We start from the raw sequence: 57,671 nt of genomic DNA on the forward strand, positions 1-57,671 counted from the left end.
CGGCCGGGGTAGCCCTCGGCGTACTTGTTGGTGAGGACGGAGCCCTGGGCCTCGATGACGGCGAGCGGAGCGAAGTTCTCCGACGCGATCATCTCCAGGGTGGACTGCTGGCGGTGCAGCTCGGCGTCGACCGCGGCCGCGACCTCCGGATCCAGCTCGTGCAGAGACGTGTTCAGAACGGTCATCGACGTCCTCCCCGAGGAAGCATGATGCGTATGAAGCAACGGATTGAGCGATACGCAACATGGTCAGGGCGCGGCGGGGCCCGGTCAAGGGTGAGTCACGAACACACCCGCACACCCGCATGCCGAAGGCCGCCCCTGCTGCGCTGTCACGCTCGCCCGTGTGCCTCCTGCGTGCGGCGTGAGAAGGAGTCGATGACCACCGCGGCGAACAGCACCCCGCCCGTGATCATGAACTGGACGGCGACCGGGGTGTCCGTGATGGCCATGCCGGAGGCGATCGACTGGATGACCAGCATGCCCAGCACCGCCGACCAGGTCGTGCCCCGACCCCCGAACAGGCTGGTGCCGCCGATGACGGCCGCCGCGATCGCGTTGAGCAGCAGCACGCCCGAACCGGAACTCTGGCTCACCGACGTGATGCGGGAGGCGAGGAACAGGCCGCCGATCCCTGCCATGGTGCCCGACACCGCCAGTACCGCCGTCTGGACGCCCGCCACATTGAGGCTGGCGCGTCGCGCGGCCTCGACGCCGCCGCCGAGCGCGTACACCTGCCGCCCGTAGTGGGTGCGGCGGAGCACGATGTCGAGGCCGGCCACCACCACCAGGAACACGAGCAGGGCGAGCGGCAGCCCCTGGAAGCGGTTGAGGACATAGGCGATGGCGAACGCGGGCACCGCCACGACGCCCGTGCGCACCGCGATGCCCGTGAACGAGCGGTGCGGCATGCCGACCGCCATACGGCGCCGTCGGTCCTGGTGGGCGGCGGCGAACACCATGACGGCGCTGATCGCCGCCACCCCGTAGGCGACGGCGTCCTGGCTGAGGTAGTAGCTGGTCAGCTGGGCGACGATGCCGTCCTCGCTGAGGTTGACGGTGCCGCTGGTGCCCAGGATGTAGAGCATCAGGCCGTTCCAGGTGAGCAGGCCCGCCAGCGTGACGACGAACGCGGGCACCCGGGTTCTGGCGAAGGAGAAACCCTGGACGGTGCCGGCGGCGGTGCCGGCGAGCACCGCGATGACCAGTGCCAGCCATTCGGGCACGCCGTTGTTCACGTTCAGCACGGCGAAGACGGCGGCGGCGAGTCCGCTGATCGCGCCGACCGACAGATCCAGTTCGCCGATCAGCAGCACGAAGACGATGCCCACGGCGATCAGCCCCGTGCCCACGATGTCCACGCTGAGGTTGGACAGGTTCCGGGGCGAGAGGAAGTTCTGGTTGAGGATCTGGAAGGTGATCCAGACGGCGGCGAGGACGAGGACGACGGGCAGCGAGTTCAGCTCGCCCGAACTCAGCTTGCGCCGGAGGACGGCGAGCCCGCGCTCCGCCGCCCCCGCGAAGGCCCGGCCGCGTCTCGGCGCGCGGGCCTCGCTCTCGGATCCGCTCGGCTCCGTCCGCGTTTCCTCCCGCATCCCCCTCACCACCCCGCCTCGGGGGCGGCCACCCGGCGGGGCACGTTCTCCGTGGCCCCGGTGATGGAGGCGATGATCTGTTCCTGCGACGCGGTGTTCACGTCGAAGAAGCCGTTGTTGCGGCCGAGGCGCAGCACGGCCGCCCGGTCCGCGAGCGCCTTGACGTCGCCCATGTTGTGGCTGATCAGCAGGACCCCGAGACCCCGGTCGCGCAGTTGGTCGACGAGGTCGAGGACCTCGTTGGTCTGCTCCAGGCCGAGGGCCGCGGTCGGCTCGTCCAGGATCAGCACACGGGGCTCGCCCAACAGGGAGCGGGCGATGGCGACCGTCTGCCGCTGACCGCTGGAGAGCGCGACGACGGGGGCGCGCAGATCGGGGATGCCCCGGGTCAGCCGGTCCAGCAGATGCCGGGTGCGGCGCTCCATCTCCACCTCGTCGAGCAGTCCGAACCTGCGGATCTCCCGCCCGAGGAACAGATTGCCGACGACATCGAGGTTCCCGCACAGCGCGAGGTCCTGGTAGACGGTGGCGATCCCGAGGTCGCGGGCGTCATGCGGGCGCCTGATGTGGACCCTGCCGCCCTGCCACTCGATGACCCCCCGGTCCGCGGGGGCCACCCCGGAGATCACCTTGACCAGGGTGGACTTGCCGGCCCCGTTGTCGCCCAGCAGGGCCACGACCTGTCCGGCGTGGATCTCCAGCTCGACGTCCTTGAGGACGTCGACGACGCCGAAGCGCTTGCACACACCGCGCAGCGCCAGCAACGGGGGACTCGGCACGGGCAACCATCTCCTCACCGGGGCGCGGGGCCCGGTCATGACCGGCTGTCAGGTCAGGCCGACCCGCTCGCAGGCGGCCTGTACGGCGGGGGTGCAGATCTGCTCGACCGTGTAGGCGCCGTCCTTCACCAAGGTGTCCTCGATCGTGTCGGCGGTCACGGGTACGGGGGTGAGCATGACGGCGGGCACCGTCCTGCCGTCGGCGGTCACGGTGTCCGTGGCCACCTCGTCGAGGCTGTCCCCGCGGGCCGCCGCCACCGCCATGGCGGCACCGGCGGAGGCCTCGGGCGCGAAGGGCTTGTAGACCGTCATGTACTGGTCGCCGGTGACGATCCGCTGGACGGCTCGCAGTTCGGCGTCCTGTCCGGTGATCGGCGGCAGCGGGTCGACCTTGTTCGCCTTGAGGGCGGCGATGCTGCCGGCGGCGAGACCGTCGTTGGCGGCGTAGACGCCGTCGATGGAGTCGGCACCGAGGCTGGCGATGGCGCTGGACATGTTCATGTGCGCGGTCTCCGTCCGCCACTGGGCGGTGTCGTACTCCTTGCCGATCTTCACCTTGCCCTGGAGCACGGATAGCGCGCCCTTCTTGAACGCCACCGCGTTGGGGTCGCTGAGATCGCCGTTCATCATGACGATCTGGCTGTCGTCCGCGCTGTCGCCCATGGCCGTCAGCAGGGCCTGGCCCTGGAGCCGCCCCACCTCCTCGCCGTCGAAGGAGACATAGCCCGAGATGGGGCCCTCGGCGAGCCGGTCGTAGGCGATGACGGGGATGCCCGCGTCCGCCGCCTTCCCGACCGAGCCCGCGAGCGCCCTGGAGTCCACGGCCACGAGCACGATGGAATCCACCCCTCGGGTGATCATGGAGTCCATCTGCTCCTGCTGGGCGGCCACCTCACCCTTGGCGTTGCCGTGCTCGATCCGGCAGTCGGCGCACCGCTCCTTGATCTCCCGCTCCAGCAGCAGCCTGTCCTGCGTCTCCCACCGCGCCGTGGTGGAGTCCGGCAGCAACAGACCGATCGTCGTGGCGTCGCTCCCGCCCGACGCGTCGTCGGAGGCGTCGTCGGCCCCGCAGGCACTGAGGACGACGGCCGTCGAGACCGCGGTCACCGCGGTGGCCGCGTCCCGGATGCGGGCCTTCATGTGACAGACCTCCTCGCCCTGCGCCGCGTCGCCCCTCACCGCGCGTTGCGGGGAGGATCCCGTGTGCGCCGCGGGGTCGGGGATACGTGTCCGGGCGCCGGGCGGCGCCACCCGGCTTCGGGACGTACCGCGTGGAAGCGGCGGGGCGACCACGTCGTCAGTTTGTCACCGGCCGCGATGTTCTGCGAATGCTGGGCCGCCGACCCCTCCGCCCGTTCTGTCCGGTTGGTTCGTATATGCGATTCTGGTAGGTGAGTGCCTGATCTTGTCAGGGCTCGCGGCATGGACGGGAGGAAGGTTGCGGACATGCCCCATGACGGCCCTGTCCAGGCCGGAGTCTCGGAGCGGCGGGTGTCCGAGTACGGTGCCGCCGACACCCGCTACCCCTCCCTGCTGCCGGAAGCCGCCGCGAGCGAACGGGCGCTGACCTTCGCCGGGACGGCGCTCGCCGCCGTCTACACGGCCGGTCCCACGGACACCGAGCTCCTGCTGGTGGAGACGACGGGACGCGCCACCGCCGCGTACACGCCGCCCGACCGGCTGCCCCTGTCCGGCGGCTCGGCCGTCGCGCACGCCGTCCGCACCGGCCGACCGCTCTGGCTCGACGCCCCGGGCCTCGCCGGCTACCCGGAGGGCCGACCGGTGCCGCCGGACACACACGCCTCCCTGGGCGCCCTGCCCCTGCGGATCGAGGGCGGCCGCCGGGGCTGCCTCGTCGTCGTGGGGTCGTCCGCCGCCGGTTTCGACCCCGAGCAGCGCGGCTTCCTCGGCCGGTACGCCGACGCCGTGGCCGACGTCCTGCGCGCCGGGGACGGCGGTGCCGTGCCGGCGTCGCCGCTGACCACCGCCCTGCGCGGGATGCACGTCGGTTCGTTCACCCTGGTGCCGGACACCGGTCTCATCGAGGTGGACGAGACCCTGCTCGACCTGGTCGGGATCACCCCGGACGAGTTCGACGGCAAGGTGGACACCCTGCTGGCCCACGCCCTTCCGGAGGACATGCACGCCCTGATGTCCGTGGCGGAGCCCACGAACCAGGCCGTCGAGCGCCGAGAACTGGAGTTCCGGGTCCGCTGCCCCACGGGCGGGATGCGCTGGTTGAGCCTCGGCTGCCGGGTCCTCGCCGGAGCCGACGGCCGGCCCGAACGGGTGCAGGGCATCGTGACGGCGACCTCGGACCTCCGCCGAACTCCCGACGACGTCTCCAGGATCCAGTGGCTGACGGCGGCACTCGACGACGCCACGACCGTCCGCGACGTCGGCCGGGTCGTGGTCAGCGCGCTGCGCGAGCCGCTCGGCGCCGACCGGGTGGCGCTCGCCGAACTCCAGGGCGACCGGCTCGTGGTGACCGTGCTGGACCCGCCGCAGACCACCTACTGGCCCGAGAGATGGCGGGCCGAATGGCGTACCGAGTGGCCCGAGGCGCCGATCAGCGCCCTCCCCACCCTCAAGACCGCCCTGCGGGACGGCCGCATGGACCTGTGGCCGGCCGGCACCGAGTTCGAACCGGGGCTCCTCGGCGTCGGCGACGGCGGACTGGCCGTCCTGCCGCTGCCCGCCAAGGGCCGCGCCGTCGGCGTGTGCCTGATCGGCTGGGACCGTCCGCACGAGTTCGTCCCCGACGAGCGGGCCCTGCTGACCGCCACCGCCGCGCTCGTCGGCGACGCGCTCAAACGCGCCCAGGCGCACGACGCCGAGCAGGAACTCGCGACGATGCTCCAGCGCAGCCTGCTGCCCCGGCGCCTGCCCGACCTGCCCGGCGGCATCGCGGTCGCCCGCTACGTCCCCGCCCGGCAGGGCCTCCAGGTCGGCGGTGACTGGTACGACGTCATCGCCCTCTCCGAGGACCGGGTGGCGCTCGTCATCGGCGACGTCCAGGGACACAGCGCGGGCGCGGCGACGATCATGGGCCAGATGCGTACGGCGGTCCGCGCCTACGCGGTCGAGGGGCACCCGCCCGACGTGGTCATCTCGCACGCCAACCGGCTCCTCGTCGGCATGGAGACCGATCTGTTCGCCACCTGCTGCTACGCCGAACTGGACATGGAGGAGGACAACATCCTCTTCGTCCGCGCCGGACACCTCTCGCCGCTGATGCGCCACCCCGACGGCCGCACCGAGGAGGTCCTGGTCGAGGGTGGGCCCCCGCTCGGCATCCTCGCGGACGCCGAGTTCCCCATGACGGCCGTCCCCATCGTCCCCGGCGCGGTGCTCGCCCTGGTCACCGACGGCCTCGTCGAGGCCGCCGACCTGCCCCTGGACGAGGGCATGCGCCGGATGCGCGCCGCGCTCACCGTCGCCGACCCGGCGGACCCCGGACGGGTGGCCGACGCCCTCCTCGGCGACTTCGGCCCCCGCGAGGACGACGTGGCGCTGCTGCTGCTGCGCTACGACGGGATGCGCACCCGGCCGGTCAAGGCGGGCTGGGCGGTGTGGCGGCTGCCCGACGCGGTCATGCACGCCCGCCGCTTCACCGCGCGCACCCTGCGCCGGTGGCACGCACAGGAGGTGGCCGACGCGGTGCTGCTGGTCGTCTCCGAACTCGTCACCAACGCCCTGGTCCACACCCAGGGACCCGTCCGCATCGACCTCACCCTGCGCGGTGACCGGGTACGGGTCTGTGTCAGCGACTCCTCGCCCCGCGCCCCGGCCAAACCGGTGATCGTGGACTGGGAGTCGACCGGCGGGCGGGGCCTGATGCTCGTCGAGGCGATGTCCGACTCCTTCGGCACGGTGCCGGTGGCGGGCGGCAAACAGGTGTGGAGCGAGATCGTCGTACCGCGACACGACACGGCCTCCGCGCACCAGGGGAACCGAACGGAACCGAGGGACCTGTCATGAGAACACGTACCGGACAGGTCGGGGCGGCCGTCGTCACCGCGTTCATGGCGATGTCCATGGCCGCCTGCGGGGGCGACGACGCGTCGGACACGGACGGCGGCTTCACCGTCGGTCTGCTCCTGCCGAGCGGAGCCATCCCTCGCTGGGAGCACTCCGACAAGCCGCTGATCGAGAAACGGATCAAGGAACTGTGCCCCCGCTGCGCCCTGCGGTACGCCAACGCCGAGAACGACGCGGCCCGCCAGCGGGACCAGGTCACCTCCATGATCACCAAGGGGGCCAAGGTCCTGATCCTCGACGCCGCCGACACCCGGGCGATCCGCTCCTCCATCCAGGAGGCCCACCGCGCCGGCGTCCCGGTCGTCGCCTACGACCGGCTCGCCGAGGGCCCGATCTCGGGCTACGTCTCCTTCAATGGCGCACAGGTCGGCAGGCTCCAGGGCGCGGCCCTGCTGAAGGCGATGGGCCGCGACGCGCGGGGCGAGACCGTCGTCATGATGAACGGCGACCCGGCCAGCCCCAACGCCGCCTGGTACCGGGACGGCGCCCTGTCCGTCCTCAAGGGCAAGGTGAAGATCGGCAGGGAGTACGAGACCCAGGGGTGGAGCACGGAGAACGCCCACGCCAACATGAACGCCGCGATCGCCGCCCTCGGCCCCCGGCGCATCGACGGAGTCCTCGCGGCCAACGACGCGATCGCCGCCGGCGTCATCTCCGCCCTCAGGAAGGCCGGCGTCCGCGACATGCCACCGGTCACCGGCCAGGACGCCGACCTCGACGCCGTACGGCGCATCGTCGCGGGTGAGCAGACCATGACGGTGTACAAGCCCTTCCAGGCGGAGGCGTCCGCGGCGGCCCGCATGGCCGTCGCCCTGGGCCGCGGCAAGGACCTCGCCGACATCGCCACCACCACGACCGACAGCCCCACCACCGAGGACATCCCCACCGTGCTCCTCGCGCCGAGGCCCGTGACGGTCGGCACCATCAAGCCGACCCTCGTCGACGACGGCGTCTACACCGTCGACCAGATCTGCACCCCGGCACTCCGCGCCGCCTGCGACCGGAAGGGGCTCACCCCCTAGAGAGGCCCTCGCCACCCGCGCCGCAGCGGCCCCGGTCGCCGCCGACATCCCGCTGCCCGGGCCGGTTCAAACTCGCCTTCTGTGCAGGGGATGTGAGGACCCTTCAGTAACCTCCCTTCCCCCCTTTCCCACCGGCCCCACGGGCACCACGATGTCCCCACGGGAGCGGCGATGACCTGCGCGGCGGACAGCCACGGCCCCGGTCACGGCGACCCCCGACCCCACGTGCGAGCGGCATGTGGTGAGCGCGCCTTCCCGTGGGGACGGGGACTGCGCGAGCGACGGGCCCGGTGCGTGACGCACCGGGCCCCTCGTCGTCGGACGCACAGTCGGGCACCGGGTGCCGGGCAGGCGTTTATGATCTCCGCAGCCGAAGGGGGAGGGTGTGGTGGGGCAGACACAGGTGGCGGACGCGGCGGGGATCGCGCCGCCCGGCAGGGGCAGAGCGGCCACGGCGGCCGCGTACGGCGTCGCGTGCGCGGCGCACCTCATCGTGGCGGGGCTGGTCATCGGCGGCCTGACCCTGATCGTGTTCGGCTGGGCGACGATCGTGCAGCCGATGATCGGGCTGGTGCTACTCGGTGTCGCCGCCCAACTGCGCCCCCGCCTCGGCACCCTCGCGTCCGACTGGCCCACCCTGAGCCGCGGACAGGCCCCGGCGCTGTTCACGCTGCTGGACGCCGTCGCGGACGAGGTCGGCGAACGCCGCGTCGACGCCGTGCGGATCACCTCGGACTTCGCCGTCCGGGCCTCCGCGTACGGCGTCCGGCGCCACCGGGTGCTGGACATCGGGCTCCCGCTCTGGGTGACGTCCCGCCCGGAGCAGCGGGTCGCCGCGCTCGCCCAGGAGTTGGCGTACTTCGGCGGTGACGTCCGGCGGGGCACGCTGGTCGGTACGGCACTCACCTCCCTGAACGGCGGGATGGAACTCGCGGCGGCCCGCGCCGAGGCACCGGCGGGCATCTGGACGGCGGCCCCCGGCACCCCTCACGCGGACGAGATGTCCGAGGCCACACGCGACTTCAAGAAGCGCGGCCGGATCGTCAACTACGTGCTGTGGATCCCGCAGTTGGTGATGAAGGGCCTGACCCGGGCGCTGCTCCGGCTCACGGTCCCGGCGACGCGGTACGCGGAGTTCCGGGCGGACGCCGAGGCGGCCCGGATCGCCTCCACCCCCGCGGTGGTCGCCCTGCTGCGGCACCGGCGGTCGGCCGACAGCGTGTGCACCGAGACGCACCGACTGGCCGTAGCCACCCGTACCTTCGGCCGCGGCGAGGCCGTACGGAACGCGGAGCGGGACTTCTGGACGAAGGTCGCCGACCACGCGGCCACCCTGCCCGACCGCGCGCCGGACGGCCCGGCCGACACCGCTGCGGACGACCCGCGTGTCGCCCGGCTGCCACAGGGCACCGGGGAGCCCGCCACGCTCACGCTCGGGGCGGCGGACGCCGCCGCCGTCGAGAGCGAACTGGAGGAGGCGCGCCGACAGGTGGCCCGCAAGATCATCCAGGAGTGCGTCCTGGGCTGAACCGGCAACAGGAACACCGTCGGCGGTTGTCGTCGTCCGCCCGCTCCCGTCGCCGACGTCCAGAGCAGGCCGCCTGGTCAGCGACGCCCCGGAGATGAAGGCCATCGCCGACAGCTACGGCGAGGCGGCCGGGGCACGGCTCGCGCCGGCCGCGGGAGCGGACCAGGCCGTCGTCGCCGTACCCGACCTGGAGGTCACCCTCGCCTGCCGGGACGCCGTCCGGCCGAGCGGGTGCGCGGCTCGCCCTGCGCTACGCGACGTCGTACCGACCCGGCGCGGTGACCGGATGGGACGCGAACGCCGGACTCGCAGCGGCGCGCCGTGCCGTACGGGGCGGGCGCGGCGCCCTGTCATGGAGCCCATTACCCGGCTTCGAACCAGCTCACCGGCCCGAACCCGTCGGCTGGGCGAGGCGGCGGGCGGGCAAGGTCGCCGTGGGCATCGGGAGACTGTCGTGTGCGGTGCGGTGGAGGTGTCGCACGTACTGCTCTCGCGGTACGAGAACGCCGCCCAGGTCACGGACGTGCGGGCTGTCCCGCTGCGCGTCGAGCAGTTCGCCGCCGGCCTGTGCGAAGCGCGCTGCGAGGTCGGTCACCGCGACCTTCGAGGCACCGGGGCGGCGGAAGAACATCGAGTCCATGCTGAAGACGGACCCGATCTGGACGCCGAAGACGCCGCCGATCAGATCGCCGTCCTCCCACACCTCGACGCTGTGCGCGTGACCCAGATCGTGCAGGCGGACCAGGCTCGTGATCAGCTCGTCGGTGAGCCACAGGGGGACGCGGCCGGCGCGGCATTCGCGGACGACCCCCTCGAACCGCCGGTCCAGGCTGGTCGACCACCGCAGCCGGTTGCGCAGCCGCCGGGCGAGGCTTCGGCTGAGGTGCGGGGCCGAGACGGGCAGCACCGGCCTGGGGTCGGGCGACCACCAGGCAACCGCGTAGGGATCGGCCGATTCCTCGCCCACGAGCGGGATGCGACCCTCCTGCACCTGATCGGCGAAGACCACGTCGTTGAGGGCACGGGTGTACTCGTCGGACGCCGGGAACGGATAGACCCCGGCGCGGTACGCCGCCAGCAGGCTGTCGGGACTGAGGTCGGCGCCGAAGGCCACCGGACCGTCGGGCGCCGCTTCCAGCACGTCCAGCGCCTCCCAGCAAGGGCATCGGCTCACCACTGCGCCGCTCCCTGCCCTTGGTCCTTCCCCGGCCGGACGGCTCCGTCCTGTTGGAGGAAGTCGATGTATCGGTCCATCATCTCCGCGTCCACCGGCGGAATGTCGATCCCGGCGTCCATCAGCGCCCGCTGCGCGTTGTCGCGGGTGAACTCCGTGAAAACGCCCTGGAAGTACATCTCGCTCACGGAGATGTCGGCGCGCGCGCACCGGTCGACGAAGAGCGGGACGAACGGGGTGATCGGGTCGGTTGGGTGCCCGGCCGCGTACTTCATCAGAGCGGCGATCCACTCGGTGTAGGGGATCTCCTGGACCGGGTAACCCCGTCGGCGAAGGCGCTCGGCGAGCGAATTCAGCAGCGTGGGACGGGGGTTGGTGAGGTGGTAGACCTCGCCGCGAGCAGGATGGCGGGTGGAGATGTGCCCGATGGCGCGGGCGAGCTGGTCGGCCGGCAGGAAGTCCAGCGGCAGCCGGACGTCCGGGCACAGCCCGGTCCCCGCGATGAAGTCGATGAGGGCGGCCATCTCGCTGCTGGTGTTCAGCACGCCGGTTCCGCTGCTGCCCGTGACGTCCATCAGGCGGTAGACGGCGACCGGCAGGCCCGCGTCGGACGCCTTCCTCAGCAGCGCCTCGCCGACCCACTTGGTCTCCACATATCCCACTGACAGGTACTCGGGGAAGCGCAGCGGCGTGTTCTCCGTCACCTCATGTACTCCGGCCGGCCCGAATCCGGCGAGCACCGCCATGCTGGAGGTGAAGTGCACGGGGACGGCCCGGCCGGCGGCGAGACGGATGATCTCGTATGTTCCGTCGACATTGGCCGCGCGCAACTCGTGGTACGGATAGATGAAGTTGACGTGGCCGCCGAAGTGATAGACGGCGTCGATGGTCGACCCCAGCTCCTCGAACCGGCTCGGGGACAGCCCCAGGCCGGGCTTTCCCAGATCGCCGACGACCGGCTGGACACGATCGCTGGACAGATCGCTGAGGACGAACCGCTGGTGGCTCGCGCGGATCCGCTCCAGGCCGTGCTGGTCGTCGGAGGCCCTGACCAGGCAGAGGATCCGTCCCGTCGTCCTGCGCAGCAGCTCGTCGATCATGTACGCGCCGCAGAACCCCGTCGCCCCTGTGAGGAGCACGTCGCCGGGGCGACAGGAGTCCGGAGCAGGCGCGTCACGGCCCACTGTCGGAACGCGCCGATCGGTCTCGGCGGCGAAGTCGACGCTCCCGCCGTCCGGTTGGGCCAGTGTGCCGGCACGTGCCTGGCGCACCGCCTCGGCGAACGCGGCGAGTGTCGGATACCGCAGCAGTGAACGGGTCAGGTCGCGGATCTGTGTGATGCCGATGCCGAATACGACGCGGGTCCGCGCGAGCATCTCCATGGCCAGCAGCGAATTGCCGCCCAGCTCGAAGAAGTCGTCATGCGGACGGACGTAGTCCACATCCAGGATCTGTCCCCACAACTGGGCCATCCCCTGCGGCACCGGACGGTCGTCGACGCCGGTCGTCGGCGCCGTTGTCACGGATTCCGGCACGGCCTTGCGGTCGAGCTTTCCGCCGGGCGTGACGGGCAGCCGCTCCACCGCGTGGAAGGCGGCGGGGATCATATGGCCCGGCAGGACCTCGGAGAGTGCCGACCGCAGCCGTGCGCGCAGCACCGCCTCGTCGTCGGTCGGCGGCGAGGTCGCAGTGACGTACGCGACGAGGTCCCGGTCGCCGCTGCTGCGCGTCCGGACCACCACCATCGCCTGGCCGATCTCCGGCTGGGAGACAAGCGCGGCCTCGACCTCGGCCGGGTCGACCCGGAACCCGCGGATCTTCACCTGGTCGTCGACCCGGCCCAGGACTTCCAGGTTGCCGTCCGAGCGTCGGCGGCCCAGATCCCCGGTGCGATACATTCGGTCCCCGGGCGCCGAGCCGTGCGGGTCGGGCAGGAACTGCCGTGCGGTCAGGGCGGGTTGCCGCCAGATGCCGCGCGCCAGCCCCGGGCCGCCGATGTAGATCTCACCGCGTTCGCCCGGTGGCACCGGGCGCAACTCGGCGTCGAGCACGTGGACGTGATTCCCCTCCAGAGGCCTGCCGATCGGGGCGACGGCGGTGTCCGGCGCGGCGAGCACTTCCTCGTTCAGGTCGCAGAGCGTGGAGGTGATGGTGGTCTCGGTGAGCCCGTAGGCGTTGACGAGCCGCGCGCCGGGGATCCGGTGCAGAATGGCTCGGCAGTCCTTCGTGGTGACGATCTCGCCGCCGACGATGACGAGCCTCAACGACGCGAGGCTCTCGTCGTGGTCCGCGACGGAGACGATCCGATGCCAGTAGGCGGGGGTCAGGTCGGCGACGGTGATCCCGTGCTCCGGGAGGCGGTGCAGCAGCTCGGTGGGCGCCCAGGTGCGCGTTCCCGCGAGGACGAGTGTCGCGCCGCTGATCAGCGGGGCGAAGATCTGCTCCAGCGAGGTGTCGAAGCCGAGCGCCGCAGCGTGCAGCACCCGGTCGCCGGGCGTCAGGCCGTATGCCCGGGCCACCGCGGTGAGGGAGTGTGCCAGTGACCGGTGGGCGATCATCACTCCCTTGGGAGGTCCGGTGGATCCGGAGGTGTAGATCACATAGGCGAGGTCGTGCGGCCCGGGGCCCTGGGCCGGCCGCGGTCCCCGCCGCGGCGCGTGCGCGGCCAGTTCCCCGGCGTGGAGGATCCGCGCCTCGCACTCGGTGAACATCGGGGCGTGCTCACGGCTGGAGACGATGAGGCGTGAACCGGTCTCCGCGACGAGTCCGGTCATCCGCTGCCGCGGAGTCGCCGGGTCGAGAGGCAGTAACGCAGCGCCGGAATTCAGCACCGCCAGCAGCGCGACGATCAGCTCGGGCACGCGGTCGAGGCAGACGGTGACGACGGACTCCGCGCCGACGCCCGACTCCCGCAGCCGGTGCGCAAGCCGGTCGGCGCGGCCGGTCAGCTCGGCGTAGCTGAGCCGGCCCTCGTCCGAGAGCACCGCGAGAGCAGACGGTTCACGCCGCGCCCGCTTCCGGACCAGCTCGGGCACGGTGCCCGGCCAGGTTTCCGGGGGCCGCTGCTCGGCGCGGGTGCTCGCGGGCCGCATGTCGGTCCACAGGCGGTCGACCAGGTCCGCGCACCACCCGGCGGACTCCGGTCCGCCGACCTGGCGCCACCCGGCCGGAATCCGGCGATCGGCGGGCCAGATCGCATACTGCTCCTCGTCATTGCGCAGCACGACGCACAGCGCAGCCTCCCCCGTCGGCGGGCGATCACGTTTCGTCACCGTGGGTCTCCCGCCTCGCGCGGAGTTCTGCGGAGTACGACCTGCGCCCCTCGCGTACGAGGGCCGCCGCGCTCACGGCTTCCCTTTCGCGGGTGTCCCGCGAAAGCCGGCCAGGCGGCCGAGCGGTGGCGCGAGAACGAGGTGCTCCGCCGCCTCGGCGCTGACCGGCTCGGCGAAGAGGTACCCCTGGCCGAACCGGCAGCCCATGGAGATCAGCGACTCCTGCTGCCTCGCGTCCTCCACTCCTTCGGCGATCACCGTGAGACCGAGGGTGTCCGCGAGATGCGTGATGCCCTCGACCAGCGCGTACTGTTCGGGCGAGCGCCCGAGGCCGTCGATGAACGACTTGTCGATCTTGAGTATCGAGATCGGGAACTCGCGCAGATAGCTCAGCGACGAGTAGCCCGTTCCGAAGTCGTCGATCGCGATACGGATACCGAGGTCGGTGAGCGAGCTCATCTCGGCCAGGATCCGTTCGTCGTTGTACATCAGCACATTCTCGGTCAGTTCCAGTACGAGATTCGACGGCTCGATGGCGGAGAGATCCAGAGCGCGCCGTATCACGTTGTGGAACTCCTCGTCCCGGAACTGACGCGGTGACACGTTCACGCTGACGTAGGGCGTGTTGCGGTCGGACCTCCCGCCGTGCAGCACGCACTCCTCCCACCGGACCGCCTCGGACGCGGCCTGGTCAAGCACCCACGCGCCGAGCGGAACGATCTGCCCGCTCTCCTCGGCCAGCGTGATGAACTGCTCGGGCAACACCATGCCGCGCGCGGAGTGGGGCCAGCGAACGAGCGCTTCGAACCCGGCGATCCGTCCGCTGGCCAACTCCACGATGGGCTGGTAAAGCACCATGAAGGAAGTCTCGATCGACGAACTGTCCAGGCCCTCCTGCAACTTGGCACGCTCAGCCATGCCGCTCTGCAGCTCCGGGTGGTAGCGGCGCCACTGGCGCTTGCCCGCCGTCTTCGCCGCGTACAGCGCGAGATCGGCGTGTGTCAGCAGTTCGACCGAGTCGATGCTGTCCTCCGTCGTCGCGACGCCGATACTGGCGTACGTGCTCAACGGACCCACACTGAGCCGGAACGGATCGGCGAACGCGGTCATCACATGCTCGGTGAACCGCTCCACGCCCGTCGGTGTGGCGGAGCCCTCCACCAGCAGGGCGAACTCGTCGCCGCCGATGCGCGCGGCGGTGTCGGAGGCACGGACGGTGGTCTGCAGCCGGAGTGACAGCGCGACCAGGAGTTCGTCGCCCACACCGTGGCCGTGCATGTCGTTGACGACCTTGAAGTCGTCCACGTCGACGAAGAGCACGCCAACGATCGTACCGTCGCGCTGAGCCTGCACCAGGGCGTGGTTGACCCGCTCCTGGAAGAGCAGGCGGTTGGCCAGGCCGGTGAGCGGGTCGTGGAACGCCTGGTGGGTGAGTTCGCGTTCGAGCTTGCGCTGTTCGGTCACATCCCGCAGGGTGAGCACCACCCCGCCGACGGTGGCCTCGTCGCGTAGGTCGCTCCACCTCACCTCGACCTCGATGGTCGCCCGGTCGGCGCGGACCATGCGCCAGTGCTCGCGCCTGATCTGGTACTCATGGCTCCCTATCCGGCCGAGCGTCTCGGCCACCGCGCGACTGTCCTGCGGCGGCACCAGATCGACGAGGTGGGTGCCCTCCAGGTGGGCATGTCCGAGCAGTTGGTCGGCGGAGGGGCTGGCGTAACGGACCTGGTCGCCGTCGAGGATGAGGATGACGTCGGAGGCGTTCTGTACCAGTGTGCGGAAGTACATCTCGCTGTTGCGCCGGTTGACCTCCTGGGCGAGGGCGATCCGCGCCACGGCAAGTGCGGCCTGCGCGGCGAGAGTCGCCAGCGTTTCGCGTAGCACGAGCAGGTCCCGCTCGTCCCCGGCCACGATCAGTGCCCCGATCAGCGGATCGCCGGAGGGGTGATCCTGCGACCTGAGCGGGCAGACCAGCGCATGCAGCGCAGGCCCCGAGGGGATCGGCCCCTCCTCCTCGCCCGTGAGGTGGGCGGCGAGATCGGGCCCCACACCGTCGAGGGTCACCAGGCGGTTCTCGCCGGACGCGATCAGTTCCTGTACGGCTGCGGTCACCGGCGCGGACAGGGGCCCGCGTACGTCGCCGTGCACCCCGTTCAGCCAGAGCGAGTTGTCCGGGACGGTGAGCAGCGCGGAACGCGGCGGGCTGTACGACATCAGCTCCGTCGCAGCGGAGTGGACGGCGGCGGCCACATCCGGCGGATCGCCCGCTCCGCCCAGCGACGACACCGCATTACGCAGTATTTTCTCCCGGCCGACCGCCCGCCGGTGGGTCGCCACCACGCCCGCCAGACGGTAGAGCACAAGGAGGAAGAGCACCGCGGAGAACACCCCGATCACGCCGACCTCGGAACGCACACCGCGCACCGCCTCCGTCAGCAGGATGGCGGGCGCGATCAGCGACGCGAGCGTGAGCAGGCTCAGTCGGCCGGTGCCGGTGCCGGTGTCGGCGCGCCATGCCACCGGTTGGGTCAGCGACCGCATGCTCGGATCGAGCGCGGCGGCTGCCCAGGCGCCGTACAGGACGGCCCAGCCGAGATCGACGGCGGTACCCGTGCGCCAGGTCCCGTTCAGTTGAATCAGGCCGTAAGCCACGTCGGCGGCGAGCAGACCGATGGTGCCCACGGTGAGCAGCATGAGCGAGCGGCTCTTGCCGCCGTGGCCGACGAGCAGGCGCAGCAGCATGGCCAGTACGAGGATGTCGCCGAGTGGATAGGCGATGGAGAACGCCTTCTGCACCCAGGTGAGACCCTCGGCGCGGGCGTACGGATCGATGAGGAAGAGCCATGACAGCAGCGCCAGACCGACGGTCAGCGTCAGCGCGTCGACGAGGCTCGCGCGGTCGCGCCAGCTCGTGCGCCAGTGGACGAATCCCAGCAGCCCGGCCGCGTAGAGCGGATATGCCGCGAGATAGAAGCCGTCGGCGATCGATGGGAACGGGACTTCCTCGTCGGGCAATTGGATGAGGATGATCTGGGCGGCCTGGCCCGCGGCGAAGGCGAAGTTTCCCGCGGCGAGCAACAGCCAGGGGAGTCGATGCGCGGGGCGGTTGAGACGGATACCCAGGAGAATACCGACGACGCCGGTCGCTCCAATGGCGACGAAGATCAGCCGCTGTTCCGGGAATATGTAGTAGAACGCGGTCAGTACGACGATGCATGAGCTGACAGCGGCCGTCGCGGCCTGGCTTCGCAGTCGCGCGTTCATCCCAACTAACCTCCTGGGAGGGCCACTTGCTGCAGGGGGCGGACCGAGCTGGGCGAACGGCACCGGGCGACGGCGGAGAGGCCCCGTAGGACCCAGGACCATCGGTCGATACAGGGTCGCCGTTGTACAAGGTCGCCGGAATACGGGCTTCTTCTCGCCGAGACATCGACGTGTCTTCCCTCAAGCTAACGTGGCCCGCCATTTACCGCACGTGCAGGGGGAGATAAAGCGTCCGGAGCGATCCAGAGAGACGACGCTTCGCGTCGCGGGACACCGTGCCATGCGGGAAAATGGAGCACGTGAAATTGGAGGACGCGGAAACCGGACCGGATCCGCCCAGCGACGATCGGCTCCTGACGGAGCGCGGAGTCCCATGCTCTCCGATTACCGCCGGATCTTCACTCCTGCAGGCAGTCTGCTCTTCTCCGCCGCGGGCTTCATTTCGCGCCTTCCGCAGTCGATGATCGGCGTCGGCATCGTCACCATGGTTTCACAGCTCGGCGGCGAGTACCGGCTCGCCGGCTCGGTCTCCGCCACGCAGGCGCTCGCCGGCGCGGCGGTCGGACCGCAGATCTCCCGGCTGGTCGACCGTCATGGCCAGCGCCGGGTCGTTCTCCCGGCGACAGCCGTGACGGTCGCCGCCATCTGCGCGCTGCTGCTGTGCGCCCGGTACGGCGCCCCGGACTGGACGCTGTACGTCGCGGCGGCGGTGGCGGGCTGCATGCCCAGCATGGGCGCGCTCGTGAGGTCTCGCTGGGCCGAGCTCCACAGAAGGGCACCACGGCTGCTGCACACCGCGTACGCGCTGGAGTCGGTGCTCGACGAGGTGGTCTACATCGTCGGCCCGGCGCTGGCGATCACGCTGTCGACCAGCGTCTTCGCAGAGGCCGGACCGCTGGCGGCCGGGGTCCTGCTCGCCGTCGGCGTCCTGTTGTTCGCCGCCCAGCGGCGTACGGAACCGCCGGTGCGCGCCGCGCCGCAACGCGCCGGGGGCTCCGCGCTGCGCATCCCGGGACTCGGCCTGCTGGTGCTGACGCTGACGTCGGTGGGCGCGTCCTACGGTTCGGTGGAGGTCGCGACAGTTGCGTACGCCGGCGCACACGACCACACGGCGCTCTCCGGCCCGCTGCTGGGCGTGTACGCGCTCGGCTCCGGACTGGCGGGCGCGGTCTTCGGCGCGGTGAGCCCGCGGGGGGCGATCACGGGGCGGCTGCTGGTCAGCGTCTGGGTGATGGCCGTGACGATGGCACCGCTGTTGTTCGCGCCGAGTCTCGCGGTGCTGGCGGTGGTGCTCTTTGCGGCGGGCATGGCCGTCGCGCCGACCCTGATCACCACGATGGGGCTGGTGGCCCATCTGGCGCCGGCCGCCCAGCTCACCGAGAGCATCACCTGGGTCGTCTCAGGCCTCTCCGTCGGGGTGGCGCTGGGCTACGCCGCGTCCGGGTGGCTGATCGACGCGGCGGAGGCCCCGGCGGGCTATTGGGTGGCGTGCGCGGCGGCCCTCCTCGCGGCCTCGACGGTCTCCCTCGCCCTGCCACGGCTCACCCGCGCGGACGCGCGGTGAGTCACCGGCCCGCGTCCCGCGCAGGCGGTTGTGGCTGGCCCCGCCGCCGCGGACCCCTCAGTCCTGGGCGTCCCTGGTGGGCGGCTTGTCGGGGCCGGTGCGGTTCTGCCGGGGTTCCCGCTCCTCCTCCACACGGACGAAACGGTCGAGCAGCGCGTCGAGCCCGGCGGCCAGGTCTCCCGGTCCGCCCTGCTCGGCGAGGGTGGCGGCGGTTTCTCGGAGCCTGGGCAGTTCCTGGGGCGGCATGCGGTGCAGTCCGAGGCGGAACGCGGGATCCGATTCCTCGGGGTTGTCCACCATGGCCTGCAGTTCCACGGACACATAGCCGAGGACCCAGCCGGTGAAGGCGCGGAAGACGGCGACGGAACGGGTCTCGTCGAGCCCGGCGCCCTGGAGCAGGGCGAGCACCCGCTCGTGGTGCCTGAGGACGGCGAGCGGCCGCCGGGCCAGCGGGACCGCCAGCATGCGCGTGGAGAGAAGCGGCATCACCTGGGGGTGGGCCAGACAGACCTCGTGCGTCGCCCGCGCGATCCGGTGGAGTTCGGCGCGCCATGCGGAAGCCCGGGCCCGGGCGTCGACGGCCGTCGTGCCGGGTTCGGGTCCGGCGGCCAGCTGTTCCTCCAGCTCGAGGTACAGGGCTTCGACCAGACCGTCCAGGAGCGCGTCCTTGCTCGCCGCGTACCGGTAGAGCGCCATCGCTTCCACGCCGAGCTCAGCGCCCAGCCGGCGCATGCTCAGGGCCGAGAGTCCCTCGCGGTCCACCAGCTGCAGGGCGCTGGCCAGCACGCGCTCCCGGCTCAGCCGGCCGTAGTGGCCACGGTCGCTGGCGCGTCGCGCCGGACTGGCTCCGGCTCCCTCGCTCCTCTTTCGTGGTGCCGCCTGCTCCTTGGCCATGCCTCGCCTCCAGATCTTCCCGCCCGCGCCATGCCCCGCTCGTGTTGACTCTACGCATTCATGGGAGCAGGATGTACGTATACAGCGTAAATATACGGCACTGACGCATGTGGCGCCCTTCCCACCCCCAAGAAGGCCAGCGCGGGGAGTAAAGAAATGACAGTCCACCGGCTGCGGCCCCGGCAGGAACCAGCCGATCACACCGGGCCTGCCCTGAACGGCGTGTCGCACACGTATGCCGGCACCCCGGAGTGCACGGAGGAACCGGGCGTGCCCTTCGCCGTGACCCGGATCAGCCCGGCGGCCCGGAGGGCGGCACAGCGGGTGCTCGCCTCGGGCTGGGTGACCACCGGCCACGAGACGGAGCTCTTCGAGCAAGAGTTCGCGGCTTACGTTGGGGCCGAGCACGCGGTCGCCGTGAGCTCGTGCACGGCGGCGCTCGAACTGGCGCTGCGCGCCCTGCGGTTGCCGCCCGGCGGGACGGTCCTGGTCCCGGCTGTGACCTTCTGCGGCGCGGCCCAGGCGGTCCTGCACGCCGGGCTGCGGCCCGTGCTGGTCGACGTCGACCCGCGCACCGCCTTGCCGACCGCCGCCGATGTGGCCCGGGCCGCCCGAGCCTGCGGATGCCCGCACGCGATGATGGTCCTGCACTACGCCGGGGCACCGGCACCGGTCGCCGAGCTGGCGCAGGCCGCGCGGCTGCCCCTCACCCACGTCATTGAGGACGCCGCCCACGCCCTGGGCGCGACGGTGGGGGACCGGCCCGTGGGAAGCCTGTCGCGGGCGACCTGCTTCAGCTTCTACGCCACCAAGAACCTGCCCATCGGTGAGGGCGGCATGGTGACAACGGACGACCCGGAGATCGCCGAGCGGATCCATCGCGCGAGGCTCCACGGAATGTCCGCCGACGCCTGGCGACGGAACATGCCGGGCGGCAGCTGGCGCTACACCGTCGAGGAAGCGGGCCTGAAGGCCAACATGACGGATGTCCAGGCCGCCATCGGGCGGGCCCAGCTCTGTCACCTCGACGACTGGCAGCGGCGGCGGCACGCCGTGGCCGCCCGGTACGAGGCGGAACTGAAGTCCGTTCCGGGGCTTGAGCCACTCGATGTCACGACACCCGGCCGGCACGCCCGGCACCTGTACGTGGTGCGCGTACTGGACGAGTACGGGATCGGCCGGGACGAGCTGATCGACCGGCTTGCGGAGCGTGGGATCGGCACTTCGGTCCACTTCATCCCCCTGCACCACATGCCGTACTTCCAGCGGACCGCGATCACCCCGGCCGGAGGTCTGCCGGGAGCCGACGAGCTGTTCTCCCGGCTGCTGTCCCTGCCTCTGTACCCCGGCCTCACCGAGCGCATGGTCGACCGGGTCTGCGGGGAGCTGGCCCGGCTCGCCCCGGCGCGGGGCGCCGCCCGGTCCCGCCCCGTGTCGTCCGCCACCCCCGTGTCGTCCGCCGCCCCCGTGTCAGCCGTCGCCGAGCGTTCGGGGAAGCCGGGGCCGGGCCGGCAGAGGCCCGCCGGACTGCGCACCCTGGTGATCGGGGCCGGGGAGGCCGGGCAGGCGCTCGCCCGGGACCTGGCGGGGACACCAGAGTTCGGGCTCGCCCCCGTGGGCTTCCTCGACGATTCCCCGGCCAAACGCCGTGCCGCGTTCATCGGCGGTCTGCCCGTCCTCGGGGGCCTGGACGACACCCGGGCGTGCGCGCTGGCCCACCGGATCGAGGCGGTTGTGGTGGCCATCCCCGGTCTGAGCCCGGATCGCTTCCGCCAAGTGGCGCATGCGGCCGAGGCCACAGGGGCCAGCGTCCGGTATCTGCCGTCGTTCATCGCGGCGCTCCGCCGCGACGTCGTGGGCAGCGACATGCGAGCACTCGATGTGAACGAGCTCATCGGCCGCGCCGAGATGCACGTGGTGAGCCCCGGGGCGGGCGCAACGATCGTCGGCCGCCGGGTTCTGGTGACCGGTGCCGGAGGGTCGATCGGCAGCGAGCTGTGCCACCAGGTGCGCGCCTTCGGACCGAGCCGACTCTTCCTGCTCGACCACGACGAGTCGAATCTGCACCGGTTGCAGCTGGAGCTGTACGGCGACGCACTGCTCAGCGACGACATTGTGATCTCGGACATCCGCGACCGACCCCGCATCGACCAGATCTTCCGCGAGCTGCGCCCCGAGGTGGTGTTCCACGCCGCCGCGCACAAACATCTGCCTCTCCTGGAGCGGCACCCTGGCGAGGGCGTGAAGTCGAATGTGATGGGGACCGCGAATCTGGTGCAGGCCGCGACCGAGGTCGGAACCGAACGGTTCGTGCTGATCTCCACCGACAAGGCGGCCGACCCCGTGTCGGTGCTCGGCGCGACCAAGCGGCTGGCCGAGCTCCTCGTGCGGGAGGGCCAGAAGAACGCCCCGCCCGGGTCCGTCTTCGCGGCCGTCCGTTTCGGAAATGTGCTGGGCAGCCGCGGTTCGTTGCTGTCGGTGGTGGCCGAACAGTTGAGCGCCGGTTCCCCGGTGACCGTCACGCACCCCGAAGTGACGCGGTTCTTCATGACCATCGAGGAGGCCGTCGGGCTTGTCCTGGAGGCCGCGCGGATGGCCCGGGGCGGCGAGGTGTTCGTCCTGGACATGAGCAGCCCCGTGCGGGTCGTGGACCTCGTCCGTAAGTTCGCCCGCTCCGTGAACGTACCGGACGTGGACATCCGCTTCACCGGTCTGCGGCCGGGCGAGAAGCTCGACGAGACCCTGTTCTCCGAGCAGGAGGGGCACACACGGACCTCCCATCCGCGGATTCTCTCGGCGACGTCCAACCCCGGCGAGGAGCACGGCGTCCGGCTGGCCGACCGGCTTCCCGCCCTGTACACCGCGGCGGAGCACAACGACCCCGCCCGGGTGCGCCGTGTGCTGGCTCAACTCCTCCCCGGTTTCCCCGCGTCGGAGACGGCACAGTCGCACTCCGTCATGACCGATCCGTACCCGGACGACTTCTGATGTCCGGGCACCGCGACTGGCCCCGGTGGGCCCCGAGGCAGCGTCCAGAGGCGCGTCACCGGACGCGCCGCCTCCTGCGCGGGATGCTGGTCTTCGCTCTCGTCACCGTGCTCGCTCTGCTGGGGCTCGGCATCGGCGGTGTCTGGTGGGCGACCAATCACTACGGCGACCAAGTCACCAGGATCCCCCACGCGTTCCCGGACAGCTCCCGGCCGCCCAAGGCGGAGGGAGCCAAGGGGACCACCTTCCTGCTGGCCGGAGTCGACAGCCGCTCCCGCGAGCCGACCACCGGACGCGATGCCACTACGCGGCTGTGGAAGTACGGGGCGCAGCGCAGCGACACGTTGATGCTGGTGCATCTCGGTCCCGGCGAGCGCACGGCGTCCACGGTGTCCATCCCCCGGGACAGCTGGGTGCCCATCCCCGGCCACGGGTCCGCGAAGATCAATGCCGCGTTCTCCTGGGGTGGTCCGCCCCTGCTCATCCAGACGGTGGAGCAGCTCACCGGGACCCGTGTCGACCACTTCGGCGTCATCGACTGGTACGGGTTCAGGTCCCTCACGGACGCAGTCGGAGGAGTACCCGTCACCGTCCCGGAAGACTCCTACGACACGGAGCAGCACCGGCATTTCACGGCCGGCACCCACACCATGGACGGCGAGGAGGCGCTGGCGTACGTCCGGCAGCGCCACGGTCTGCCCGGCGGCGAGCTGGACCGGATCAAACGGCAGCAGCAGTTCCTGCGCAGCCTGGTCGGCGAGGTGCGCGGCGAGGTCGGCGTCACCGATCCGCTCGGGACCGCTCGCATGCTCGACGCGATCACCCGAACGGTGAGCGTGGACGACGGGATGTCCAACGGCGAACTGCGCGACCTGGCGCTCGGCCTGCGCCACCTGAATACCTCGGACACTTCCTTCGCCACCGCGCCGATCGTCCGGTCCGAGATGATCCGAGGGCAGTATGCCCTGATCCTGGACAGGGAGAAGCTGCGGGCACTGTGTCGCGCGGTCGAGACGGAACACCCGCCCCGCACCGGGAAGTGAGCCACGCGATGAGCCTGCGGCACTCTGCGAGCCGGGTTCCCACCGGGCGCGCGACGCGGGAGGCGCCCTCGCACGGTGCCCCCGCAGAGACGGACCGGTCGGGGATGGACGAATCGGGGAAGGATGACTCCGGGACGGAGGCTGCCGGAACGGGCAGGCCCGCGCGGGGGCTGTTGCCAGGCGTGAGCTTCAGCGCGCTGGCTCAGGCGGCGCCGCTGCTCACCAATCTGGCACTCACGCCTTACCTCATCCGCCATCTGGGCCTCGACCGGTTCGGCGTCTGGTCGCTGATCCTGGTCTTCCTTGCCACGCTCACCGTGCTGGACGGAGGTATCGGCGCGTCCCTGGCCCGCTTCCACGCCTACCACGGCGCGCACGGCGACCGGGAGGGCACTGGACGGCTGGTGGTCGGGTCGCTCGCGGTCTTCGTCGTGCTGGGCGTGCTGGTCACAGGCGTGTGCCTGCTGCTCGCTCCCACGATCACCTCCGCCCTGGACGTACCGCCCAGGCTGCGGGGTGAGGCGCAACAGCTGTTGCTGGCCCTCGGCCCCCTGCTCGCCCTGGCCCTGGCCTCCAATTCCGCCATCGCGCTGCTGCAGGCGAACGCCCGATTCGGCTCTCTGGCGGCCGTCAGCGGGGGGGCGTGTCTGGCCTACGGCGTGGCCGTGATCGTGCTGATCGATCACGGCCAGGATCTGCCGCTGCTCGCGGTGCTGACGGCTGGCAGATATCTGTTCGTGACGGTCGTCGGCCTCTGCGCCGGGGCGCGGCACATCCGCGTCCGGAGACCGCTGCTCCCCCCGCGGGCCGAGCGCCGTGACTTCGTCGGTTACGCCACCCGGATGCAGCTGTCCGGTTTCACGGTCTTCCTCAACGGAGAGATCGACGCCTTGGTGATCGCCGCGCTGCTGCCGGTGCGCTACGTCGGCATCTATGCCGCCGGCTATCAGGCCGCAACGGCCCTGCGCAGCCTTCCGCTGTACGCCTTCCCGCCGGTCCTCACCCGCATGACACAGGTTTATGCCCTGCGCGGGCTCACGGGCGTGGTGCGGGAGTTCCATGTCCTGCAGGCCCGCTGGCTGCCTGCCGTCCTCACCTATGGGGTCGTGACGACCACGGCGGTGGGGCTCGCGGTCCAAGTGTGGCTCGGCACCGGGCTCGCCCTCAGCGGAGCTGTCGCCGCTGTCCTGCTGGCCGGATACGTGGTACAGGTGGCGCTCACCGGCGTACGGACCTGTTTCGTGCGGGCGATCGGTCGGCCTGGGTACGAGACGCGCTATTCCTGGTGCGCGTCAGCGGTGAACCTCGCCCTCACCGTTCCACTGACGCTGCTGTTCGGGGTCATCGGCGTGGTCCTGGCGACCGCGATCGGGCTCATGGTCGGTTCGCTGTACTTCGTCGTCCTGTGCCGACGGCTGGCGGGACTGCGGGAGCAGCGGCTGCCAAGGCGGTGGCTGCCGGCGACCGTGCTGGCCGCGGTCATGGCCTGTCTCGGGGACCTGCTGATACTGCGGCTGGGATGGCACGGAGCGCTGCCGCTGCTGCTGGCCGGCCTCCCCGTGCTCGTCGGCCTTGCCGCCGCCTCGGCCCTGATGCTGCGCGAGGTCGCGGCCCACCGCGTCCCGGAGTAGGACTGTCAGTGAGGAAGCCCGGAGGAGAATTGTCGGTGGAGAGGGAGGCCCCCATGAACCCCGTCGTCGCACAAGGGTCCGGTGCCTCCCGGGCCAGACGCGTTCTGATCCTTGCCCAGCTGGATGGCTTCGCCAACAGCGTCAAACCCCTGGCCATCGAGCGGTTCCTGAGGGAACGCGGTCACGATGTGCACTTGGTGGACACCAACTGCCTGGCCAGGGCTTCCAGCAAGGCGGGGTCCCTCGGACGGAAACTGCCGGGGTCCCTGCGGCCCGCCCGGCTCACGCTCTACGCCAACGACGTGGCGTCCAAGGTGCTCACTCGCCGATGGCTGTTCGGGCGCCGCCATCTGTCGTACTACGTGCTGCTTGCCGATCACCATCTGCGGCGCCACATCCTCGCCGACCGGCTGGAACTCGACGACTACGACCTCGTCATCTGTGAAACCCCTTATGACGCCGGGGTGCTGACCACCAGTACGTCGGCCGAGACCCTGTACGACTGTCCCAACCCCTGGGCCGACGAAGTGTTCTACGAAAGCCGGCTCACGGACAGGCAGCACAGGAGGTTCCGCAGCTGGGAGCGGCGCTTCCTGGAGGACATGGAGCACCTGTCCTTCTCGTGGGAGTCCTACGGCCGGTATGCCAGAGAGCACTACGGGATCAGCGGACGGAATTTCCTTCAGCTCAACTGGGGGTGTACACCGTCGGCGGAGCGGTCCCGCTTCGCCGATCCGCCGCGGGTGGTCTATCTCGGTTCGCTCAGCTCACAGTTCATCGACGTCCCGCTGCTGGCACGCCTGAGCCGGCGTTATCCGTACATCGACGTGTACGGAGGGCCGCCGCCCGATCCGGCCCTTGGCCTGAACTACCGCGGCTACGCGTCGCCCGACGTGCTGCGCCAGTACCAGTTCGGGCTGATCACGTGTACCAGGGACCTGCTGCGCCGGGAGGGTTTCTCGGCCAAGCACCTGCACTACCTGGCGCACGGCCTTCCCGTCCTCGTCCCCGAATGGCGGCGCCACCTTGACCTGCTGCGCGGATCCGTTCCCTACACCGAGGAGTCGTTCGCGTCGGTTGTCGACGGACTCGGAGACGAGGACCGGTGGCTGCGGGTCAGTGACGAGGCGTACGAGCAAGCACGGTTGCTGGACTGGAACCGGACGCTGCAACCCCTGGAGCGGCTGCTCGACGAACGGCCGCGGGCACGAGCACGGCGGTGACGAGGGCGAAGGTCAGGGAATTGCTGATGCTGAACGACCAGGGGCGTTCCAGGATCGAGGCGAGCAGGACGGGCAGCAGCACGCTCGCGGCGACGGGGAAGCCGGCGAAGCCGCCCCTGAGCAGCAGGCAGAGCAGCAACAGGAGGAAGAGAGCGAGGCCGACGAACCCGCCCGCGTACAGGACGTCGATCCACTGGTTGTGCAGCGACGGCGAGACGGCGGCGGGGATCTCGCCCGCGTGGTATTTGGTCGGCCACGCCTTGCCGCCGAATCCCAGGAGGGGCGATCTGTGCAGCTCGTCCCTGGCCATGTCCCAGATGGTGGCGCGGTCCCCGAGGCTGTCGGCATTCGGGTGGCGCAAGGGGGTGGCGAGGCCGATGGCGGCCGCCGCACCCAGGACCGGCACGCCGAACAGGACGCGTCCGAGCGACACACGTGCGGCGCCGTCCGCCGCTTCCTCCGGGAGTCTCGGGCGCAGGATCATCATGAAGGCCACGACTGCGACGGCGGTGATGTCGGCCAGCCTGCTTCCGGTGGCGACTGCCACGAAGGCGACATAGCACGCCAGGAGGATCCGCACGCCTCCACGCAGCCCCAGCCAGACGAAGGGGATGCCGGCGATCAGCAACAGGCTGAAGATGTTCTCGTTGGTGAAGACGCCTGCGTAGAGGACCCCCAGCGGGCCGCACGGGTTGTCGGCCCGGCACTCCCGCATGACGGTGGCCGGCTCGATGAGTGCCTGGACCCCGCCCAGAACCGTGGACAGCAGGACGACGGCCGCCGCGCCCAGCAACGCCGGGCGCCCCGGACGGGCGACGGCCGCCGCAAGAAGGGCCACCAGCAGGGCGATCTGTCTGGGCGTGAGGAACTGCTGTCCGTGGAGGGCGTCGGAGAAGGCGAGCAGCAGGACGAGCAGGCACGCGATGAGTGGCGCGACATTGATCCGCGCGTGGGCGGAGAGCAGCCGGTGGAGGACGAACGCCACGCACCCGGCGAGCATGATGGTGTTGGCCACCGACCCGATCTGGTTCACCCACTGGGGGAACCCGGTCACCACTTCACCCAGTGGGTCGAGCCGTTCCGGCCGGCCCGAGTTCATCACGTAGACGACGGTCGGAACATTGGCCAGCACGCCGACCAGGAAGACCATGGTCGATGTAAGGTCCCAGTCCCCGAAGGCGCGGGCGCGCCGGAGAGCCACCGTTGCCGGTATCAGTGACAACAGGGCCAAGATCCCCATGACCATTGCTATATCGGCCTGTTGCTGTGTCATACGTTGCCTCGCCGCCTATTCGTGGCGCCAGCCCGGCGCGGGACCCGCGGCCTCTGCCGCCCACCGCTCGCGATCGGACGCCCGCACATGTTCCGGACGGTCCGGTTCCCCGGGCGGCTGCCAGTCGGCGGACGCCTCGGCTCGTGCCCCGGTGAGGACGGCACCGCGTACCCGCGCGTGGACCGCCGAGAGGGAGCCGAGGGCGCGGAGGGCGACGTCGTGGTGTGTCTTCCCGGTCAGGACGACGAAGAGCACGCCCTCCGTCACAGAGGCGAGTGCGGCCGCGTCGGCGAAAGGCAGCAGTGGTGGGCTGTCCACCACTACGAGATCCGCGTCCGCCTCGAGGGCGTGCACCACCTGTGCCATGTCCGGTGAGGACAGGAGCGTGCTCGGGTCCGCCGTGGCGGGGCCGCTCGGCAGGACTCGTATGTGCCCGTCCCCCCAGCTCTCCAGGGCGTCGTAGAGCGGGGTCCTGCCGGTGAGGACACCGGTGAGTCCGGGGGTACCGTGCAGGCCCAGGTCCTTCGCAAGGCGTGGCCGGCGTAGATCTGCTTCCAGGAGAATGACGCGCTGCCCGGTGCGGGCGACGTTCGTCGCCAGATCGATCGCGGTCTGCGTTCTTCCCTCTCCGGGCAGTGCGCTGCTGATGAGCAGCGAGTTCGGCATGCGGTCCCCGTCACTGAACCGAAGACGGGTGCGGAGCAGGCTCAGTGCTTCCGCCCGCCAGGTCGCGCCGGCACGCGATCCGCTGTTCTTGTGGCGTCGGTCGGGCGGGGGAACGGCGCCCACCGTGGTGAGGTTCAGGTGGCTGCTGACATCGTCGGCCGAGCGGATGGTGGTGTCGAGTGCGCGGCGCAGCACGGCACCACCGACACCTACGACGCCCCCGACGAGCAGGCCGATGGCCACATTCAGCGCCGGACGCGGGCTCGTCGGAGTGGAGGGAGGCTGGGCTCCCCCGACGACACTGGCCTTGACCAGCGGCTGGGTGCCTATCGCGGACCCCTCGACGGCGACGATGTACTTCGTGAACTGAGCCGCGGTCTCATCGGCGATCGACTGCGCCCGGGCGGCTGAGGAGTCGTTCACCCGGATGTTGATCAGGGTCGTGTCGAGCGGGGCCTGTGCGCTGATCTTCCTCGCGAGACGCCCCGGAGTCGTGTGCAGGTCGAGCTCGTTGATGACGCGGTCGAGGACTGCGGGGCTGCTGACGATGCGGGTGTAGGACTTGACCCGCTGCTGGGTGAACAGGCCGCCCTGGTAGGCGTTCGCGCTGTCCTTGTCGCCAGTGGCGATGAAGAGCTGAGCGGTCGCTGTGTAGGTGCGGGGCATCAGGGCGGTCACGGTGAGGGCCCCTGCGAGTCCGAGTAGAACACACACCGTGACGAACAGCCACCGTTGGCGCAGCGCGGCGATGTAGTCGTGGAGATCCATGGAGGCTCCTCCGTGCGGGCCGTTCCGCCCGCTCTTGACGTCGTCCGACTGAGGCAGGAATATGGGATTTACGGTGTAAATGTACGATATCAGCATACAGCTGGACCAGAAACCATGGATCGTCACCTGGATCGCTGTGCGGTCACCCCCTACGGCCGAGGAGCCGGAAGCTCCCGGGTCCGTGTCTTCGAGTGGCTGGACCGCGTCGGCACGGACTTCACCGTCAGCAGCTATCTGTCCCTGCCCGACGCCGCTGCCTCTCGCCTCGCACACCACCCCGTGTCCCTGGCCCGGGCGGAACTGAGACTGGGCGCCATCGCGAGCGCCCGACCCCGACGGCTTCTGCTGCACCGGGAGGCGTCTCCGCTCAGCCGGGGTTGGTGGGAACGGCGACTGCTGAGGAGCGCGGAACTCGCCGTGTACGACTTCGACGACGCACTGCAATGGGACCGGGGCGAGGGCGGTCTCGTCCGCAGGCTCGCCCCCAAGGCCGACAAGGTGCGGGTGGCTGTCCGCCATGCGGACCGGGTCATCGCGGGCAACGCCGTCCTGGCGGACTGGGCATCTCAGCACCATCGCGACGTCCTGGTGATCCCGAGTTGCGTGGCGCTGGAGGACTACATGCGCAAAACCTCGTACGTGCTGAACGACCCACCTCGGCTCGGCTGGATCGGTTCGCCCCACAACGAGGCGTTTCTGCGGCTGATCGCCGGAGCGCTTACGGAGGTTCACCGGCGCACAGGCGCGCGGCTGACCCTCGTGGGCACCACCACACCGTCTCTCGGCGGCCTGGAGTCCTTCATCGACCGGGTCGCCTGGAGCCCGGACAGTCAGCGTACGGAGCTGGCCGCCATGGACATCGGCCTGATGCCGCTGCCGACGAACTCCTACAGCCTCGGCAAATGCGGTTACAAGCTGCTCCAGTACGCTGCCGCCGGGCTGCCCGCCGTGGCCAGCCCGCTGGGCGTCAACGCCGATCTGCTGACCGAGTTCGGCCTGCCCGCTCCACAGACCCAGGACGAATGGACCACCGCGATCCTCGGCCTGATCTCTTCCCCCGCGGCCACCCGGGAACGGCTCGGACGGACCGCCCGGGAGATCACCGGCCAAAGGTACTCGTACGACGCGTGGCTGCCCCGCTGGGCCGCTGCCCTGGAGCTCGGACCGGTGACGCTGTGAGGCCGGGAACGCGTGCCATCCCGGCCGCCGACATCGTGATCGTGAACTGGAACGCCGGCCGGCATCTGCGGGAGTGCCTCCGCTCGATCGTGCGAACCGACCGGTCGTTGCTGCGGGTGGCGCGGATCGTGGTCGTCGACAACGCCTCCACCGACAGCTCTCTGAACGAACTGACCGCCGGCGACATCCCGCTCGACGTGGTGCGCAACTCCCACAACCGGGGCTTCGCCACCGCCTGCAACCAGGGCGCCGCCCGGGGGTACAGCGACTTCCTGCTCTTCCTCAACCCGGACACGCAGCTGTATCCCGACACTCTGCGCGCTGTCGGTGGCCTCCTCGGCACCCCGGCCGCGGAGGGCGTCGGCATCTGGGGCGGGCGCATGGTCGACGAGCGGGGTGAACCGGCGATCTCCTGCTCACGCTTCCCGAGCCTGCGCATCTTCTTCGGGAAGATGACCGGCCTCGACCGGCTGGCGCCGGCGCTCTTCCCGCCCCACCACCTGCTGCCCGCGGAAACCACCGTGTCGGGCCCCGTCGACCAGGTCATCGGCGCCTTCTTCCTGCTGCGCCGCTCGCTCTTCGAGGAGCTGGGCGGCTTCGACGAGCGCTACTTCCTCTATTTCGAGGAGACGGATCTCGCGCTACGGGCCCGTCGACGCGGCCGACGCTCGTACTACGTCCATCAGGCCCGGGTCCACCACATCGGCCAGGTGAGTTCCGCCCAGCTGGGCGGCAGGCGGCTGCGCCACTCCCTGTGCAGCCGCACCCGGTACGCGTTCCGGTACTGGTCCCGGTCCCATGCCTGGCTGCTGGTGGCCCTGACCCTGACGGTCGAACTGGCCACCAGGCTCGGCAGGGCCGTGCTTCGCAGAAGTCTGTCCGAATGCGGGGCCACCCTCGGCGGATACGGGGGATATCTGCGCTGGCTCTGCACGGTCGCCGCCCATGTGCTCGAACGCAGGTTTCTTCAGGCGACGACAACATCCCCGACTCCGGCCCCACCTGCCGTATCCGCCCGGACAACGGACTCGACCAAGGACCACCTCCATGCCTCTCACTGACCACAAAGCCCGAACCGACCACACCCGCCGACAGGTTGTGCCGCCCATGAGCGACGTGCCTCTCGCTCCCGCGCTCCGGACCCTGGACGTGGCCGTCGCCCTGACGCTGCTGCTCCTCTTCTCGCCGCTGCTGGTGCTGCTGGTACTGCTGGTCATCACCACGAGCGGCCGGCCGGTGCTGTTCCGGCAGGAGCGGATAGGCGAGGGCGGGCGAATGTTCACCCTCTACAAGTTCCGCAGCATGAGGAACGGCTGCGCGGGCCCCGGAGTCACCGGCGGCTCGGACCCGCGGGTGACGCGTCTGGGGCAGCTGATGCGCCGGCTGAGTCTGGACGAGCTTCCGCAGCTGTGGAACGTGCTGCGCGGGGACATGACCCTGGTCGGCCCCAGACCAGAGGTACCGGACCTCGCCCGCCGCTATCCACCGGAACACCAGTGGGTGTTCCGGCACCGCCCCGGGCTCACCGGGCCGTGCCAGCTGCGGTCGCGCGCGTACGCCGCGCAGCTCGACGGCCGGCCCGATCCGGAGGGCTACTACCTGACGGAGCTCGTTCCCCTGCGTACGGCCATGGACGCGGAGTTCCTGGCCCAGGCCACCGTGCCGAACGTGCTGCGGTTCATCGCGCTGACCATCCGGTACCTACTGTCCTGCGTTCTGGACGGGATCGGGCGGCGCCACCGTGCGCCGCGCGGCGTCCCGGGAGGCGGGTTCTGATGCGCGCCGTGGTGACCGGCGCGGCCGGGTTCATCGGTTCGCACCTGTGCGAACACCTGCTGTCCTGTGGGGACGAGGTCATGGGCATCGACGCCATGACGGACTTCTACGAGCCCGCGCGCAAGCGGCGCAACCTGGCCCGGCTGGTGGGCCGGGACCGCTTTGCCTTCCACGAGGGCGATCTGCTGGACCTGCCCCTTCAGCAGCTGTTCGCCGAGGCGGACACCGTTTACCACCTCGCGGGTCAGCCCGGTGTCCGCGGTTCCTGGGGAGCGGAGTTCGCCGTCTACCTCGAACGCAACGTCCTGGTCACCCAGCGGATACTGGAGACGGCCCGGGACACCGGACTGCGCCGGCTGGTCTTCGCGTCCAGCTCGTCGGTCTACGGGGACGCGGAGGCGTATCCGACCCCGGAGACGGTACGTCCCCGGCCCGTTTCCCCGTACGGCGTCACGAAACTCGCTGCGGAACAGCTGTGCGAGACCTATCGCACTGTCTTCGGCGTCCCGGCGGTCTCCCTGCGGCTGTTCAGCGTGTACGGTCCCCGGCAGCGTCCCGACATGGCGTTCTCGCGGCTGGTCGCGGCTGCCTGTGAGCATCGGCCCTTCCCGCTCTACGGAGACGGTGGGCAGAGCCGTGACTTCACCTACGTCGGGGACGTGGTGACGGCCTTGCGCGGGGCCGCTCTCTCCTCGTGGACCGGTGTCGCCAACCTCGGCGGCGGCAGCGAGGTGACGATGAATCAGGTCATCACGTTGCTCGGGAAGCTGACCGAGCCGGTGAACGTGGTGTCGGGGCCCGCACGGCCGGGCGACGCCCGGCGTACCCGGGCCGACATCACCGTGGCGCGAGACGCTTTCGGCTACCGGCCCGGTACGGACATCCGTACCGGACTCGCCACGATGGTGCGGGCCGAGCAGGCGTCCCGGCAGCTCTGGCCCGAGGAACATCGCGTCGGGGGACGGCGGTGACGCGCTCGCCCGTCCGACCTCATGGCGACACGCTGATCCGGCGTCAGGCGGGCACCTGCGCCCCTCGGTAGTAGTCGATGATCTCCTGGGCCGACATCTCCCGGTCCCTCTTGCGTCCGAGGAAGTAGAAGGCCGAAGCGTCGTCCGCCGCATAGCTCGGCGGGACGAGGCGGTCGAGCGCGCGCAGCCAGAACAGCAGCCCACGTACCGCGCGGCCCGCGAGGGCGGAGCGCGTCAGGCCCCGGACCACGTGGTCGACGCTCCACAGCAGTTGGGTGCCCGGGCCTGCGACGGAGCCGGCGGCGAGTTCCTCGAAGCGCCGGAAGAGATAGCGGTGGCCACTGGCGGTGTAGCGCGTGAAGTCGTGGGCGCCGGCGTGCACCTGTTGCAGGAACGGCGTCTCCGCGTAGACGAGCCCGCCGTCCTTCAGGACCCGGTGGGTCTCGGCAACGACCAGGGCGGGATCGAGTACGTGCTCCAGTACGGCCTGCGCCAGCACCGCGTCGACGCTTCCTGTGGGAAGCGGAATCTGGTGGGCGTCCGCGATGAACTGGGTCACCGGGCTGCCGACGATGTCGAATCCGATCACCTGGACACGCGGATCGCGGTAGATCGCGCTCACACCGTTGCCGACCGTGGCCCCGCCGACGACGAGCAGCCTCGGGGTGGGGCCGAGCAGGCTCCGCAGCAGCAGATCGATGTTCCGGGCCGCGACACGGTTGGGCGGCTTCCAGATGCGGCGCAGGGGGGTGGGAAGCCGTTGCGCCAGCCCGGGGGGTTTCGGCCCCCCGGCCTTCGCACGGTCGGCCGCCGCGACCACTTCCTCTCGATCCACGACGCTGCGCTCGAAGTCGACGAGGACCGGCCACGGCCCGGCCATCGGGAAGGGCATGGCGGCGTGGTAGGGGCAGGCGGGCGCACTGCAATTGAACCCGCCGGGCTTCGCCACCAGGGCCGACCGGCAACGCGGACACACCAGCAGCTGCTTGATCCAATCCAGTTCGCCCAGGGCCATGCGCGTTCCTCTGACGACGGGGAGCCTCCTGCGGCCCAGTATCGGAGTCCCGCTGGGCTGCGGCATCCCGAGCCCTCGTGCGGGCACCTGCCGCGCCTGTCAGCATTTGGGGGCAATTGACCTGAAGTGTGAGGGGGTGGATGATGGTGTATGTATACGACGTACATTTACGAGATTTCCGCCTGGTGGTGATCGATGATGCGGAACGGGACCCACGTTCCCGCGGCGGGCCGGCCGGACGGCACGGCCGTCGGCTGGCCCGCGACGCCCCCACAGGTGGCGCCGAAGGAAGTGCTGTGCGTACCGCCGGCCCTGCCCCGAATCAAGGTCCTCCACGTCATCACCCGCTTCGTTGCGGGCGCCGGTGGCAACACCCTGCTGTCGGCAGAGGGAATGGACCCCGAGCGGTACGAGGTGTGGATCGCCGGGGTCCCGGGCGGCAGCCTCTGGGAGCGGGCCCGCGCCGCCGGCGTCGGCACAGTCGAGATTCCAGGGTTCCGACACACCCTGACCCCCGTGGACCTGCTGGTGCTGTGGCGGCTCGTGCGGCTCATCCGGCGCGAGCGGTTCACCATCGTTCACACGCACTCGGGCAAGGGCGGATTCCTGGGGCGGTCGGCTGCGAGGCTGTGTCGCACGCCGGTCGTGGTGCACACCTTCCACGGCTTCAGCTTTCACCCGTACATGTCCCACACCAGGCGCACGGCGTACCGCTGGCTGGAGCGGGCGACGCGCCGCTTCACCCACCGGTTCCTCGCCGTTGCGCCACGCGTGGCACGGGAGGCGGTCGAAGAGCATCTGGCCCCGCCGGGCCATGTCCACGTCGTGCCCTCGGCCGTGGACCTGGGGCAGATCCCCGAGCGGTTCGACCCCGTCGCGCGCCGTGTGCTCGGCGTACCCCGCGAGACGGCTCTCGTCGGCACCGTCGGCCGGATCGACTCTCAAAAGGCACCCCTGGACTTCATCCGCATGGCGGCCGCGATCCGTGCCCGGCACCCCGGCACCGCGTTCGTCATGATCGGCGACGGGCCGCTGGAGGGCGAGGCCCGACGGCTCGCCGCGGACCTGGACGTCGACGTGATCTTCACCGGGCACCGGCCGGACGCCTCCTGGCTGGTGGCCGCCCTGGACGTCTTCGTGATGACGTCGCTGCACGAAGGCCTCGGCCGGGCCCTCACCGAGGCGCTGGCCGCTGCCCGCCCGGTCGTCGTCACTGCCGTGAACGGGGTGCCCGATCTGGTGGAGCCCGGCGCCACCGGTCTGCTGGCGATGCCCGCCGACCCGGGTGGGCTGGCCCACGCGGTCGGCTGGATGCTCGACCATCCGCGCGAGGCGGCAGCCATGGGGGTGCAGGGGCGTGAGCGGGTGCGCGGGGCCTTCACACCGGAGGCGATGTGCACTGCCATCGATGCCTGTTATCGCGAACTCCTGGGGCTTCCCCACCGAACCGAGGTGTGGTCATGACACCGTGCGCGCTCATTCGGGAGAGCGTGGGCCGGGACACGGCGAACTGGTCCAGGGCACTCACCTTCCGGGAACGCCACACCAACCTCCGGCCGAGCGGACGGAGAGCGCTGGAAGTGGGCGACGGCGGAACGTACGGCAACCTCTCCCTGTGGCATGCCGTGGCCCTGCAGCGTGCCGCGGTCCGCAACATGTGGGCGCTGAGGGCCGACGGCGAACTGTGGTTCGCGGAAGGAATGCGAGGCAGCCGGCTGCACGAGGCTCTGCGCAATCACTTCGGCCGGGGTCGAAGAGGGTGGCGCTACCTCTCCTTGAGCCAGCTTGACCCGCTGCTGTCACCGTTCGAAGGCTTCGACGTCGCGGAGTTCGGGTTTCTCGGCCTGTGTGGGCGTTCGGAGAAGCAGCGCCGCGCCCTCGGGGTGGTGGACCGGGTCGTCTGCGAACGCTTCGTACCGGAACTCTCCCGCTACCTCCTCACCTGTGGCGCCCGTAAGGGCCCGGCCCCCTGACCTGCGAATTGACAGCGCCGGCCCCGGAGGGACACGACACACCTCGTCGACCATCGCGCTCCACGGAGACCATCATGCACCTGACAGTCATAGGCACCGGATACGTCGGAGCGGTCCACGCCGCCTGCATGGCGGACATCGGGCACGATGTCCTCGGCGTCGACATCGACGCGGAGCGGATCGCCGCGCTCACCAGCGGCAGACCCCCCTTCTACGAGCCCGGCCTGTCCGAGATGCTCATGAAGGCGGTGGACACGGGCAGGCTACGCTTCACCACCTCACTGACCGAGGCCGCCTGGTTCGGTGACACGCACTTCATCTGCGTCGGTACTCCGCAGAGCTCCGCATCGGGAGCCGCCGACCTGCGCCACGTCGAGGCCGCCGTCGACGGTCTGGCGCCCTATCTGAAAGACGATTTGTACGAGCGGGCCCTGGTGGTCGGCAAGTCCACGGTGCCGGTCGGTACGGCGGACCGGCTGACCGAGCGGCTGCACGCGGCCGCTCCGCACGCCGAGCTCGCCTGGAACCCGGAATTCCTCCGCGAGGGCTGCGCGGTCCGCGACACCCTGCGGCCGGAACGCATCGTGGTGGGCGCCCGTTCGGAGCAGGCCGAGGCACGGCTGAGGGAACTCTACGCACCTCTGCTGGACGCCGGCACCCCGTTCATCGGCACCGACCCGGCCACCGCCGAACTGGTCAAGCTGGCATCGAACTCCTTCCTCGCCACCAAGATCTCCTTCATCAACGCCATGGCCGAGATCTGCGACGCCACGGGCGCCGACGTACTTACCCTCGCCGAGGCGATGGGCCGGGACTCGCGCATCGGCCCCCGTTTCCTGGCTCCCGGTCTCGGCTTCGGCGGCAGCTGTCTGCCCAAGGACATCCGGGCCTTCACCGCCCGTGCGGAGGAGTTCGGCCTGGGCGACTCGGTGGCCTTCCTTCGTCAGGTCGACGAGATCAACACACGGCAGCGCCTGCGCACCGTCGACCTCGCTCAGCGGCTCGTCGGCGGGTCCTTTCCGGACCGGAGCGTCGCGGTGCTGGGGGCTGCCTTCAAACCTCACAGCGACGATGTACGGGACTCGCCGGCGCTCGCCGTCGCGGACGAGATCCGGCGCCGTGGCGCCCGGGTCCGCGTCCACGACCCCGAGGCGGTCGACAACGCGAGGGCGGCCCACCCCGCGCTCCAGTTCGCTCTGGACGTGGCCAAGGCGTGCGAGCAGGCCGACCTCGTCCTGCACCTCACCGAATGGCCGCAGTACCGGGAACTCGACCCCGCCGCCCTCGCCACGGTGGTGCGCACCCCGGCCATCGTCGACGCGCGCAACACCCTCGACCCGGCGGCCTGGCGCTCGGCGGGATGGACGCTGCGCGCGCTGGGCCGCCCGCGGCTCGACTGACCGGGAGGAGGAGCCATGCGCGTCGTCGTATCCGGTGGAAGCGGCTTCCTGGGATCGCATCTGTGCGAAGCACTGCTGCACAGAGGCGACAGCGTGCGCTGCCTGGACAACTTCTCCTCGGGCCGATCGGCCAACATCGCTCATCTCCTGCGTGAGCCCGGCTTCGACTGCACGGCCTGCGATGTCACGGTCCCCTTCAGGTCCTCCGGGGACGTGGACGCCGTCGTACATCTCGCGAGTCCCGCGTCGCCGTTCGACTACGGCCGTCTTCCGCTGGAGACGCTGGCCACCGGCAGCCGGGGTACCGAGAACCTGCTGCGGCTGGCCGTCCGGCACAGCGCGCGTTTCGTCCTGGCGTCCACCAGCGAGGTCTACGGCGACCCCCAGGTGCACCCCCAGGACGAGGAGTACTGGGGGAACGTCAATCCCATCGGACCCCGCAGCGTCTACGACGAGGCCAAGCGCTTCGCCGAGGCCCTCTCCATGGCGTACCGGCGCAGCCAGGGCGCCGACGTCGGGATCGTCCGGATCTTCAACACCTACGGTCCCCGCATGCGTGCGCAGGACGGCCGGGTGGTCTCCAGCTTCATCCGACAGGCCCTGGAGGAGGAACCCTTGACCGTGTTCGGCGACGGCAGCCAGACCCGGAGCTTCTGCTACGTCGACGACATGGTCCGCGGCCTGCTGGCCATGATCGACGCGGATCTGCCGGGCCCGTTCAACCTCGGCAATCCGACGGAGAGGACGGTGCGGGAGCTCGCCGAACTGGTGCTGTCGATCACCGGATCGGGCAGCGGACTGAGCTTCCTGCCGCTGCCCGCCGACGACCCGGTCCGCCGGCGCCCCGTCATCACCCGTGCCCGCCAAGGGCTCGGCTGGCATCCGCGGGTGCCCCTGGAAGAAGGGCTGCGGCACACCATCGACTGGTTCCTGTCACAGCCGGACACGCTCGTACGACCCCGGGAGCGATCCCGAGTGGGGCGGCCATCATGAAAGCACTCGTACTGTGCGGGGGAGCGGGCACCCGGCTCCGCCCGATCACCCACACCTCGGCGAAGCAACTGGTACCGGTGGCCAACAAACCGGTGCTGTTCTACGGTCTGGAGGCCATCGCCGCCGCCGGTGTCACGGAGACAGGCATCGTGGTCGGGGACACCGAGCGGGAGATCCGCGAGGCGGTCGGCGACGGTTCCCGGTTCGGCCTGGACGTGACCTACCTGCCGCAGGACGCCCCCCTCGGACTCGCCCACGCCGTCCTGATCTCCCGGGACTTCCTGGCCGACGACGACTTCGTGATGTACCTCGGCGACAACTTCATCGTCGGAGGGATCTCCGGCGTGGTCGAGGACTTCCGCCGTGAGCGGCCCGACGCGGCGATCCTGCTGACCCGTGTGCCCGAACCCACCGCCTTCGGGATCGCCGAACTCGACGCGGCGGGCCACGTGGTGGGACTCGAGGAGAAACCGCAGCGGCCCAAGAGCGATCTGGCACTGGTCGGCGTCTATCTCTTCTCTCCCACCGTGCACGAGGCCGTACGAGCCATCGGGCCGTCCCGGCGCGGCGAGCTGGAGATCACGGACGCCCTTCAGTGGCTGATCGAGAAGGGCCGTGACGTACGTTCCACGACGATCTCCGGGTACTGGAAGGACACGGGAAACGTCACCGACATGCTGGAGGTGAACCGCTCCGTTCTGGAAACGGTCGAACCGGGGATCGACGGCAGCGTGGACGGGGCGAGTGAGATCATCGGCCGCGTCAGGATCGAGGACGGCGCCAAGGTGTTCGGCAGCCGTGTCGTCGGCCCGGCCGTCATCGGTGCCGGCACCGTGATCGCCGACTCCTACGTCGGACCGTTCACCTCGATCGCCGAGGACTGCCGCATCGAGGAGAGCGAGATCGAGTACTCGATCGTGCTGCGGCGGGCGTCCATCGTCGGCATGCGGAGGATCGAGGTCTCGCTGATCGGCCACAACGTCGAGGTGACCCCCGCCCCCCGCACACCCTCCGTGCACCGGCTGGTGCTCGGCGACCACAGCAAAGTGCAGATCCCGTCATGACCACGACCCGCATTCTGGTCACCGGTGGAGCAGGGTTCATCGGCTCCCACTACGTCCGCACGCTGCTCGGCCCGGACGGCCCGCCCGACGTGGCGGTCACCGTGCTCGACAAACTCACCTACGCAGGCAACCCCGCGAACCTGGACGAGATCCGTGACGCGGACGGCTTCGCCTTCGTGCAAGGAGACATCTGCGATCCGGAACTCGTCGGCAAGCTGGTCTCCGAGCACGACCAGGTGGTGCACTTCGCCGCCGAGTCGCATGTCGACCGGTCCATCCTCGACGCCGACGCGTTCATCCGCACGAACGTGCTCGGTACGCAGACCCTGCTGGACGCGGCCCTGCGCCACGGCCTCGGCACCTTCGTCCACATCTCCTCCGACGAGGTGTACGGCTCGATCGGCCGGGGCTCCTGGCCGGAGACCGACCCGCTGCGGCCCAACTCGCCCTACGCCGCCTCCAAGGCCTCGTCCGACCTCCTCGCGCTGGCCCACCACCGCACCCACGGCCTCGACATACGCGTCACCCGGTGCTCGAACAACTACGGCCACCACCAGTTCCCCGAGAAGGTCATCCCCCTCTTCATCACACATCTGCTGGACGGCATACCTGTACCGCTCTACGGCGACGGACTGAACGTCCGGGACTGGATCCACATCGACGACCATGTGCGGGCTGTCGAGCTCGTCCGTACAGGCGGACGCCCCGGCGAGGTCTACAACATCGGCGGCGGCAACGAACTGTCCAACCGGGAACTGACCGAACTGCTCCTGCGCGAGTGCGGCGCCGACTGGGACATGGTCACGTTCGTCGAGGACCGCAAGGGCCACGATCGCCGCTACTCGGTCGACTTCGCGAAGATTCGCGGGGAACTCGGCTACGCACCGCGAAAGGAACTGGCCACGGGGCTCGCGGAGACCGTCGACTGGTACCGCACGCACCGCTCCTGGTGGGAGCCGCTGCGCCGGCGGGCCGAAAGGGAGGCGTCATGACCTGCGAGTGGTTTGTCACCGGAGCGGACGGCATGCTGGGCCGGGAACTCGTCTCCCGTCTGAAGGCCCGCAAGGCGGACATCGTTGCCCTCGGCCACCACGGGCTGGACATCACCGACGGCGACGCCGTACGCGCGGCCCTGGACCGGTACCGTCCCGCGGTCGTGGCGAACTGCGCCGCGTGGACGGACGTGGACGCGGCGGAGTCCCACGAGGCGGAGGCGCTCGACGTGAACGGTCACGGCCCGGCCCATCTCGCCGCGGCCTGCCGTGTCCACGGCACGGTGCTGCTCCATGTCTCGACCGACTATGTGTTCTCCGGTGACAGCGACAGGCCGTACTGGGAGACGGACACCCCGGCCCCGCGCACCGCGTACGGGCGGACCAAGCTCGTCGGGGAACAGGCCGTCCTGACGGCTCTTCCCGAGACCGGCCACGTGGTCCGTACGGCTTGGCTGTACGGGGCGGGAGGCGGAAACTTCGTCCAGTCCGTGATCAGGCTGGAAGCGGCCCAGGACGCCCTCTACGTCGTCGACGACCAGCTTGGGCAGCCCACATGGACCGGGGACGTCGCCGACCGGTTGATCCTGCTGGGGAACTGCGCGCGGGCGGATACCGCGCCGCCCGGCGTGTACCACGCGACCAACAGCGGTCAGGCGACCTGGAACCGCCTCGCGCGTGAGGTGTTCCGGCTGCTGGGCGCGGACCCGGCAAGGGTGCACCCCATCTCCAGCGCCACCCTGCCGCGTCCCGCTCCTCGCCCCGCGTACAGCGTTCTCGGTCACAGCCGCTGGTCCGATGCCGGGGTGCCGACGCCGCGTCACTGGTGCTATGCCCTGGTGGAGGCGTTCCCCGAGCTACGGGACGCCGAACGCAGGCGGTGGGCACGGCACGCCGCGTAGGCGGGCAGCAGCCCACCGCGCTCGGCCTCGATGAGCGTGGGCGCGGCGGCGTCCTTGTCGGACAGCAGTGGGGGCCGGTCGACGGGCCACTCGATCCCGAGCGACGCGTCCAGCGGATGGATGCCGTGCTCGCGTCGCGGAGCGTATCCCTCGGAGCAGAGGTAGACGACGGTGCTCTCGGCGGTGAGCGCCATGAAAGCGTGCCCGAGGCCCTCGGAGAGGAAGACACAGCGGTGAGTGCCGTCGTCGAGCCGTACCGCGTCCCACTGTCCGAAGGTGGGCGAGCCGGTGCGGATGTCGGCCACGACATCGAGGACGGCACCGCGGACGCACGTCACGTACTTGGCTTGCCCAGGTGGCACGTCGGCGTAGTGGACACCGCGTACGACACCGCGCCGCGACACCGAGCAGTTGGCCTGGGCGAGCCGGAGATCCGCACCGACGGCCTCGTGGAAGGCATCGCCGTCGAACCACTCGACAAAGGAGCCCCGGTGGTCGGCGAAGACCCGGGTCTCGTGAACCCATGCTCCATCGATGCTCAACGGCCTCATGCTTCCAGGATCGCCGTATCCTGGAAGAGCGGCAAAGCGTACGACGGCGTAATTCCGATCATGAGTACACCCATTGAGGATTACGCCCTCATCAGTGACCTCGAAACCGCCGCCATGGTCGGCAGGAACGGGTCCATCGACTGGCTGTGCCTGCCACGATTCGATTCCCCCGCCTGTATGGCCGCTCTGCTGGGCACGGAGGACAACGGATTCTGGCGGGTCTCTCCCGTCGCCCGCGGTCCCTGTACGCGCCGGGCCTACCGCCCGGACACGCTCGTACTGGAATCGCGGTGGGACAGCGCAACCGGGTCGGTGCGGGTCACCGATTTCATGCCGCCCCGTACTCGGCTGCCGTGCATCGTCCGCGTGGTCGAAGGTCTCTCGGGTTCCGTGACCATGCGCAGCGAACTGCGGTTGCGTTTCCACCAGGGCCGCGTCGTGCCGTGGATCCGCGTCACCGACCGCTGCACCGTCGCCGTCGCCGGGCCGGACGCCGTCTGGCTGAACGCCGACGCCCCGGTGAGAGCGGCCGACAGCCACGACGGCGCGGTCCCCGCGGTCCGCGACTCGACGGTTCTCGACTTCACCGTCCCGGCCGGCCGACGGGTGGCTCTGACACTGGTGTGGTCGCCGTCGCATCTGGCGGAGCTGCCCGCACCGCTGGGCGTCCCGACGGAGACAATTCTGAAGGAGACCGGCGACTTCTGGCGGCGCTGGGCCGGCCGATGCCGCTATGAGGGGCCGTGGCGGGATGCCGTGGTGCGCTCGCTGATCACGCTGAAGGCGCTCACCTACGCGCCCACGGGCGGCATCGTCGCGGCGCCGACGACCTCGCTTCCCGGCTGCATCGGCGGCGAACGCAACTGGGACCACCGGTTCTGCTGGCTGCGCGATTCCGCCCTGACCCTGTCCTGCCTGCTGCGCAGCGGCTACCGGGACGAGGCGGCGGCATGGCTGGACTGGCTGGTGCGGGCCATCGCGGGAGACCCCGCCGACCTGCAGACCGTGTACGGCGTCGGGGGCCAGCGGCTTCTGCCGGAGAGTGAGGCGCCGTGGCTGACCGGTTACGAGGGGTCGCGGCCGGTCCGGTTCGGCAACTCCGCCGTGAGCCAGTTCCAGCTGGACGTGTACGGCGAAGTTCTGGACACGCTCCATCTGTCGCTGCGGGCGGGCATCCCCATGCCGACGCACGTGTGGAGTCTGGTGGAGGCGTTGATGGGCCACCTCCACCGGCACTGGCGTGAGCCGGATCAGGGGTTGTGGCAGGTCCGCGGGCCGCGGCGCCAGTTCGTGCATTCCAAGGTCATGGCGTGGGTGGCCGCCGACCGCGCCCTGCGGATGGGAAAGCTGCTCGGCAGGAACGGGTCCTCGGGCGAGTGGCGGGCCATGCGGGACGAGGTGCACCGGCAGGTGTGCCAGGAGGGCTGGGACGTGGAGCAGCGGTCCTTCGTGCAGTCCTACGGCTCGTCGGCCCTCGACGCCTCGGCTCTGCTGATTCCCCGGCTCGGCTTCCTGCCTGCCCGGGACGAGAGGGTGCTCGGTACCGTCCGCGCGATGCGGGAACTGGATCACGGCGGGTTTGTGCGGCGGTACGCGCCCAACGGCCAAGGGGCGCACGACAGCCAGGGCGTGCACGACGGCCAGGGCGTGCACAGCGTGGACGGCATGCACGGTACCGAGGGCACGTTCGTGGCGTGCTCCCTGTGGTACGCCGACGCCCTCGCCGCGACCGGCCATGCGGAACAGGCCCGGGATGCCTTCGAGAGGGTTCTCGACATCCGCAATGACGTCGGTCTGCTCTCGGAGCAGTGGGATCCGGACGCGGGCCGGCAACTGGGCAACGCGCCGCAGGCGTTCAGCCATATCGCTCTGGTGGAGACGGCCTTCGCCCTGTCATCGCCACCATCCCCGCGTCCCCGTGGTCTCAGCTGATCTGCCGCAGGGCGAAGCGTTCCGAGAGCGCGGTCAACGTCTCGTTGAGCCGGTCGATGTCCTCGTCGGAGTGAAGCGCCGTGATCTGGATGCGCAAGCCGACAAGGTCGTGAGGGACGAGAGGGTAGGCCGCGAGCGTCACATAGATGCCGTGGTCCCACAGGAATCCGGCGACCGCTCCCAGGTCCGACGCGTTGACGAGCGGGATTTCGACGATCGGCAGCCGATGGACACTCGGCGTGTCCAGACCGAGGCCGAGGACGTGATCGAGCACCCGTACGGTCTTGCGGTGCAGATCGGCGCGGATCGCGTCCCCACGGCGGTCGTTGACCTCCAGACCGGCGAGCGTCGTGGCGAGGGAGGCGGTCGGCGAGGGGCCGGAGAACAGATAGGGAGCCGCAGCGGTCTTCAGATGGTTCTTGAGCCAAGTGGGCAGTGCGATGAAGGCCAGCATCGAGGAGTAAGCGTTGGAGAAGCCGCCGACGAGCACGATGCCGTCGTAGGTCTCGCCCATGTGCCGGACCACGCCGTTGCCGCGGGACCCGTAGGGGCACAGCTCGTCCGCCTTCCGCTCCCCGATGACGCCGAAACCGTGTGTGTCGTCGATGTACAGCGTCGCGCCCCGGTCCCGGCAGACGCCGACCAGTTCGGGCAGGGCAGGCATGTTTCCCGTCATGCGGTCGACGCCGTCCAGGCAGACAAGCCGGGACCTGCCGGACGGTACGGCCCGCAGCAGATCGTCGAGCTGGTCCGGCCGGTCGGCGTGGAACCGCTGCAGCGTCGCCCCCTGGCCCTGGGCCGACACACATCCGTCATACACCGTCCGGTGCGCCGTGGCCTCGACGAACACGTACCCCTGGCCGGTGAGGACGGGGATCACCGAGGCGTGGATCAGGTTGGACGTGGGCAGGAGCAGCGTGTCCGGCGCCCCGAGCAGCCCGGTGAGCCTCTCCTCGATCTCGAGGTAGAGCCGTGGGCTGCCGAGCAGCCGGGGCCAGCTGGGGTGCGTTCCCCAGTGACGGACGGCGGGCTCGATCGCGCCGATGATCTCGGGGCCCCAGTCGAAGCCGAGGTAGTTGCAGGAGGCGAAGTCGATCAGCCAGTGATCTCCGCTGCGGATGTGCCGGCCGAGCACTTCGTCCATGACCGCGTCGCTCATGGGGCTCGTCTGCCGCAGGTGCTCGAGGTCGCCCCAGCGTGGATCACGCCGTGTTCGCGGGGGTTCGGCGGCGGTGGTTCCGGGCTTGGCCGTGCGCTCCTCGCGCTCCTCGTCCGCCGCTGTCCGGTCGTCCGCGCCCGGCTCGCCTCCGACGGGCCGGGTTCCGCCCGGTGCCGTGCGCGCTCGTATGCCTCGGGGCCCCCGTGCCGCCGCGCCGCTGTCTCGCGGCGACGACTGGGCTTCGTTGCGCTGCCGCAGGACGACTTCGCTCTGTGCCACCGTCATCGGCCGTGCGAACAGATATCCCTGCCCGAACCGGCAGCCGATACCGGCCAGCAGTTCGCGCTGGGCCGGCTCCTCGATTCCCTCGGCGATCACCTCAAGGCCGAGCGTGTCGGCTATGTGGACGATCCCCTCGACGAGTGCCACCTGCTGGGGATCCCGCGTGATGTCGTCGATGAATGTCTTGTCGATCTTGAGTACGTCGAGGGGGAATTCCCGGAGATAGCGCAGCGAGGAGAATCCGGTGCCGAAGGCGTCGACGGCGATGCGTACGCCGAGGTCTTTCAGCGCCCGTATGAGCGCGTCGATCTGGTCGTCCCGCTGTATGAGCACCGACTCGGTGAGCTCCAGCTGCAGCGAGCCCGGTACCAGGCCCGGTGTGTCGAGCGCCTTGCCCACCTCGTCCAGAAAGCCCGCGTCCCGGAACTGGCGGGCGGACACATTGACGCTGAGGTACGGCGGCGCCGACCGCTGGGTCTGGTGCTGCAGGCGCGCGATGTCGGACGAGGCCTTCTGCAGGACCCAGGCGCCCAGCAGCGTGATGTGTCCGGTCTCCTCGGCAAGGGAGATGAACTGCTGCGGCGGGAGCAGACCGCGCCGGGTGTGCTCCCAGCGGGCCAGTGCCTCGAAGCCGACGACATCGCCCACGATGATGTCCACGACCGGCTGGTACCGCAGGGCGAACTCCTCCCTGGCGATCGCGCGGTCCAGGTGCGCCTGCAGGTCGTGCCGTTCCATCATGCGGACACGCAACTGGGACTGGAAGCGGCGCCACTGGCGCTTCCCCGCGGCCTTGGCCGCGTACAGGGCCAGATCGGCGTGGGCCAGCAGTTCCTCGGCGTCCTCGCTGTCCATCGCCGTGGCCACGCCCACGCTGGCCGAGACGCTCACCGAATCCTCGGACAACTGGAAGGGCCGGTTGAGGGTATGGATCACCTGCGCGGCCAACAGCTCGGCATCGAGGGGTTGCTTCGCGTCCTCCATCAGCACCGCGAACTCGTCACCGCCCAGTCGCGCCGCGGTGTCGGTGCGGCGCAGCGTCTCCGACAGGCGCTCTCCCACGGCGCCGAGGAGCCGGTCGCCGACCGAGTGGCCCAGCGTGTCGTTGACGAGCTTGAAGTCGTCCAGGTCGATGAAGAGCAGGCAGGTGAGAGTCGACTCGCGGCGGCCGCGCAGCATCGCGCGCTCGGTCCGCTCCAGCAGCAGCGTCCGGTTGGGCAGGCCGGTCAGTGGATCGTGAAAGGCCCGCTGCGTGAGTTCATGCTCCAGTTGGCGCTGTTCGGTCACGTCCCGCAGCGTGACGACAGTGCCGTTGACGGTCTTGTCGTGCCGCAGGTCGCGGCACCGCACCTCCACCTCGATGCGCCCGCTGTCACGTAACACCCACCAGTGGTCATGAGCCTCCTGTCGCCCGCTGTCCCGCATGGCCGTCAGTGCCCGGTTCGCCCGATGGCGATCCCGGGGGTCCACCAGTTCCCGCAGCGCCGTACCGATCAGCCGGTCGATGCCGAACATGGCTTCCGCGGAGGGACTGGCATACCGAACGGTGGTGTCGTCGTCGACGATGAGGATGACGTCCGAGGCGTTGTGCACCAGTGTGCGAAAGTACGCCTCGCTCTCCTTCCGAGTGATCTCCTGCCGGAGCCCGATGCGTTCCGTCGCCAGCCCCGCGTGCGAGGCCAGGATCTCCAGCGAGCCGCGCATGTCGGTGAGCCGACGCTCGGGTCCCGCCACCAGCAGCACGCCCGGAAGCTCACAGCCGGCCGGCCGGTCGGATTGGATCATGGGGCACAGCAGTGCAGTCGGCAGATCACCGAGTTCGGTGGCGATGCGCGGCCCGAGCGCGGCGACGGGGACCATGAGCGTGTGGTGGAGGGCGAGGCCGTCCGGCCCGTCCTCGGGGGTCGCACCGGTGCCCGTGACGGGCCCGTCGCCGGGTCTGTCGGGGGACCGGTCCTGGAGCGCGTACAGGTCCTGGGCCTGCTTGGCCGACAGCAGCATGGACCCGTGCCGGACCTTCGGCCCGAACAGTGAGGTGACCGCCGTGTCGCAGGACTGCGCGATCTCCTGCGGTCTTTCCGCCGCCACCAGTGAAGCGGTCGCGGCGCGCAGTGCCAGTTCACGCGCCACGGCCTTGCGGTGGGCCACGATCATGCCCCCGAGACGGAAGATCACCAACAGGAACAGGGCACTGGAGAAGGCCGCGAACCCCGTCGTGTCGGAAACGGTGCCCACCTGCCCCTCGTAGAGCAGGATCCCGGGCGCGACCAGTGTGGCCGCGGCGAGCAGCACGAGCCGGGGCCACGGCGGGCGCAGTGAGTGCGGCTGAGACACGGACGCGGTCAGCGCCGCCATGGAGGGGTGCAGCGCTGCCAGCCCCCACGCCGCGTAGAGGACGATCCAACCGGAGTCCAGCAGCGTGCCGGCCCGCCGTGCCCCGTTGAGCTGGAGGATCCCGTAGGCGATGTCGAGACCGAGCAGCGTGACCGTGCCGAGGACGAGGAGCTGCACGGCGCGGTTGCCGCCGGGAAGCGGGGTGGGGGCGAGCAGCCGGGCCAGCATCGCCAGCAGCAGTACGTCGCCGAGCGGGTAGGCGATGCTGATCGCGCGCTGCTGCCAGCTCAGGCCCTCCAGCCGGTCGGGCGGCCGCACGAGATAGACCCAGACCGGCAGGGCGAGTCCGGCGGTGATGATCAGCGCGTCCAGCAGGCTGGGCAGGTCACGGTCCACCCAGCGGTACCGGACGAGGCCGAACAGTCCAGCCGCCAGGAGTGGGTACACGGCGAGATGGCACGCGTCCGCCAGCGAGGGGAACGGATGGGGTGCGCGGAAGTACGCCTCCTGCGCGTTGTAGTAGGTATCGCCCGCGGACAAGGCCAACAGCCCGGCGGCCAGCATCCACCAGGGCCAGCGGTGCGCGGGCCGGTGGATGTGTGCTCCGGTGAGGATGGCGGCGGCACCGGCCAGCCCGATCACAGGCCAGAGCGGGGCGCGTGCCGCGGGGGTGGTCATGTACAGGCTGGTGGCGATCCCGACCAACGCGATGTACACGGCCATCAGCCGGTGGGCCAGCAGCAACGCCAAGCGCCTCCCTGCGTTGAAGGGCACCGGGCCGCCAACACGCGGCAACCTGTGCCTTTCTAGATCGTAGGCAGACGGGCGCCGGGCTGCATCTCGTCACCGACGTGGCGACGAACCCGTCGGCGGGCTGTCCTACCGCTTCAGGTTCGGCCGCCGGGCAGAGCCCGCGTAGCCGTAGGGGTTGAGCTGCTGGAACCGCCAGGCGTCCCGGCACATGTCGGCGAGGTCCCGGCTGGGGCGCCAGCCCCAGGCGCGCGTCACGGCGGTCGCGTCGGCGACGAGTTCGGCCACGTCGCCGGGGCGGCGGGCCGTGACCTCGTACGGAATGGGCCTGCCGCACGCCTCGGAGAACGTGGCGACGACGTCGAGGACCGAGCTGCCCATGCCGACGCCCAGGTTGTACACATACATGCCTGGTCCGTCGGCGAGGTGGTCGAGCGCGACGCGGTGGGCCTCGACGGTGTCCACGACGTGGAGGTAGTCGCGGATCGCGGTCCCGTCGGGCGTGGGGTAGTCGGCGCCGAACACGCGGACCCGCTCCCGTCGGCCGATGGCCACCTGGGCCACGTACGGCATCAGGTTCTCGGGGGTGCGGCAGGGGTCCTCGCCGAGCAGCCCGCTGGGGTGGGCGCCGGCCGGGTTGAAGTACCGCAGGCACAGCACGGTGTATTCGGGGCACCGGCGGCAGACGTCGGCGAGGATCTGTTCGCAGGTCCACTTGGACGCCGCGTAGGGATTGGTGGGCCGGGCCGGGGTGGCCTCGTCCAGCAGTCCGGATCCGGCGTCGCCGTAGATCGAGCAGGAGGACGAGAACACGAGCTGGTGCACACCGTGCTCATGCATGACCCGGAGCAGGGCGGTCGTGCCGCCGACGTTGGTGTCGTAGTACTCGACGGGCATCCGTGTCGACTCGCCCACTGCCTTGCGCGCGGCAAAGTGCACGACGGCGTCCACTGAGTGGCGGTCGAAGACGGCCGAGAGAGCGTGTCGATCACGGATGTCCAGCTCATAGATGGCACCGACGAAACGGCCGGCGATCCGTTCGACGCGGGTGAGGACCTGCGGGGTGCTGTTGGAGTAGTTGTCCACCACGATCAGCTCGTAGCCGTGGTCGAGGAGTTCGACGCAGGCGTGACTGCCGATGAAGCCGGCTCCGCCGGTGACGAGGACCGTGGATGGTGCGCTCATGGGCGTGGCTTCTTCGTGCGCGTGGCGTCGGTCCGAGTTCACCGCACCTCACCGGCCCGTGTCGGCGGCGTAGCCGGGGGGAAGCACGGCAGACCGGTGAGCACCGCGATCGAGAGGAGCATCAGTCCGGTGACGGGCGGGCGGGGGAGCGGCGCGAAGGGCGTCGGACGGACGGCGGGGACCGGGTACGGACGCCCGAGGACAGGGTTGCTGGTGGTGATCCGGACGACGTCGGGGCCCGAGATCCGAGCAGGCCGACGCTCCACCCCGGGAAGATCCGCCGAAGTCGGTTCCTTACGCGTCATGGCGCGTCGCTCCTGAGTGCGTGACAGGCGAGCGACACCGTATGTTTACGGCGTATATGTACGACTCTCCGCCTCTTGCGTCCGGGCGTCAAGGGCTGTGAGGGCAAGTCATTACCGGGAGAGGGCGCGGAGGCGGTCCCGTCGCTCGTGTGCGGGTGTGTAGTCGACCCCGGTGCGGAGCGCGGACGCGGGCGGGGGCGGTGTGTCTTGGTTGCTTCATCCGTGCATTCCCGCTCGGTGCCCCCGCTCGTGATCAGCGGCTCCGCCGCGACGTCACGGCGTGCGCCCCCGCGATGTGGTCCGTCAGCGCGAGGGAGGCGCTCGCCCGTCGGTAGGAGAGCTGGCCGACCCGGACGTAGAGGCAGTCGATGAGCATCAGCACCGAGTAGGTGGGCGCCGACGCTGCTCGTGCGGAAGCTGGTCTCCGAGGAGGACGAGATCAGGGGTACGTCGGCCGCGCGGGCCGGCGGCGAGCGCGGGTCGGCGGTCAGTGCGACGGTGGTGGCGCCGCGCTCCCTCGCCGGCTCGAACGGCTCGATCGTCTCGCGGGTGGCGCCGGAGTGGGAGATGCCGATCGCCACGTCCGCGGGGGTGAGGAGCGCGGCGGGCGTGGTGGCCGCGTGCATCTCGGTCCAGCCGCGCACCGCGCAGCCGATGCGGAACAGCCGGGTCTCCGTCTCCTGGGCGACCGCTCCGCTGCCGCCGACGCCGTAGACGTCGACGCGGCGGGCGCGACGGCCTGCGCGGCCCGCTCGACGGCGTCCAGGTCGATGCGGTCGATGGTCTGCTGGATGGCGCGCAGATCGGCGGTGCCGACGACCTGGACGACCCGCTCCAGGCTGTCGTCGGGGGAGATGTCCGGCCCGATCTCGGCACCGCCCCACTCGGAGGACTCACCGCGGTCGCGCTCATGGGCCGGCTCGATCAGCAGGCGCTGGTAGGAGTCCTGGCCGATGGCCCGCCAGAACCGGGTGACGGTGGCCTGGGAGGTGCCGGTGCGGCGGCCCAGCTCCGCGGCCGAGCGGTGGGTGACGGCGGCCGGATCCTCCAGGATCAGCTCGCCGACCTTCCGCAGGGAGCCGGCCAGCCGGGGCAGCTCGGTGCGGATCAGGGTCGCGTGCCGCCGTCCGGGGTGAGCGCGAGCCCGGCCGGAACCCGGCCCACGGCGACCGTGCCGGTGACCTCGCCGCGCGCCACGTCGATCACACGGACGGAGTTCGACCCCTGATCGGCGGCGTACGCGGTACGGCCGTCGGCGCTGACCACCACCTCGCCCGGGTTGGCCCCGACCTTGATCTCGGTGCTCGCGTCAATAGGGTGGACATGGTCCGGTGGCGTGCCCGATGATCTCCGGCATGATCCGGGCCGCCACTGTGAACGACGTCGCGGACATCCGCGCGATGATCCGCGAACTCGCCGCGTACGAACGGGCGGTGGAGCAGGCCCGGGCGACCGAGGCGCAGCTCCGCGAGGCCCTGTTCGGTGAACGTCCCGCCGCGTACGCCCTGATCGCGGAGGACGAGGACACCGGCGGGACCGTGGGCTACGCCCTGTGGTTCCCCCGATTCTCCACCTGGACCGGCACGCGGGGCATGCACCTGGAGGACCTGTACGTCCGGCCGACGGCACGGGGCGGCGGTTACGGCAAGGCCCTGCTCGCGTCGCTCGCCGCGATCTGCCGACGGGACGGCTTCGAGCGCTTCGAGTGGTGGGTCCTCGACTGGAACGAACCGGCGATCGGCTTCTACAAGTCGCTCGGCGCGGAACTGCTGGAGGAGTGGACGGTGTGCCGCCTGAGCGGCGCCCCCCTCGACGACCTCGCGGCACAGGCTCCCGGCGCCGCTCAGCCGTAGCGTGCGAAGAGGGCCTCCGGACAGGTCTCCAGACGCGTGAAGAGGACCGCGGGCGTCAGATCACGGCGGCCCACCTCCCGCCACGGAACGGCGAGCTTCTCCGCGTCCGGCGCGAAGCTCGGCGCGTCCAGCGGTCGCCCGTACAGGTGGGAGGCGGGGTCCCCGGCCAAGGCCGTCGGCGCCTTCGCGTCCACCGTCACCGCCACCGGTTTCCCCTCGTCCGACGGACGGTTCACAGGCCCAGGTCGTTCTCGTCGGCGTCCGCTGCTTCCCGCGGGGCTTGCACGGAGCGGAGCAGGTCGGGTGGGAGGTAGCCGGAGCGGATGTCCAGCTTCCAGCCGTGCACCTGGACGGCGAGGGCGGCCAGGGCGAGCGGGCCGAGTGGCAGCAGCGTCCTGGGGGCGGGGTCGGCACCCACCTCCTCGCGGTGTTCGTCGAGACGGTCCGCGAGTGCCTGCTCGAAGGCCGGCCGGTCGTCGTCGAGGAGGACGCGCAGCAGTCGCTGGTCCGGGGTCGGCGGGCCGTCGACCGCGTCCAACCGCCGGGCCGCGTCGGCGCGTTCCGCGGCATCCGGCTCGCACAGGGGCACGGTGGGCCAGTCGCGGGGGAGATGCCCCTCGGTGTGCGTGAGGTAGCCGCAGAGCGCGTCCATCGCCGCGAGGTCCGCGGGGTCCGACACCGACTTCAGCGGGGAGTACGGCACGCCGTTGCGGATCTCACCCGCGTAGTCGGTGCGCAGCAGCAGTCCGATCACGCGCCGCCACTCCCACACCAGCCCGCTCACCACGCACAGTTCGAACGTGTCGAGTCACGTCCTCGCCGTGGGCGCGCGGTCGACGAAGGCGCCGAACGCGACGTCGTCGCTGGTGAGCGTCTCCCCGACGAGCGGGAAGAAGATCTCCTGGTCGCCCTTCGGGAAGCACCCGATGGCGAGGATGCCGAGGGAGCACTCCGCGGCGGTCCGCAGCGCCGCACGCGACGACTCGTCCGGCGGCAGATCGGCGACGGCGCGGGCGGCGACGTGGTCGAGCAACTCGTCGCGCATCTCCAGCATCCGCGCCGGCGACGCCTCGTGGTAGCGCAGCAGTGCGCAGCGCCGCCTGGTCCGCCCGGCGATCTCGTCCAGTGCCCGGGCGACACCGTCCTCCTCGACCTCGTGGCATGACACTTCCCGCACGACTGCCGTCCCCCTTCGCGATCTTCGCGGCCGGACGGCACGCTATCAGCGGGTGCCGGCATCGACGGGGGCGCGGCAGGCGGGGACCGGGGTTCAGCCGGTCCCGTCCCCGGTGGGGGTCACCGTACGGCCGTCGGCGCCCTTGGCCGGGTCGTCGCTGTCACGCTGCATGGGGCCCCATTCGCCTTCCTGGCGGTCGACGGTCTCCTCGGCCTCCTTGATGAGTGCCTCGTCGATCCAGCCGACGGGGTCGATGTCACCGAGGAGAGGCTCGTTGTCGGGCCCCCGGCCCTTCACCCGGCCGCGGAGGATCCACGGGCGGACCCCCGGTCCCTTCTCACGCGGAAGGTGCGAGTAGTCGTACAGGCGGCGCGCCACCCACAGTTCGACCGGCCGGTCCTCCCACCAGGGCTCCAGGTCGAGCGGGTTGGCGGACAGCCCCGGCAGCCGTACCCCGGTGAGGCCGTCCCTGCTCGTGACGAGGTCGCGGTCCGCGTCGGGGCCGTGTGACCAGCGGACATGGAGACCGGAGGTGTGCCGGACCAGGTCCGCGAGCTCATCCAGGGTACGCAGGACGGGAAGTTCGTCTCGGGTGCTCATCGAGTCGTCGGGTTCGTCATGTCAGGGGCGGTCGTCGCCCACACCACTGTCGGTTTCGGTGTCGGCGTCCTCGGTCTCGTCGTCGCGTGCGCCTTCGGCCTGGGACGGCGTGGTGCGGGGCACCTGCTGGTCGGGGCTCGGTTCGCGGCCGGTGTCGATGTCGGTGTCCGGTTCCCCCTCTGCCTGGGACGGGGTCTGTTCGCTCATGACAGTGCTCCCTGGCCGTGCGGTTCGGCGGTGCGGAAGGTGGACGCGGCCTGCTCGCGGTGGAGTTCCTCCAGAGTGTGCAGCTGCCGGTGGCCGCGGCTCAGGAGATCGTCGAGCACGTCGGGGTCGAGGCGCTCGTCGGTCTCGGCGAGCTGGCGCAGGGCCTCCCAACACGCGATCTTGCCCGTGACCCCGACCCGCAGCATCTCCAGTTCGATCACGGTGCTGAGCGGGGAACGGCGCACCAGCCTGCCGTTCGCTTTCAGTCGTCCCAGCTTCTCGGCGGCCCAGCCCGCGCCGACCTTGTACCGGCGCGCGGGGATGTGCAACCGGTGCATCAGGTCCGTCAGGCTGCGCCGGTCCTTGGCGATCTCACCGGCGATCGCCTCCAGGGTCGGGCCGAGGTCGGTGCCCCGACAGGAGCGGGCCAGATAGCGGGCGCGATCGGTGCCCGCGGTGGCGCCGGCCAAGTGGTCGTTGAGGTAGACGGAGAGCAGTTGCGTGTCCGTCCGTCGGGCGGAGGTGGGGGCGGGGGCGGGGCTGTGCCGGGTCCCTGTCGCATGACTCATCGCGTTGCTCCTTCGCGGTCTCCACGTGGGCGGGGCGTGGTGGCGCGGTCGCGTTCCCCGGCACCTCGCGGGCCGCCGGGAACCGACGGCCCTCACCGGGTACCGACGGCCCCACCGGGTACCTCTGGCGGTCACCGTGAACACCTGTGCCTGTTTTGTTCCGGTTGTGGGTGGTGCACGCAGCGGGTACCCGATCACATCCGCCAAAACGCGCCGCCGCCCCGGGTGAAGTGGGCGATCGTCCGCTCCAGGCCCTCCTGCCACGGCACCCTCGGGTTCCAGCCGAACAGCTCACGCATCCACGTGGTGTCGGGCACCCGGCGCTCGGCCTCACCGGCGGGACGGTCGACGAAGCGCAGCGGCGAGTCGGAGCCCGTCAGGGCGAGCACCCGGCGGGCGAGTGCGGCGACGCTCGTCTCCTCGCCGCCGCCGACGTTGACCGGGCGCACCGAACGGCCCGCCGCCACCAGCAGCACACCCTCGACGATGTCGTCCACGAAGCACAGCGACCGCGTCTGGCGCCCGTCGCCCGCGACCGTCAGGGGCTCGCCGGCCAGGGCCTGCCGGATGAACGTGGACACCACCCGACCGCCGTCCGCCCGCATCCGGGGCCCGTAGGCGCTGAACACCCGTACGATCCCCGCGTCCGCTCGGCGCCCGCGTACGCGGTGACCAGCGCCTCGGAGAAGCGGTGGGCCTCCTCGTAGGCGCAGCGCGGGCCCACCGGGTCGACCTCGCCGACGTCGTCCCGCCGACGACCACCGCGGGCGCGGCCGTAGACGGCCGAGGACGACCCGAGGAGGAGCAGCGCGCCGTCCCGGCTGGCCACCGCCCCAGCGCGTTGCGGGTGCCGACGCTGCCCGCCTCCAGCGTCTCCAGGGGGAGACGGCGACGGTCGGCGGGCGCGGCGGGGCCGGCGAAGTGCAGGACCACGTCGTACGGGCCGTCGAGGAGGTCGGTGGGGCCGGGCGCTGTCGGGTCGGCGATGCCGTGGGCGACGAGGCGCAAGCCCGGCACCTCCCTCAGGTGGGCGATGTTGTCCGGCGAGCCCGTCGAGAGGTTGTCGACGCAGTCCACGGCGACACCCCGCTCCAGCAGTCGTTCGCACAGATGCGAGCCGAGGAATCCGGCGCCTCCGGTGACCAGGGCCCGCTCCCAGACGCGGGGCGCCGACGGGACGAACCTCACGGATGTCATGCGCACCGCCTTGAGGGGGCCTTCGAGGACCTGCTGGGACCTTCGCGGCCCGTTCGGATGGGGGTTCCGGTGGTCGACCGAGCCGGGGGCGCGCCGCTCCCGGCCGGGGCGCGCGACGGGCCACTCTCGGCCGGGGCGGGTGCTCCATTGCGGAAGTCCTGTGAGCAAGCCCACCTGGTGGGGCAAGGGCGCGTGAGGGAAGGGGAGTTGGGCCGGTGGTCGACGGGGCTCTCCGCCGTCACCAGGGGGCTCGTGCTTCCCGTCTGCCACGATGGGCGATGCCGTGCCCGGGACGGCCCACGCCGCACCTGATGTGGGACACCGACCCGTTGGGGCGGCCTCCGAGTGAGCCCCGGGCCGTGGATGTCGCTCGTCCGTAGACGGAACGCTCTCCGTCTCCCGGTACCGGAAGGCTCACTCGTCGTCATCGTCGGCCCTTCCCGTGCCCCTTGGGGGCGGTCCGTCAGGGCAGGGGGGTGCCGCCCGTGGCGTTCAGGATCTCCGCCGTGATGTAGCTCGCCCGGTCGGAGGCGAGGAACACATAGGCCGGTGCCATCTCGGCGGGCTGGGCCGGCCGTCCCAGCGGCGCCTGCTTGCCGAACTCCTCCGTGTCGGGCAGCGTCGCCGGGATCAGCGGTGTCCACACCGGGCCCGGCGCCACCGCGTTCACCCGGATCCCGCGCGGGGCGAGCATCTGCGCCAGCCCCTGGGTGAACGTGACGATGGCGCCCTTGGTCATCGCGTAGTCGAGGAGATGCGGACTCGGCTTGTACGCCTGCACCGAGGTGCTGTTGATGATCGACCCGCCCGCCGGGATGTGCGGCAACGCCAGCTTGCACAGCCAGAACATGCCGTACAGGTTGGTCCGTACGACCCGGTCGAACTGCTCGGTCGAGATGCCCTCGATGCCGTCGGACTGCGCCATCTGGTACGCGGCGTTGTTCACCAGCACGTCGATCCGGCCGAACTCCGCGACCGCCCGCTCGATCAGCTTCCGGCACTGCTCCTCGTCCCGGACGTCGCACGGCACGGCGATCGCCTTGCGCCCGGCGTCCTCGACGAGCCGGGCCGTCTCCCGTGCGTCGTCCGCCTCCTCCGGCAGATGCGTGAACAGCACGTCCGCGCCCTCCCGGGCGTACGCCAGGGCGACCGCCCTGCCGATCCCGGAGTCCCCGCCGGTCAGCACCACCGAGCGGTCCTCGAGCAGTCCGCTGCCCCGGTAGGACTCCTCCCCGTGGTCCGGAGGCGGGTCCATGGGGCCGGTCCAGCCCGGGTGCTCCTGGTCCTGCTGCGGAAAGGTTGGCCGGGGATGCCGCTCGACCGGGTTCCGCCGCTCCTCGTCGTTCATGAGCACAGGCCCTTCGTCGTCAAGTCGGTACGTGAACGGCGTCCTCACGGACCCCGCGCGCCCCGAGTGCCCGGACGCGCGGAGTCCATACGCGGGAGCCGGTCAGTCGCACCGGCCGCTCGGCCTGGCCCGGGTCACCACCTCGCTGGTGCCGGTGGTCGCGTCGAGCCACACCACGCGGGTGCCCGGCGCCGCCGCGGCCGAGAGCTGCTCGCCCCGGTTGCAGGAGACCCGGCCCCGACGGTCGCCGTCCGGGGTGAACTGCCAGAGCTTCGACAACGCCTCGTTGCGCAGTACGGTGTCCGGCTTCCTGGCGATCATCGTCACCGCTCCCTCGGAGGCCGTCACGTACGAGACATTGAGCGCCTGCGGACCCGTCTCCGGGCTGAGGTCGGTGACGTCCGAGCCGTCGAGTCCGGCGCGGCGCAGCGCCGTCGTCCCGTTCCCGTCGATCTCGTCGAGCAGCCAGTAGGCGCGCCCGCCCACGACGGCCGTCGGGCCCAGACTCGTGCCGGGCGCGGCGGTCTGGACGACGCTCTCCTCACCGGTCGCCAGGTCGATCACCCGGGTGCTGGACTCGTACACATGGGCCACGCGCCGCCAGTCCTGGTAGACCAGCTTGCCGTCGCTCACCGACGGCCAGGTGGCCCGGTGGTAGCTCCCCCCGCCGCGGGAGACCTTGTTCGCCGGGTCCTTCAGGCTGAGATGGGCGATGGCGGCACGCCCGCCGTGGTTGTTGTACGCGTACGCGACCACGTCACCGTCGACGTCCAGGGCGCGCCCGACGCTCCGATGGTGGGCGAGGACCTTCACCGGCCCGCCCGCGAGGGGCCGCGCGAGGATGTCGATGCCGTTCGATCCGTGGGCCTGCCACACCACGGTCTTACCGTCGGTGGCCGGATTGACGTGATAGCGGCCGTCGTTGGGGCTCATCAGCTTCAGCCGCCCGGTGCCGTCCGTGCGTCCGGCCCACACCGAGTACGGCTCCGAGCCGTCCTCGTTGGAGGAGGACGCCGTCCACCAGTCGCCGCCCGCGCCCAGCCGGGTGTCGGTGGTGTTGACGCGTTCGAGCAGCGTGTCGGAGTCGACGCCGAGGGCCAGCTCCCAGTTGGGCACGATGCCATGGGCGTTGAAGGCCCGTCGCACGGCCGTGAGGTCCTGCCCGGCGACGCCGAGGTCCTTCGCGGCGGCGATCACCGCGTCCCGGCCCTGGGTGAACCCGTCGAGCGGGGT

The 57,671-nt window shown here is 70.7% G+C and carries 44 protein-coding genes and 4 pseudogenes (1 of these 48 running past the window's edge); 22 read left to right on the forward strand and 26 right to left on the reverse strand.

The features are described from left to right. The 4 genes and pseudogenes from M8J73_RS38160 to M8J73_RS38175 form a co-directional block, all read right to left on the reverse strand. Positions 1-185 (reverse strand): annotated as a pseudogene (locus tag M8J73_RS38160) (serine hydroxymethyltransferase); the annotation flags it as partial. 146 nt (positions 186-331) lie between these two features. Further along, complete coding sequence (locus M8J73_RS38165; protein WP_055539969.1) at positions 332-1,594, reverse strand: sugar ABC transporter permease; 1,263 nt, start codon at positions 1,592-1,594, stop codon at positions 332-334. A 5-nt stretch (positions 1,595-1,599) separates the two neighbouring features. Continuing rightward, on the reverse strand, positions 1,600-2,373 hold the full coding sequence (locus M8J73_RS38170) for an ATP-binding cassette domain-containing protein (protein ID WP_206187906.1): 774 nt from the start codon (positions 2,371-2,373) through the stop codon (positions 1,600-1,602). 48 nt (positions 2,374-2,421) lie between these two features. Then, positions 2,422-3,513 (reverse strand): sugar ABC transporter substrate-binding protein, encoded by a 1,092-nt coding sequence (locus M8J73_RS38175; RefSeq protein ID WP_055539971.1) that lies wholly within the window; start codon positions 3,511-3,513, stop codon positions 2,422-2,424. Between the two features lie 306 nt (positions 3,514-3,819). Between M8J73_RS38175 and M8J73_RS38180 the strand changes: the two genes are divergently transcribed. The 4 genes and pseudogenes from M8J73_RS38180 to M8J73_RS38195 form a co-directional block, all read left to right on the forward strand. Then, positions 3,820-6,354 (forward strand): SpoIIE family protein phosphatase, encoded by a 2,535-nt coding sequence (locus M8J73_RS38180; protein ID WP_055539972.1) that lies wholly within the window; start codon positions 3,820-3,822, stop codon positions 6,352-6,354. Further along, positions 6,351-7,436, forward strand: coding sequence for a sugar ABC transporter substrate-binding protein (locus tag M8J73_RS38185; protein ID WP_249829660.1), 1,086 nt, complete (start codon positions 6,351-6,353; stop codon positions 7,434-7,436). Before M8J73_RS38180 ends, M8J73_RS38185 begins: the two co-directional genes overlap by 4 nt. A 388-nt stretch (positions 7,437-7,824) precedes the next feature. Then, positions 7,825-8,964: a M48 family metallopeptidase gene (locus M8J73_RS38190; RefSeq protein WP_249829661.1), complete on the forward strand. Its 1,140-nt coding sequence runs from the start codon at positions 7,825-7,827 to the stop codon at positions 8,962-8,964. A 67-nt stretch (positions 8,965-9,031) separates the two neighbouring features. Then, positions 9,032-9,302 (forward strand): annotated as a pseudogene (locus M8J73_RS38195) (sugar hydrolase); the annotation flags it as partial. A 44-nt stretch (positions 9,303-9,346) separates the two neighbouring features. Here M8J73_RS38195 and M8J73_RS38200 read toward each other — a convergent pair. From M8J73_RS38200 to M8J73_RS38210, 3 genes are all read right to left on the reverse strand, one after another. Then, entirely contained in the window at positions 9,347-10,138 is a 792-nt protein-coding gene (locus M8J73_RS38200; protein ID WP_240501645.1) for a leucyl/phenylalanyl-tRNA--protein transferase, read from the reverse strand. Beyond that, entirely contained in the window at positions 10,135-13,410 is a 3,276-nt protein-coding gene (locus M8J73_RS38205) for an amino acid adenylation domain-containing protein (protein ID WP_079055151.1), read from the reverse strand. The genes M8J73_RS38200 and M8J73_RS38205 overlap by 4 nt, the downstream gene beginning before the upstream one ends. A 72-nt stretch (positions 13,411-13,482) precedes the next feature. After that, positions 13,483-16,674 (reverse strand): putative bifunctional diguanylate cyclase/phosphodiesterase, encoded by a 3,192-nt coding sequence (locus tag M8J73_RS38210; RefSeq protein WP_055541831.1) that lies wholly within the window; start codon positions 16,672-16,674, stop codon positions 13,483-13,485. 373 nt (positions 16,675-17,047) lie between these two features. On the opposite strand from M8J73_RS38210, the gene M8J73_RS38215 reads away from it, so the two are divergent. Then, a complete protein-coding gene (locus M8J73_RS38215) occupies positions 17,048-18,238 on the forward strand; it encodes an MFS transporter (protein WP_055541830.1) in 1,191 nt (396 codons plus the stop codon). Between the two features lie 57 nt (positions 18,239-18,295). Here the strand turns inward: M8J73_RS38215 and M8J73_RS38220 are convergent, their stop codons facing one another. Beyond that, a complete protein-coding gene (locus M8J73_RS38220; RefSeq protein WP_079055150.1) occupies positions 18,296-19,132 on the reverse strand; it encodes a TetR/AcrR family transcriptional regulator in 837 nt (278 codons plus the stop codon). A 222-nt stretch (positions 19,133-19,354) separates the two neighbouring features. On the opposite strand from M8J73_RS38220, the gene M8J73_RS38225 reads away from it, so the two are divergent. The 4 genes from M8J73_RS38225 (at position 19,355) to M8J73_RS38240 (ending at position 26,017) form a co-directional block, all read left to right on the forward strand. Next, positions 19,355-22,120 carry an aminotransferase class I/II-fold pyridoxal phosphate-dependent enzyme gene (locus M8J73_RS38225; protein ID WP_249829662.1) on the forward strand — a complete coding sequence of 922 codons (2,766 nt, stop codon included), beginning with the start codon at positions 19,355-19,357 and terminating at the stop codon, positions 22,118-22,120. 83 nt (positions 22,121-22,203) lie between these two features. Continuing rightward, on the forward strand, positions 22,204-23,163 hold the full coding sequence (locus M8J73_RS38230; RefSeq protein WP_063799139.1) for an LCP family protein: 960 nt from the start codon (positions 22,204-22,206) through the stop codon (positions 23,161-23,163). A gap of 182 nt (positions 23,164-23,345) precedes the next feature. Then, the gene (locus M8J73_RS38235; protein WP_055536800.1) at positions 23,346-24,794 is read left to right on the forward strand and encodes an oligosaccharide flippase family protein; all 1,449 of its coding nucleotides are present in this window, start codon (positions 23,346-23,348) and stop codon (positions 24,792-24,794) included. A 53-nt stretch (positions 24,795-24,847) separates the two neighbouring features. Next, positions 24,848-26,017, forward strand: a complete 1,170-nt coding sequence (locus M8J73_RS38240) for a glycosyltransferase family protein (protein WP_107423890.1) — start codon at positions 24,848-24,850, stop codon at positions 26,015-26,017. Here M8J73_RS38240 and M8J73_RS38245 read toward each other — a convergent pair. Then, positions 25,911-27,257 (reverse strand): O-antigen ligase family protein, encoded by a 1,347-nt coding sequence (locus M8J73_RS38245; RefSeq protein WP_157873027.1) that lies wholly within the window; start codon positions 27,255-27,257, stop codon positions 25,911-25,913. The two genes, M8J73_RS38240 and M8J73_RS38245, sit on opposite strands and share 107 nt — an antisense overlap. A 48-nt stretch (positions 27,258-27,305) precedes the next feature. After that, positions 27,306-28,724 carry a tyrosine-protein kinase domain-containing protein gene (locus tag M8J73_RS38250; RefSeq protein ID WP_055536802.1) on the reverse strand — a complete coding sequence of 473 codons (1,419 nt, stop codon included), beginning with the start codon at positions 28,722-28,724 and terminating at the stop codon, positions 27,306-27,308. A 114-nt stretch (positions 28,725-28,838) separates the two neighbouring features. Between M8J73_RS38250 and M8J73_RS38255 the strand changes: the two genes are divergently transcribed. The 4 genes from M8J73_RS38255 to M8J73_RS38270 are packed head-to-tail and all read left to right on the forward strand — an operon-like array spanning position 28,839 to position 32,650. Beyond that, positions 28,839-29,903 (forward strand): glycosyltransferase family 4 protein, encoded by a 1,065-nt coding sequence (locus M8J73_RS38255; RefSeq protein ID WP_055536803.1) that lies wholly within the window; start codon positions 28,839-28,841, stop codon positions 29,901-29,903. Further along, positions 29,900-30,964, forward strand: coding sequence for a glycosyltransferase family 2 protein (locus M8J73_RS38260; protein ID WP_055536804.1), 1,065 nt, complete (start codon positions 29,900-29,902; stop codon positions 30,962-30,964). The genes M8J73_RS38255 and M8J73_RS38260 overlap by 4 nt, the downstream gene beginning before the upstream one ends. A 46-nt stretch (positions 30,965-31,010) precedes the next feature. Beyond that, a complete protein-coding gene (locus tag M8J73_RS38265) occupies positions 31,011-31,679 on the forward strand; it encodes a sugar transferase (RefSeq protein ID WP_055536805.1) in 669 nt (222 codons plus the stop codon). Further along, entirely contained in the window at positions 31,679-32,650 is a 972-nt protein-coding gene (locus M8J73_RS38270) for an NAD-dependent epimerase/dehydratase family protein (protein WP_055536806.1), read from the forward strand. Before M8J73_RS38265 ends, M8J73_RS38270 begins: the two co-directional genes overlap by 1 nt. Positions 32,651-32,693: 43 nt before the next feature. Here M8J73_RS38270 and M8J73_RS38275 read toward each other — a convergent pair whose 3' ends face one another. Then, the gene (locus M8J73_RS38275) at positions 32,694-33,665 is read right to left on the reverse strand and encodes a class I SAM-dependent methyltransferase (RefSeq protein WP_055536807.1); all 972 of its coding nucleotides are present in this window, start codon (positions 33,663-33,665) and stop codon (positions 32,694-32,696) included. A gap of 195 nt (positions 33,666-33,860) precedes the next feature. On the opposite strand from M8J73_RS38275, the gene M8J73_RS38280 reads away from it, so the two are divergent. From M8J73_RS38280 to rfbD, 7 genes are all read left to right on the forward strand, one after another. Continuing rightward, entirely contained in the window at positions 33,861-35,129 is a 1,269-nt protein-coding gene (locus M8J73_RS38280) for a glycosyltransferase (protein ID WP_055536808.1), read from the forward strand. Further along, positions 35,126-35,638 carry a hypothetical protein gene (locus M8J73_RS38285; RefSeq protein ID WP_157873029.1) on the forward strand — a complete coding sequence of 171 codons (513 nt, stop codon included), beginning with the start codon at positions 35,126-35,128 and terminating at the stop codon, positions 35,636-35,638. Before M8J73_RS38280 ends, M8J73_RS38285 begins: the two co-directional genes overlap by 4 nt. Positions 35,639-35,712: 74 nt before the next feature. Beyond that, positions 35,713-37,038, forward strand: coding sequence for a UDP-glucose dehydrogenase family protein (locus M8J73_RS38290; RefSeq protein WP_063799140.1), 1,326 nt, complete (start codon positions 35,713-35,715; stop codon positions 37,036-37,038). Positions 37,039-37,053: 15 nt separating this feature from the next. Next, a complete protein-coding gene (locus tag M8J73_RS38295; RefSeq protein WP_079054643.1) occupies positions 37,054-38,031 on the forward strand; it encodes a UDP-glucuronic acid decarboxylase family protein in 978 nt (325 codons plus the stop codon). Beyond that, positions 38,028-39,095 carry a glucose-1-phosphate thymidylyltransferase gene (locus M8J73_RS38300; RefSeq protein WP_055536810.1) on the forward strand — a complete coding sequence of 356 codons (1,068 nt, stop codon included), beginning with the start codon at positions 38,028-38,030 and terminating at the stop codon, positions 39,093-39,095. The genes M8J73_RS38295 and M8J73_RS38300 overlap by 4 nt, the downstream gene beginning before the upstream one ends. Continuing rightward, on the forward strand, positions 39,092-40,087 hold the full coding sequence (gene rfbB, locus M8J73_RS38305; RefSeq protein WP_055536811.1) for a dTDP-glucose 4,6-dehydratase: 996 nt from the start codon (positions 39,092-39,094) through the stop codon (positions 40,085-40,087). The genes M8J73_RS38300 and rfbB overlap by 4 nt, the downstream gene beginning before the upstream one ends. Beyond that, positions 40,084-40,989, forward strand: coding sequence for a dTDP-4-dehydrorhamnose reductase (rfbD, locus tag M8J73_RS38310; protein ID WP_055536812.1), 906 nt, complete (start codon positions 40,084-40,086; stop codon positions 40,987-40,989). The genes rfbB and rfbD overlap by 4 nt, the downstream gene beginning before the upstream one ends. On the opposite strand, the gene rfbC is transcribed toward rfbD, so the two are convergent. Continuing rightward, positions 40,917-41,540, reverse strand: coding sequence for a dTDP-4-dehydrorhamnose 3,5-epimerase (gene rfbC / locus M8J73_RS38315; RefSeq protein ID WP_055536813.1), 624 nt, complete (start codon positions 41,538-41,540; stop codon positions 40,917-40,919). The two genes, rfbD and rfbC, sit on opposite strands and share 73 nt — an antisense overlap. 60 nt (positions 41,541-41,600) lie before the next feature. Here rfbC and M8J73_RS38320 point away from each other — a divergent pair, with 60 nt between their 5' ends. Continuing rightward, entirely contained in the window at positions 41,601-43,472 is a 1,872-nt protein-coding gene (locus tag M8J73_RS38320) for a glycoside hydrolase family 15 protein (RefSeq protein ID WP_055536814.1), read from the forward strand. Here the strand turns inward: M8J73_RS38320 and M8J73_RS38325 are convergent. The 5 genes and pseudogenes from M8J73_RS38325 to M8J73_RS38345 all read right to left on the reverse strand — a co-directional run bounded on the left by M8J73_RS38325 (position 43,465) and on the right by M8J73_RS38345 (position 50,756). Next, a complete protein-coding gene (locus tag M8J73_RS38325; RefSeq protein ID WP_055536819.1) occupies positions 43,465-47,970 on the reverse strand; it encodes an aminotransferase class I/II-fold pyridoxal phosphate-dependent enzyme in 4,506 nt (1,501 codons plus the stop codon). The genes M8J73_RS38320 and M8J73_RS38325 overlap by 8 nt on opposite strands. A 156-nt stretch (positions 47,971-48,126) precedes the next feature. Further along, positions 48,127-49,182 (reverse strand): UDP-glucose 4-epimerase GalE, encoded by a 1,056-nt coding sequence (gene galE, locus M8J73_RS38330; protein WP_055536820.1) that lies wholly within the window; start codon positions 49,180-49,182, stop codon positions 48,127-48,129. Positions 49,183-49,220: 38 nt separating this feature from the next. Then, positions 49,221-49,487, reverse strand: a complete 267-nt coding sequence (locus M8J73_RS38335) for a hypothetical protein (RefSeq protein ID WP_157873030.1) — start codon at positions 49,485-49,487, stop codon at positions 49,221-49,223. Between the two features lie 253 nt (positions 49,488-49,740). Continuing rightward, a pseudogene (locus M8J73_RS38340) lies at positions 49,741-50,598 on the reverse strand (MurR/RpiR family transcriptional regulator). Then, on the reverse strand, positions 50,595-50,756 hold the full coding sequence (locus tag M8J73_RS38345; protein ID WP_249829663.1) for a YncE family protein: 162 nt from the start codon (positions 50,754-50,756) through the stop codon (positions 50,595-50,597). The pseudogene M8J73_RS38340 and the gene M8J73_RS38345 overlap by 4 nt, the downstream one beginning before the upstream one ends. 86 nt (positions 50,757-50,842) lie before the next feature. On the opposite strand from M8J73_RS38345, the gene M8J73_RS38350 reads away from it, so the two are divergent. After that, entirely contained in the window at positions 50,843-51,340 is a 498-nt protein-coding gene (locus tag M8J73_RS38350; RefSeq protein ID WP_249829664.1) for a GNAT family N-acetyltransferase, read from the forward strand. On the opposite strand, the gene M8J73_RS38355 is transcribed toward M8J73_RS38350, so the two are convergent. The 9 genes and pseudogenes from M8J73_RS38355 to M8J73_RS38390 form a co-directional block, all read right to left on the reverse strand. Then, positions 51,331-51,576, reverse strand: a complete 246-nt coding sequence (locus M8J73_RS38355; protein WP_372504086.1) for a hypothetical protein — start codon at positions 51,574-51,576, stop codon at positions 51,331-51,333. The two genes, M8J73_RS38350 and M8J73_RS38355, sit on opposite strands and share 10 nt — an antisense overlap. Beyond that, complete coding sequence (locus M8J73_RS45670) at positions 51,573-52,124, reverse strand: immunity 49 family protein (protein ID WP_372504087.1); 552 nt, start codon at positions 52,122-52,124, stop codon at positions 51,573-51,575. The genes M8J73_RS38355 and M8J73_RS45670 overlap by 4 nt, the downstream gene beginning before the upstream one ends. Positions 52,125-52,148: 24 nt before the next feature. Then, on the reverse strand, positions 52,149-52,517 hold the full coding sequence (locus tag M8J73_RS45675; RefSeq protein ID WP_372504088.1) for a hypothetical protein: 369 nt from the start codon (positions 52,515-52,517) through the stop codon (positions 52,149-52,151). Positions 52,518-52,610: 93 nt separating this feature from the next. After that, positions 52,611-53,117 (reverse strand): DUF6098 family protein, encoded by a 507-nt coding sequence (locus tag M8J73_RS38365; RefSeq protein WP_055542341.1) that lies wholly within the window; start codon positions 53,115-53,117, stop codon positions 52,611-52,613. A gap of 21 nt (positions 53,118-53,138) precedes the next feature. Continuing rightward, positions 53,139-53,324 carry a hypothetical protein gene (locus M8J73_RS38370; RefSeq protein ID WP_055542340.1) on the reverse strand — a complete coding sequence of 62 codons (186 nt, stop codon included), beginning with the start codon at positions 53,322-53,324 and terminating at the stop codon, positions 53,139-53,141. Further along, the gene (locus M8J73_RS38375) at positions 53,321-53,893 is read right to left on the reverse strand and encodes a hypothetical protein (protein WP_249829665.1); all 573 of its coding nucleotides are present in this window, start codon (positions 53,891-53,893) and stop codon (positions 53,321-53,323) included. The genes M8J73_RS38370 and M8J73_RS38375 overlap by 4 nt, the downstream gene beginning before the upstream one ends. 194 nt (positions 53,894-54,087) lie before the next feature. Then, positions 54,088-55,090 (reverse strand): annotated as a pseudogene (locus M8J73_RS38380) (NAD-dependent epimerase/dehydratase family protein). Positions 55,091-55,553: 463 nt separating this feature from the next. After that, positions 55,554-56,438: an SDR family oxidoreductase gene (locus tag M8J73_RS38385; protein ID WP_055540789.1), complete on the reverse strand. Its 885-nt coding sequence runs from the start codon at positions 56,436-56,438 to the stop codon at positions 55,554-55,556. Between the two features lie 102 nt (positions 56,439-56,540). Beyond that, positions 56,541-57,671: the 3' end of a M4 family metallopeptidase gene (locus M8J73_RS38390; protein WP_206187948.1), read on the reverse strand. It continues 1,749 nt past the right edge of the window; the window shows 1,131 of its 2,880 coding nt (coding positions 1,750-2,880); its start codon lies beyond the right edge, outside the window; it ends in the stop codon at positions 56,541-56,543.

The organism is Streptomyces neyagawaensis, from assembly GCF_023516595.1.
GTDB lineage: Bacteria > Actinomycetota > Actinomycetes > Streptomycetales > Streptomycetaceae > Streptomyces > Streptomyces neyagawaensis.

What these genes read in the sequence shown, in the direction of transcription:
- M8J73_RS38165 (WP_055539969.1), bottom strand. Translation starts at nt 1,594, where the DNA reads ATGCGGGAGGAAACGCGGACGGAGCCGAGCGGATCCGAGAGCGAGGCC.
- M8J73_RS38175 (WP_055539971.1), bottom strand. Translation starts at nt 3,513, where the DNA reads ATGAAGGCCCGCATCCGGGACGCGGCCACCGCGGTGACCGCGGTCTCG.
- M8J73_RS38180 (WP_055539972.1), top strand. Translation starts at nt 3,820, where the DNA reads ATGCCCCATGACGGCCCTGTCCAGGCCGGAGTCTCGGAGCGGCGGGTG.
- M8J73_RS38185 (WP_249829660.1), top strand. Translation starts at nt 6,351, where the DNA reads ATGAGAACACGTACCGGACAGGTCGGGGCGGCCGTCGTCACCGCGTTC.
- M8J73_RS38210 (WP_055541831.1), bottom strand. Translation starts at nt 16,674, where the DNA reads ATGAACGCGCGACTGCGAAGCCAGGCCGCGACGGCCGCTGTCAGCTCA.
- M8J73_RS38215 (WP_055541830.1), top strand. Translation starts at nt 17,048, where the DNA reads ATGCTCTCCGATTACCGCCGGATCTTCACTCCTGCAGGCAGTCTGCTC.
- M8J73_RS38220 (WP_079055150.1), bottom strand. Translation starts at nt 19,132, where the DNA reads ATGGCCAAGGAGCAGGCGGCACCACGAAAGAGGAGCGAGGGAGCCGGA.
- M8J73_RS38230 (WP_063799139.1), top strand. Translation starts at nt 22,204, where the DNA reads ATGCTGGTCTTCGCTCTCGTCACCGTGCTCGCTCTGCTGGGGCTCGGC.
- M8J73_RS38240 (WP_107423890.1), top strand. Translation starts at nt 24,848, where the DNA reads ATGAACCCCGTCGTCGCACAAGGGTCCGGTGCCTCCCGGGCCAGACGC.
- M8J73_RS38245 (WP_157873027.1), bottom strand. Translation starts at nt 27,257, where the DNA reads ATGGGGATCTTGGCCCTGTTGTCACTGATACCGGCAACGGTGGCTCTC.
- M8J73_RS38250 (WP_055536802.1), bottom strand. Translation starts at nt 28,724, where the DNA reads ATGGATCTCCACGACTACATCGCCGCGCTGCGCCAACGGTGGCTGTTC.
- M8J73_RS38255 (WP_055536803.1), top strand. Translation starts at nt 28,839, where the DNA reads ATGGATCGTCACCTGGATCGCTGTGCGGTCACCCCCTACGGCCGAGGA.
- M8J73_RS38265 (WP_055536805.1), top strand. Translation starts at nt 31,011, where the DNA reads ATGAGCGACGTGCCTCTCGCTCCCGCGCTCCGGACCCTGGACGTGGCC.
- M8J73_RS38270 (WP_055536806.1), top strand. Translation starts at nt 31,679, where the DNA reads ATGCGCGCCGTGGTGACCGGCGCGGCCGGGTTCATCGGTTCGCACCTG.
- M8J73_RS38275 (WP_055536807.1), bottom strand. Translation starts at nt 33,665, where the DNA reads ATGGCCCTGGGCGAACTGGATTGGATCAAGCAGCTGCTGGTGTGTCCG.
- M8J73_RS38280 (WP_055536808.1), top strand. Translation starts at nt 33,861, where the DNA reads ATGATGCGGAACGGGACCCACGTTCCCGCGGCGGGCCGGCCGGACGGC.
- M8J73_RS38285 (WP_157873029.1), top strand. Translation starts at nt 35,126, where the DNA reads ATGACACCGTGCGCGCTCATTCGGGAGAGCGTGGGCCGGGACACGGCG.
- M8J73_RS38290 (WP_063799140.1), top strand. Translation starts at nt 35,713, where the DNA reads ATGCACCTGACAGTCATAGGCACCGGATACGTCGGAGCGGTCCACGCC.
- M8J73_RS38295 (WP_079054643.1), top strand. Translation starts at nt 37,054, where the DNA reads ATGCGCGTCGTCGTATCCGGTGGAAGCGGCTTCCTGGGATCGCATCTG.
- M8J73_RS38300 (WP_055536810.1), top strand. Translation starts at nt 38,028, where the DNA reads ATGAAAGCACTCGTACTGTGCGGGGGAGCGGGCACCCGGCTCCGCCCG.
- rfbB (WP_055536811.1), top strand. Translation starts at nt 39,092, where the DNA reads ATGACCACGACCCGCATTCTGGTCACCGGTGGAGCAGGGTTCATCGGC.
- rfbD (WP_055536812.1), top strand. Translation starts at nt 40,084, where the DNA reads ATGACCTGCGAGTGGTTTGTCACCGGAGCGGACGGCATGCTGGGCCGG.
- rfbC (WP_055536813.1), bottom strand. Translation starts at nt 41,540, where the DNA reads ATGAGGCCGTTGAGCATCGATGGAGCATGGGTTCACGAGACCCGGGTC.
- M8J73_RS38320 (WP_055536814.1), top strand. Translation starts at nt 41,601, where the DNA reads ATGAGTACACCCATTGAGGATTACGCCCTCATCAGTGACCTCGAAACC.
- M8J73_RS38325 (WP_055536819.1), bottom strand. Translation starts at nt 47,970, where the DNA reads ATGGCCGTGTACATCGCGTTGGTCGGGATCGCCACCAGCCTGTACATG.
- galE (WP_055536820.1), bottom strand. Translation starts at nt 49,182, where the DNA reads ATGAGCGCACCATCCACGGTCCTCGTCACCGGCGGAGCCGGCTTCATC.
- M8J73_RS38335 (WP_157873030.1), bottom strand. Translation starts at nt 49,487, where the DNA reads ATGACGCGTAAGGAACCGACTTCGGCGGATCTTCCCGGGGTGGAGCGT.
- M8J73_RS38350 (WP_249829664.1), top strand. Translation starts at nt 50,843, where the DNA reads ATGATCCGGGCCGCCACTGTGAACGACGTCGCGGACATCCGCGCGATG.
- M8J73_RS38365 (WP_055542341.1), bottom strand. Translation starts at nt 53,117, where the DNA reads ATGAGCACCCGAGACGAACTTCCCGTCCTGCGTACCCTGGATGAGCTC.
- M8J73_RS38370 (WP_055542340.1), bottom strand. Translation starts at nt 53,324, where the DNA reads ATGAGCGAACAGACCCCGTCCCAGGCAGAGGGGGAACCGGACACCGAC.
- M8J73_RS38375 (WP_249829665.1), bottom strand. Translation starts at nt 53,893, where the DNA reads ATGAGTCATGCGACAGGGACCCGGCACAGCCCCGCCCCCGCCCCCACC.
- M8J73_RS38385 (WP_055540789.1), bottom strand. Translation starts at nt 56,438, where the DNA reads ATGAACGACGAGGAGCGGCGGAACCCGGTCGAGCGGCATCCCCGGCCA.